Raw genomic sequence first — 47,461 nt, 5'->3', positions numbered from 1 at the left:
AGTTCACGTTTGATTATGTGCACTTGAGGGATGGTGTGGAGAGTCTGGTGGCTCGTGGGAAGCAGCGGATCGCGTGTATGCGTGGTCCGAACAACGCGACCGTGCCGACCAGGGTGCCCGTACAGCTCCGTGAAGCACTCGCCCCGTACAGCGTTCTACAGCCCACGACACAGAAGAACAGCGCCTGACCCCTGATACACGAAGGCCGGTCCCGTGCGGGACCGGCCTTCGTGCGCTGAACCGTCAGCCTGAGCTGAGCCATGTGCGGATCTCGTTCATCAACGGGATGGGCGCGTCATGATGGATCAGGTGACCGGCGTCGTCGACCAGTGCGAGGCCGGCGGCCGGGATCGCGTCGTGCAGTCTGTGGGCGATGTGTGTGGGGATCCAGGTGTCCTGCGTGCCCCACAGGATCCGCACCGGGATGGTGATGCTGGCCAGTCGCCGCTCGTTCTCCTCGAGGAAACGTTCGTCGTAGTCGGCGATCTGCCGGTAGAAGGCGCGTTGGCCGTCCTCACCGAGCCATGGCCGGGTGAGTGCGTCGAGATCGTCCTCGCGCAGGCCGCGGTGGCTCGCGCCCTGGATGTAGGCACGCACGATGGCGGTGTGGATGTAGGCCGGTAGTTGGCCCAGGACGTCCGGATGTTCTTGTACGAACCGGAAGAACGGTGAGCCGCTTGGCGGGATGGCGACGACGTCGACGAGCATGAGCGAGGCGTAGTCGACGCCCAGTGTCAGGTGGGTACGCAGGGACACGGCGCCGCCGAAGTCGTGGGCGATCACATGGGGCCGGTCAAGGCCCCAGTGCGCGAGCAGCGCCGCGAAGGCGTCGGCCTGGACACCGAAGTCCACGGGATGTCCGGCCTGTTTGGACGAGAGACCATAACCGGGCATGTCCCAGAGATGGACGGTGAAGTCCCGGCTCAACGCCTCGGCGAACGGCTGCCACAACAGCGACGACCACGGTGTGCCATGACAGAACACCACAGCCGGGCCCGTCCCTGCCCGCCCCCAGGCAATGTGCCGTCCCTGCCACTCGAAACGTTCCGTCAGCTCCATGCCCCGCCATGCTAGGCGCGGACCGATCACATTCGCCAGCTCGCTCCAGACACCGAGCCACCGCGGTCGCGGCACTAGGTCAGGCTCTGGGCCGATTCCCTTGCGGACAGCCAACTTTGGAACCCCGCCATGGACGGTGCGAGCGACGGGTACGCCGCGCGGTGCGCGGCCTCGTACCGTTGGAACGAATCGCTGGTAGTCAGGTTCGCCGGGGGTGACGCGGCCGAGGGGCATTCGATGGCACCGGTGAGTGCGCCCTTCACCAGCATCCGGCCCAGTAGGGCGTTCGCGCACTGCTGGCCGTTCGGGCCGGCGAGGTCGCGGAGCGCGGTCGCGCCGGTGCCGGTGTTCGTGGCGAACGAGCCGGTGTCGCGGCCGTCGCTCAGCCACAGTTCGGCGCGGCCGGGCGGGAGCTGGACGGGAAGCCAGCCGTTCGTGGGGCTGGCCAGGTTCGAGGGGTCGGCGCCGATCTCGAGGCTCGTGTCCACATGGACCAGGTTCCAGCCCGGCAGGTTCGGCACCACGATCACGTTCGCCTGGCGGGTGCCCACGGTGACGGTCGTGGTGCTCGCCAGGCCGGGAGTCGGCTCGGCCGGTCTTGTCACCACGGCCTGTCCTACCGCGCCGACCAGGCCGACCGCCAGCAGGCCGGCGCCGACGCGAGACGTCATCACACCGCGTTTCCGCGGCTTGGCCACGGTGAACCACGCCACCGCGACCAGGCCGAACACGACGCCGGTGTGCAGCAGGACCGGTTCCCACCCGTTGAGCCAGGCCTGTCCGAACCGCACGGCCGCCAGGAACGCCGCGGGCCAGAACAGCCAGAGTGCGTACCGGCGAGCCCGCGCGACCATCGTCGCGCGGGCCGGGTCCTGGGACAGGGCCAGATACAGCGGTACCGCCAGTGCCGCGAGCAGTAGTGGCACCGTCTGCTCCGGTACGGCCAGTCCGCCGGACAGCAACAGTTCCAGTGCCGCCGCACCGAAGGTGGCGGTCAGCACCGCGGTCGTGGTGCGCCGGTTCGGCTCACCGAGGAAACCGCGGAGCATCGCGAACGCGGCCGTGGACAGGACCGCGCCGAGCAACAGGACGCGCAGCCACAGTGGACCGAGGCTGAAGCCGCCGACGTCCAGGTGCCCGTGCTGTCCGCTGGCGACGGTCATCGGCTCAGGCGGGGGCGATCGCGTGTGCGCGTACCGCGCACCCACACCGCATCTGGGCCCGCTCCTGCTGGTTCGGTCGCATGTGGAGGATCATCGCGACGACCATCGGGACGAACACGATGGCGTTGTAGAACAGGTGCAGCTCGACCCGGGGGAACACCAGCTGCGCGACGCTCGTCGGCGCCGCCTTGCCGAGCAGGTTCGAGCCGGAAAGTGCCTGCAGCAGCAGGAGAAGGTGCTCGAGGTGGTGCCACACCTGGATCCACATCGATGCGTTCCACCACGTGCGTGCCCGGCCGGTGAACCCGTGCCGCAACGTGACCAGCGCCACCAGCATCACGATCGCGTACCCGTAGTGCAGCCACTCGGACTTCACCAGAACCGGGAAGGCCAGGCCGAGCATGCCGCCCGCCTGCGGCCGTGGCCAGCCGAGCACGTAGATCTGCCATGCCTGTGTGAGGTGCTCCGCCCAGTGCCCGATCACGATGACCAGGAAGATCATCAGCGCCGGCTTGTGGTAGCGGGTGTTGAGTAAGCCGTCCGCGCCGAGCAGGCGGCGGCTTTCGGTCGCGCTGGTCATCTCTGGTGCTCCCTCACGATCAGGCTGCCACCGAGCTGGGCAGCTCCGGCAGGTGAAACAGGGTGACGAACATGGACAGCAGTTCGGGCGCCCCGATGACCCTCACCTGCCCGCCGGCAAGCGCGTCCGCCGCACTGACCTCCCCGGTCAGCAGCGCCGTCAGGACTGGGCCTGCGTCGATCACGACGTCGGCGTCCGAGGTCGGCCCGCGGTGCACGGTGACCCGGTCGCCGTCGACCAAGGCATGGACGACCACGCCGGACGCGTGCACCTCGAAGCACACCCGGACATTCCGCGCCGCGCCGGCACGGAACGCCGCCCGCAGCGCGGTCCTCACCGAGTCCGACTGAGTCATCTCCGCTAGTCCAATCCGTTCCGGCCACACGGGACCGAGCAGACCCGCGACCGTGCGGTTCCATGGTCGGGCCGCGCCGTTCGTGACGCATCTCTGGGTTTGCGCGATTCCCCATGTCCCCAACCCACTTTCCCGGTCGTACCAGGCAGAACGCAATAGGCCGATCGACGCATCCCTGGGGAGCGGCGCACGATGGGAGTGGCCGCCCCGCCGCACTCTCACTAGACATGAGGCATGACCATGGTCCGTGTCGGACAGATGGAATGCCGGCCATGAATGATTCGCTCCGCAAGCTCCTCTCATGGTGACGCCGGCATGGGAACGTCGACCGGGCAGTGGCCGCAGGCTGGTGCACGTGAGCGCGGCCGCGCACGGAAGTGGGGTCGCCGAACTGCTCGCCGGTCTGGTGCCCGCACAGGCCGCGACCGGCATGTCCGTCGGATGGGCCGTGCTCGGCGGTGACCCGGAGTTCTTCGCGTTCACCCGGTACCTGCACCAACTGTTGCACGGCCGCGCCAACGCCATGACCGCGGAACGCCTCGGCACGTTCGCCACGCGCTACCGTGCCGTGCTCGCACCGCAGGCGGACTGGCTCGCCGAACAGCTCGCCCCCGGCGACGTCGTGGTACTGCACGACCCGGCCACGCTCGGCATGGCGTCGCGGCTGGCCGAGGCCGGGCTGGTGGTGGTGTGGCACTGCCACGCCGGCACCACCGACGAGCAGGCGTCCGGCCCACTGACCGTCTGGCACGCGTTCGCCGCCGAACTATCCGATGTGGACAAAGTGGTGACGACGCTGCCGGAGTTCGCGCCCCACATCGTGCCACCGGCGGACCGGCGGGTGTTCGCCCCGGCGGTCGACCCGCACTCGGCGAGGAACCGGCCGCTGTCGCGCGGCGAGATGGCCGAGTTGCTCGCACACCCCGGGCGCGTCGAGCAGGACGGGCCGCTGCCCGACGGCGCGCCGGTCGTGCTGCAGGTGGCGCGCTGGGATCCGCTCAAGGACATGCCGGGCGTCCTGCGCTGTGTCCCGGAGCTGCCGCCGGAGGTGCACGTCGTGCTGGCCGGCGCCGACCCCGAGACGACACCCGACGACCCGGACGGCCGGGCGGTCCTCGACGTGGTCCGCGGGATACGGGCTGGCCTGTCCCCCGCCGACCGCGCCAGGGTGCACCTGGTGCTGCCGGACGGGCAGGACCGCGAGCGGGCCCCGCTGGTGGTCAACGCACTGCAGCGGCGGGCGGACGTGGTGCTGCAGAAGAGCCTCGCGGAAGGCTTCGGCCTCACACTGACCGAGGCGATGCTCAAGGGCCGCGCGGTGGTCGCCGCCGACGTCGGCGGGCTGCGCCAGCAGATCTCCCCAGGGCACAACGGGCTGCTGGTGCGCCCCCGCGACCACGAGTCGGTGGTCCTCGCCGTGCGCACGCTGCTCGACGACCCACTGCTGCGCCGCAGGCTCGGCAGGCACGCCGCCGAGTCCGCGAGCCGCCGGTACCTGATGCCTCGGCTGGTCGCCGACTACCAGCGGTACGTGGTGTCGGATCCGCCGGCACGGGTGGCCTGACACAGAAGAATGCCCTGAGGGCGGACCCTCAGGGCATTCCGTCGACCGGCTCAGAGCATCGAGCGCTGCGGCAGCGCCTGGTAGGGCAGCGCGAACAGCGAGAGCAGCCGCTCCATGGCCTTCGGGTCGCCGTTCGTGTGGACCGTGCCCGTGGCCATGCCCTCCTCGAGGGACATCGCGCGCGTCAGCATGTCCTTCAGGTAGGGGCCGGGGTCGATCGACGGCGCGCCGGGCAGCGGACCGCGGCCGACCTCGAGCTGGCCGTCCTCGACGACCACGTGGATCACGATGTCGCCGAAGACCAGCTCGAACCGCTCGGACCGGCCGGCGGCCGCCTCGGAGACGAACGCCGCCCGCATGGCCACCATCAGCGAGTCCTCGGTGACGATGTCCTCCGGGCGCGGCTCGGCCAGCATCGCCGAACCCCACCGGCCGAACGCCAGCAGGATGTCCTCCAACCGCCGCCCGTAGGTGGTCAGCCGGTAGCGGTCCTGGCCGTCCGCGTCGGTGGTCCCGTCCTTCTCGAGGATGCCGGTGTACGCCAGCTCCCTGATCCGCATCGACAGCAGGTTCAACGGCACGCGGGGCAGGCCCCTCTGTAGCTCCGGTGCGGACTTGGGAGTCACCAGGAGGTCGCGCACCACGAGCATGCCCCACCGCTCGCCGACGGCCTCGATGGCACGGGAGAGGCCGCAGTACTGACCGTAGGTTCCCCGGGCGACGCCCTGCAGCTGGGACACCACCGAGTCGATGTCCGCGTCGGAACTGTTGGTGGTAAGCGAAAAACTCTCACCAGAGATCGTGAGGCCGTCCCCGTCCATGACCACTTTCCAGGCGGACTCCGTCATTGTCAGCGTCCAATCTCATCGAGCGTTCGACCAGGTAGCGGCGCCACTACCAGCTGGTGGTCTGGCTTGCGTCTCCCATGGTCCGGCTCCAGCGGTTCGAGACGCATCTTCCGGTTTGCGCGATGGCTGACCAGGAATACGAGCAGAATTAAAGTGGACGTATGGGAGACTCGGGCACCAGGCAGCCTGATCAAGGACGGGTCGGGAGGAGACTGGGGGGCGAGACGTGCTGGCACTGCGACTGCTCGGACCCCTGACGCTGTCGGTCGACGGCGAGGAGCGTGATCTCGGCGGCACCCGTCAGCGGGTGGTGCTGGCGATGCTGGCGCTCAACGCCAACCGGGTGGTCCCGATCGAGCAGCTCATCGACGCCGTCTGGGACACCGCACCGCCGACCACGGCCCGCGCGCAGATCCAGATCTGTGTCTCGGGGCTGCGCAGGGTGCTCGCCGGCGCGGAGGACACGGCACAGATCCGCACCCGCGCGCCCGGCTACCTGATCGAGATCGAAGAGGCCAACCTCGACGTCGCCCAGTTCTCGGGCCTCGTGACGTCCGCGCGGGGACATGTCGAGGCCAACCGGGTGTCCGAGGCGGTCGCCACGCTGCGCAGCGCGCTGTCGCTGTGGCGCGGTCCCGCGCTGGCCGGCATGTACTCGGAGTTGCTGCGCAGGGGCGCGGCCCAGCTCGAGGACGCCAAGATCGCCGCGATCATGGAGCGGATCCGGCTCGACCTCGCGCTCGGCCGGCACGAGGAGCTCGTCGGTGAACTGTTCGCGCTGGTCAAGGAACATCCGTTGCGGGAGCGGCTGTACGAGCACCTGATGCTCGCGCTGTACCGCTCCGGGCGCCAGGCCGAGGCACTGGAGGTGTGCCGGCGGGCACGGGCCACGTTGATGGAGGAGCTCGGCATCGAGCTCGGTCAGAGCGTGCGGCGGCTCGAGACCGCGATCCTCAACGGGGACCCCGAGCTGGACGCCGGCATGCGCGACGTGGGTGCCAGGGCCGTCGTGCACGCGGCCGAGCACCAGTCCGTGGTGCCCCGCCGGCTGCCGGCGAGCATCGCGGACTTCACCGGCCGCCAGGTCCAGCTCAACGAGATCAAGCGGGTGCTCGCCGAGCAGCAGGACGAGGGGTCGCTCGCCTACGGCATGCGCATCGTCTCGGTCTCCGGCAAGGGCGGGGTCGGCAAGTCCACCCTGGCGCTTCGCGCCGCGCACGAGCTGCGCGACGCCTTCCCCGACGGTCACCTCTACGGCGACCTGGAGTCCCCCGACGGGGAGGACCGGGTACGTGGCGTCCTCGCCAGGTTCCTGCGCGCGCTCGGCATCGACGGCAGCGCGATGCCCGACGACGACGAGGAGCGCGGCGAGCTGTACCGCAGTCGCGTGGCCAACCGGAAAGTGCTGGTGGTGCTGGACGGCGCCATGGACGAGGACCAGGTCATCCCTCTGCTGCCGGCCGGTCAGGGGTGCGCGGTGATCGTGACCAGCCGGGCGCGGCTGTCCGGCCTGCCCGGTGCGCACACCGTGGACATCGACGTGTTCGACGTGGACCGCTCGTTGGAGCTGCTCACCACGATCGTCGGCCCGGACCGGCTGCAGGCCGAGCCGGAGGCGACGCTCGAGCTGGTCAACCTCTGCGGCGGCCTTCCCCTGGCCATCAGGATCGCCGGCGCGAGGCTGGCCTCCCGGCCGCACTGGCGCATCGACGTGCTGGTCGCCCGGCTGCGCAACACGCTGCGCCGGCTCGACGAGCTGTCCTACCGCGGACTCGGGCTGCGTTCCAACATCGGCCTGAGCTACCGGACCCTGTCGAGCACCGAACGACGCCTGTTCCGCCGATTCGCGCTGCTCACCACCCACGACTTTCCCGGGTGGGCGGCCGCCGCGCTGCTCGACACGGACCCCTACGACGCCTACGAGGTCGTGGAGAGCCTGGTCGAGGCGCAGCTGCTGGAGACGGTGCAGTACCCGGGCGAGCGGCTGCGCTACCGGTTCCACGACCTGATCCGCGTGTACGCCACCGAACGGCTGCACGAGGAGGAGACCGAGGACGAGCGCACCGAGACGGTCGAGCGGCTGCTCGGCGCCTGGCTCGCGCGGGGAGAGCACGCGCACCGCAAGGAGTTCGGCGGCGACTACACGATCCTCCACGGCACCGCGCCCCGCTGGTCCGGCGCGGCCGGGCTGGAGGAGACCGACGAGATGGGCGACCAGATCGAGTGGCTGGAGGTCGAACGCCGCTCGCTCGTGTCGGCCGTCCACCTGGCCGCCGACAACGGGATGTCCGAGGCATGCTGGGACCTCGCGTTGACGGCGATGACGTTGTTCGAGGTCAAGGGACACTTCGACGACTGGCGCGAGACCGCGGAGCGTGCGCTCGCCTCGGCCGAGGAGGCGGGCAACGAGCGCGGCCGCGCCGCGATGATGTACTCGCTCGGCGCGATGTACTCCCAACAGACCCGGCTCAGCGAGGCCCAGCGCCACTTCACCGCCGCGATGGAGATCTTCGAGCGGGTGGGCGACGAGCACGGCTACGCGCTCGCGCTGCGCAACTCGGCGACCCTGGACCGCCTGCGCGACGGAGACGCGGCGATGGCGAAGTACGAGCTGGCGCTGGAGAAGATCCGCGTGTTCGGCGACCTGATCGGCGAGAGCTACATCCTGCAGAACATGGCCAAGGTGTGCATCGACAGCAGGGACGTCGTCGGTGCCCAGCGCCTGTTGGACGCCGCCCTCGCGTGCAACAGGAAGGCCGGCTACCTGCGCGGGGAGGCGATCGTCCTGCACCGGTTCGCCGAGTTGCACCTGCTCGTCAACCAGGTCGAGCAGGCGCACCAGGCGCTGAACCGGGTGCTGTTGATCGTGCGCGACATCGGCGACCGCATCGGCGAGGCACACGCGCTGTGCCGGCTGGGTGTGGTCCGCCAGCACTCCGGGCGGCTGGACAACGCCGAGACCACCCTGCAGCACGCGCTTTCCCTGGCCCAACAGGTCGGCGAGCGGATGGTCGCCGGGACGGCCCACTACGCCCTCGGCGAGATCGCGCTCGCCCGCGGCAAGGGCGCGGCGGGCACCGACCACGTCGACGCGGCGCTGGTCCTGTTCGAGGACCTGGGCGCCACGCTCTGGCGGGCCAAGGCGCTGATCCTCCGGTCGGACATCCACCAGGGCCGCGGCGAGGACGACCTGGCCGCGCATGGCCTCACCCAGGCCCTCGAGCTGCTGGGCACGGTGGACTCCGCCGAGGCCGTCCGGTTGCGCGGCGAGCTGGAGCGCAACCGCGGGAGTGCCATCATTCGCCGATAGCGACGCATGGCGGCAGGGCGGCTCCCCAGTAGCGCCCTGCCGCCGAAGTCATTTTGTCGCCGACGGCCTCACGGACAGACGATGTGCCAGTCGTGGTCGTTTTCCGTGTCGCACGTGTTGCTCTCCCCACCCGCCGTGCCGGCCGCCAGGAACATGGCGGACAGGCCGAGGAACAGGGCGGTCACAGGCATGACAATCTTGCGAAAAGCAGACACGGCGATGCCTCCGAAAACTGTGGCTGAGATATTTTCCAGCGGCGATAACCCCGCTTGAGAACAAGCCAACAACGCCCTGCCTTTGCTTGGCATTCAAGCTGTTTAAGAACCGCTATCGTCCGTCGATAGCGAGTGGATAAGGCGTCGGTAGAGCAATCCGGGAGATTACGCACATGGCTCGCGCACGCCAGGCCTCGTTGGACGGGACGGTTCTCCAGCTGCGCTCCCACGAGGTGTGGAGCGCGTTGGAGGCGACCGATCCCGTCGCGACGATGGCCGAGTACCTGATCGGCCGGGTCGTGCGGGCCACGGGACACGGTCGCCGCTCACCCGGCCGGCTCAGCTCGTGGCGTGAGCTGGGGGCGGACGGCGCGGAGCTCGTCCTGCTCGACGTCCCGGACGCCCCGGGGCCGTGCGTGGTGCCGGCACAGAGCCTGCGTGACTCGGTGGCGGCGGCGCTGACCGCGGTCGCCGCCCGCGAGCTGCTGATGTCCGCCGGCGTCACGATGGCCGTGTTCGGCCCGGCCGGCGTCGCACAGCCACAGCTGGCGGTCGTTGCCAGGCACGTGCCGGACATCAGCCACGTCGCGCTGTGCAGCGCCAGCATGGGTACGGAGCACGTGGAGCCGCGGCTCGCCGACCAGCTCGAGCTGTCCGGCATCGGGCTGTCGGTGGTGCCGACCGTCGCCGAGGCGGTGTTCGGCGCGAACCTGGTCATCGCGACCGACCACACCGCGACCGCGAACGACCTCGCGGAACTGCGGATCGACCAACTCGCACGCGGTGCTCTGCTGGTCAACGCCACGGGCACCGACCTGCCAAGTGACCTCGTCGACCAGGTGGACCAGATCTACGTCGACGACATGGGCCTGCTCGACCACTACCCGGAGCGCGACGTCGTCGCCGCGCACCAGGCGGAGCCGGCGGGCGGGGGCGTGGTCACACGCAGCGCCACGGACCGCCGGATCACCAGCGACCTCGCCCAGCTACTGACCGGTCGGCACTCCGTCCGGCGGGGCACCGGGGACATCGTGCTGGTGGAGCTGCTCGGAGTGCGCGAGCTCAACGCCGACCTCGCTTACCGGATCTACGAAGTCGCCACTCACACCGGCCTTGGTGTGCGGACCGCCAACTGAGATGACCGACCTTGCGCACGGACTGGGAGCGACCGTAATGGTGAGGCATCACGACCAACGGGACGACCACGACCAGCCGACCTGCCGCAGCCGGCGGCACGAGCCGGGCCAGGCTCCCCTGCTCGCCGCCGGCCTGATGATCTGCCCGACCTGCCGGGACCTCGCCGAGGACACCCTGATCGAGCTGCCATCGCTGTTCGAGCTGTGCGCGCACGCCCTCGATCTGCGGCCGAACGAGCCGAGGGAGCGGGTCAGCGGGCACCGGCCGAGGGGCATCGTGCTGCGCGACGCCGTGGTCTCGGTGCGTTCGGAGATCCTGGGCGTGCTCGGCGCCTGGTGCGGCCTGGTGACCACCGAGCGGGGCGTGCTCGCACCGGACGAGCTTGACATCCGCAAGCTCGTCGGCTTCCTCGCCATCCACGTGCACTGGCTGTTCGGCCACCCCGCGGCGCCGGACTTCGTCGACGAGCTGACCGACCTGACCGAGGCGGCGAACGAGGCGATGAAGCCCGAGGCGGCGTTCCGCGTCGCCGTGGGCACCTGCCTGCGCCCCGACTGCGACCGGACCGTGTACGCCGAGGCGCACCGGGAAGGCGGCGAGCCCTACGAGGTGAGCTGCGAGGCCGGTCACGTATGGGCCCCGGAGCACTGGCTCGCCCTGCGCGGCAAGCGAAACGGGAACAACGGCGCCCGTGCGAACGGCAAGACCAACGGCAGGACGAACGGGCACAGCAACGGAAAGCCCAACGGAAAGACCAACGGGCACGGCACCCCTCGGGTGAACGGACACGTGAACGGCCACGGCCCGGGAGGCGTGGAATGAGACACCCTCTGTCAACCTCGAGGTCACACCAGGCCGAGTGCTTCGGAGCCGCGCCTCAGGGGAACGTGACGCAAGCCAGCCACAAGTACGTGACCAAACAGAACCCTCCGTCCCCCGACGCAACCAACACCTTGAATTCCGGGGAGGCGGAACAGCGCCAGCGACGGACGGTGCCCACCCAGCTCGCCGCGATGCTCGCCGGCGTCACCGAGGCCACCATCCGCAAGTGGGCGAGCCGGGGCAAGCTCACGCGCTACGGCCGGCCCGGCCGCGCCGAGTACGACATCGACGAACTCTACGAACTGGTCGTCGAGCCGGGGGGCAAAAACACCGTGTGACGACAACCGTTCATTTATCTCACCGACAAATCGCCGACCTCGTTGATTTGTGTCTTCGCGCAGCCCGGACAATTCTGTGTCCGGGCTGCGTTTGTTGTGGTGCGATTCTCATTGCGTACTCGACGCCCGCTTGACAGGCTCTGTCGGATCTGTCACGCTTTTCTTGGGATTCGCGCGCCCGCACAAAAATCGAGCGCTATCTGATCCGTACAAGAATTGCCCACCCACTACCGTCGGGTGGGCAATTCGTCATGCAACGAACCAAATGGGAAAAGGTTTCGTCATGCGAGTTGAGATCAAGGTTCTCGGCCCTCTGGAGGTTTCCGTAGGCGGTGTCTCGATCGTGCCCACCGCGAGCAAGCCCAGCCAACTGCTGGCCCTGCTCGCGCTCAACGCGGGCCATGTCGTCACGCTCTCGGCGTTGACCAACGAGATCTGGGACTACGAACCGCCACGCAGCGGAGTGCCGACTTTGCACACCTACATACTGAAGTTACGCCGGAAGTTGCAGGACGCCCTGGCCGGGGAAGGGGGTGTCACCTCGAAGGACATCCTCATCACGCGCCGCTCGGGATACCTGCTCAACCTGGAACCGGCCGCCGTCGACGCGGTCCGCTACGACCGGCTGTCCGCCGAAGGCCGCCAGGCCGTCAACGAGAACGACCACGAACGCGCGTCGCGGACGCTGGGCGAGGCCCTGCGGCTGTGGCGTGGCTCCGCACTCGCCGACGTGCCAACCGGTCCCCAACTGGCCATCGAGGCCATGCGGCTGGAGGAGAACCGGCTGGGTGACCTGCACCTGCGGATCGAGGCCGACCTGCGGCTCGGGCGACACCACCAGTTGCTCGGTGAGCTCGCCACCCTGTGTGCGCGCCACCCGCTGCTGGAGAACTTCTGCACACAGCACATGGTGGCGCTCTACCGCTGCGGGCGGCAGAGCCAGGCCCTGGAGGCGTTCCGGCGGCTGCGGGGCAACATGGTGGAACAGCTGGGGGTCGAGCCGTCGCCACGGGTGCGGCAGCTTCACCACGGGATCCTGACGGGGCAGGCAGTGATCGACGACCCGAACTTCGTGTTCAACCGCTGACAGAACGACGACTGGGGGGCCGCCGGTCACGCTTCCAGCAAGCGATTCAGGCCGGCGTAGCCCACCTCTTTGAGCCGCTGACCGGACGTGGCGAAGTACTCGGGACCGGCCTTGATGCCGTGGCCCTCGACCATCCGGTTCATGAAGTTGAACAGCGCGCACACCATCACCGCGGAGTGCAGCGCGTTCTCGTCCCAGCCCGCCGCGAGCACCTCCTCGGCGTCGGCGCGTGTGACGGCTGCTGGCGTGCGGGTCAGCTTGCCGACGTAGCGCAGCACAGGACGCATGTTCTCCGGGACAGGTGCACTGTCCACATCGACGACCGCCGCCGGGATGGCGCCTTCCGCCACACCACACGCCTCGGCGGTCACCGTGTGCACGCCGTGGCAGTAACCACAGGAGTTGACGCCGGACACGTACGCCGCGATCAGCTCGCGTTCCGCCACCGAGAACGGGGACGGGCCACGCATGACGACCTCGTGGTAGTCCAGCAGTGGCCGGGAGGTCTCCGGGTGGAGCTTGAAGACGTCCATCAGCACCGCGTCGTCAGGAAGGGAACTCAGGTAGGACAACATTCCTCCGCGATCTTGGTGATCTCCTCCGGCCGCGACCAGCATGCCGTCAGGTAGACCCGTTCCGCAGCGCCATTCGTGCTCAGTTGCGGGAACTCGTCCCCGGCCGCCGCGACCGCGCGGGCGGTCGACTCCCACAGTTGGCGCAGTGCCGCCGACCGTGTGCCGGAACCGAGATCCACACTCCCCTCACAGGCGACGCGCCACCGTTGCGCGCCCGCGGCGACGGCGTCGGAGAACGTGAGGCCCGGGCGCGCGTCGTGGCGCAGCTGGTCCACCAGCAGCGTCACCGTGGCCGGGTCGGCCGCCGGGTCACGGGTCGCCACGCCAAGGCCCGCGAGCAGCCGGTCCGGGGCGAGCCCCATCAACAGCACCCCGACCTCCGTGTCGGGATCGTCGTCGACCGAGGGAAGGGAGAAGATCGTGTCATACCGCTCAGACATGCACGGCCGCCTTCTCGTGGACGCGTGCGGCGATGGTCGCGGCGATCCGTGCGGTGGCCACCCGGTGCCCGTCGATGTTGCGTCCCGCCGGGCCGAGCACCATGCACGCTGCGGCGCCCGCGGCGAACACCCTCGGCGCGCGCTGGTAGGCGAGCGTCCGCTCGTCGAGGTCCGGCCAGCCGTCGCGGGCGCCGACCAGCTCGTCGGACATCAGTCCCCCGCCGATCGACGGCACGGTGCCGAGCGCGAGCGTGGTGTGGTCGCCCGACACGAGGCGGCCGTCCGTGAGCTCGACGCCCTTGGCGTGCACAGCGCCGATGTCCGTGCCGCGGTGCACGGTCAACCGGCCGTCCGCCTGTGCCGCCTCGAAAAGCGGGCGGAACTCGAACATCACCGACGCCCGCCGCTGACGGCCCATCAACGCGAGCCGGTCCGCCCACGGCACCGGCGCGCGGAAGCTGTCGAAGCGGGCCCTGCCCTCTGCGCGGAAGAACGACGCGTTCACGTCCGAGCACTGGTACCGCTCGTTCTCGCCGCGCATCACCCACTCCACGCGGGCGCCTCGGTCGAGCGCGTTGTGGATCAGGTGTGCGGCGGTCAGCCCGGCGCCGACGACCACCTCGCGCTCCGCGCCGGCCGGCACCGTCTCGTCCCAGTAGCCGATCTCCTCCGGGCGCGTTCCGGTCCACCAGTTCCCCGGCGCGTCCCGGCGTTCCTCACCGAGGCACAGCACGACCTGACCGGCGTCGATCCGGAAATCCGCACCGCGTACGGTGACGCGTTCGCCGTTCGGCTCGACCGAGGAGACGTCGCGCCGCCAGAGCCGCCCGGTCACCCCGTGGATGGCCGCGGTGTGGTGGCAGTAGGCCTCGAACACGTCGACCGGCACCACCGACCGGTGCCCTGCCTGGGACATCCGGATCTCGCGGCGCTCGATGGGTGTCAGCAGCGACCAGTGCAGTCGCGCGAAGTCACGCAGCTCGCAGTCCCGGTAGCCCTCGACGCCCGGATGGTGTTCGTAGGGCGAGCGCAGGACCCGCTGTTCCAGCCGGTCCACCCGCTCGAAGAACCGCGAGACCGGCTTGCCGGTGCGGTCGAGCACCACGACGTCGGGTATCCCCAGGTGCCACAGCGCAGCGGCGACCGCGAGACCAGCGGGTCCCGCGCCGACGATCACGACGTCGGCGACCTCCGGGAGGGTCGCCGCCTCGTCGTTGGCGGGTTCGGGATAACGCGGCCAGTCTCGGTGTCGCGGCGAACGCAGGACACGGGGATGTGGGACGAAAGTGGTCACCCGATGACCGTGACCGGCACGATCACCTCGATGGCAGGCCGACCGGGCATGCCGTCGGTGACCATCCGCTGCAACGCGTCCTCGGACTCCTCCGCGGTAGCGGAGGAGATCGGGCTGTACCGGGCGTGCGAGTACGCGGGCCGCCGGCTCTCGGTCTCGATCTCGAAGACCTTCAGCACGGCCTCGCCGGGCCGCACCTCGCCGTCGAAGAACGTGAGACGGCGCTGGTCGGGGGTGAGGAAGGTCTTCCTGAACTGGCGGGACATGACCATCGCCTCGCCGCCGTCGACGAAGTGCGAGTCCTCGTCGGTGGTCACCTGCATGGCCACCCAGGTCTGGTCGGTGAGGTTGGTCTCCGACTTGATGACCTGCCACCGGCCGGGCTCCGGCAGGTTGATCGCCACCGAGACGTCGTAGTCGACCACGTCGATCGCGCCGGAGATCATCAGCACGCGTCGACGCACGTCGGCCACGCCGGCCATCTGGATGTCCCTGGCCCGTACGCGCCCGGACACGTCTAAGCCGGGTACCTCGAGTGAAGCCATCTCCTGCCCTCCCAGAACCTGGTTCCACGCAAATGACCAAGCTCGACCAGCCTCGCACATTCGGGACAGGTGCTCAATGGGGCGATCAGGCAGCCGGGTTGGCCACACTGTTCCGAACGGACTTGGGAAGCGGCGCTCCATAGGTGACCTCCACTCCACGCTCCCGTGCGGCGGCGACGATCCCGGGGATCGCCCGCTCGGCGAGCGCGGCGATGGTGAGTGCCGGGTTGACCGTGAGTCCCGTTGGGACCGAGGAACCGTCCGTCACGAAGATGCCAGGGTGTCCGCGCAGCTCGTGCCGGTCGTCCAGTGCCGACGTGGCCGGGTCGTCCCCGATCCGGCACGACGAGAGGGGGTGCACCGTGTAGGCGCCGACGACGTCGTTGGTCCACGGCATGACCTTCGCCAGACCGTCCTTCTCCAGGATCTCCTTGACCTTGGCGTCGGCCTCGGCCCACCCGCGCAGGGTGTTGGGCGTCGGGTCGTAGCGCAGCGGACCGCGCGCGAGCAGTTGCTGTGAGATCCGGTAGGAGTTGCCGGTGGGCGGCGGCGGGCCGAACACGCCCTCGTTGTCGTCCTCGGTCATCAGGAAGACCGTGAGCCACGACTTCCACTTCCGCAGGATCTCCTTCTTCTCCTTGCCGAACCAGGCGGCGGGCCCGGTCGAGTCCGACACCTGGGCGAGCTGGGTACCGAGCCCCGGCGGGAAGTACAGCTGCTCCATGGAGAAGCGGGAGTACTCCGGCAGGCTCGCGTCGAGGAAGTCCCAGCACGCCACGACCGGCCCCTTGCCGATCTGGTACGCCTCGTAGGCCTTCCCGTCGGGGCGGCGCAGGCCGAGCAGCTCGGCGGCGCGTTCCTCGTTGATGACCGCGTTGTTGAGCCGTTCGCCGTTGCCGGAGAAGTACCTGCCGACGGCGTGGGGCATCGCGCCGAGGGTCTCCTCGGAACGTTGCAGGATCGGCGGTGTCGCGCCGGCTCCGGCGGCGAGAATGACGATTTTGGCGTCGATCTCGCCGGAACCCGTGGTGACCCGGTAGTCCACGTCGTGGATGTTGTTGTAGTGCACCCGGTAGCGCCCGTCGTCGGTGCGCGAGATCTTCTGGACCTCGTGCAGCGGACGGATCTCCGTGCCGTGGGACAGCGCTGCCGGCAGGTAGTTCAGCAGCAGTGACTGTTTCGCGTCGAACCGGCAGCCGGCCATCATCCAGTTGCAGTTGGTGCACCGCGACGCGTCGACGCCGACCGGCACCGGGTTCGCGCTGTAGCCGCTGTGGTTGCACGCCGCCGCCCACAGGCCGCCGGCGTAGGTGACGTCGTTCCAGTCCTGCTTGGTCACCGGCATGGCCTCGGAAACCCGGTCGTACCAAGGATCCAGCGTCTCGCGGCTGATCGCGGTCGGCCACAGCCGCCTGCCGATGGAGCCCTGCTTGTCGAAGACGAACCGGGGCGCGCGTGGCAGCGCGGCGAAGTAGACGACCGAACCGCCGCCGACGCAGTTGCCGCCCAGCACACCCATGCCGTCGCCGACGACGAAGTCGAAAGCCCTGGTGTATGAGGAACCGAGGAGGTAGTCGTGGTCGAAGTCCTTGGCGGACAACCACGGTCCGCGTTCGAGCACGGTGACCTTGGCGCCACCGGCGGCGAGGTGGTACGCGGCGATGGAGCCGCCGAAGCCGCTCCCGACGATCAGGACGTCCGTGCTTTCCGTGGCGGTCATTCAGGACTCCCCGATTCGGTGGTGTTCGGGTGGCGCTTGGCGAGCTCGCGGCCGTAGCCGTAGTCCGGGAACCGCCACAGGCCGTCGCTGTTCGGCTCGGCGAAGCCCATCTGGATCAGACCGGGGTGGCCGTCGGCGATCGCCTCGGCGGTGCTGCGGTGCGCGGCGGTGTCGAAGGCCATGGTGCTGAACATGCAGAGCAGCACCCAGCCGTCCCGTTCCGGGTTGCCTGGCGCGGTGAGCTCGGCGATCAGCGTCGCGCGATCGTCGTAGCCGAGTGCGACGAACGGCGGCACGTCGTCGTCCAGCGTCAGCCCAGCACCCTCGGCGTAGGCGGTCGCGTGCCCGTTCAGCATCTGTGACAGCGGGACGAGTGCCGGCGCGACGCCGGTCGCGGGGTCGGCGAGCAGTTCCAGGGCGCCGGCCTCGACCGAACCGGCGTCGTCACAGACGCCCGCGATCGCACGGTCGCCCGGAAAACGCTTGACACCGGGGATGATCGTGTCCGCGAATGCCTCGAGCGTCATCGTCTGAACGTCGTCCAAGAATTCCGGGCTTGCCACTACCGGGCCTCCAAGCGCGTCGCCAAAGCGGCCTGTCGGACTTACGACGGTTAATTGTTCACACGGTTGCGCACGGCGAGCATCTCCTCACTTGCCCTCTTCCGGGAACGCCCTTGCCCACCTGCGGCAACAGCCGACCTAGAACACACCTTGACCGTCACTGAACTTCTGATCTCACCCGGTTGGTGACGGAATTGAGTAATAGAAGTGCGCGGTTGTCAACGATTTACCAGAAAGCCTACCTTGAGATCGACTTCAATTTTTATCGACGCACAAACAAGTGGTGCCACATAATGGACGATGCTATCGAGACGGCGGTCGAACGCGTCATCGCTGCGATGCGGGAGAACCTGAGCGAACAGATCACCATGGACGACATGGCCCGTACGGCCATGTTCAGCAAGTTCCACTTCTCGCGAATCTTCCTCCGAGTGACCGGCATCTCGCCGGGCCGCTTCCTGTCCGCGCTGCGGCTACAGGAGGCCAAGCGGCTGCTGCTGACGACCTCGATGACCGTCGCGGACATCAGCCATCTGGTGGGATACAACAGCATCGGGACGTTCAGCTCCCGGTTCCGGGCGAGCGTCGGGGTCTCGCCGAGCGAGTACCGCCACTACGAGGGGCTCGTCGCACCACTCACGGCGCCGCGGCCGGACGGCGTCGCACATCCGGGAGCGGTGCGCGGCCACGTGTGGTCGACGCCGGGCTGCCGGCCGGGACCGGTCGTGGTTGGCCTGTTCTCCGGGCGCATCGCGCAGGGCACCCCGGTCCGGCACGTCACCCGGTACGGCATCGGCCCGTTCGAGATCGACGACGTCCCGGCGGGCAGCTGGCACGTGCTCGCGTACTCGACGGAGGCCGGGTACGACCCGTCGGACCCGGACACAGGCCCCGACACGCCGTACGTGGCCACCTTCGGCCCGATCGAGATCTCCTCGACCAACCCGGGTGGCCGCGACTTCGACATGTGGCTGCGGCCGCCGCGGATCTTCGACCCGCCGGCCCTGCTCGCCCAACTGGATCACCGGATGCTGACAACCGGCGACGCCAGGAACTGGGTTCCCGACAGGGTTGACGAGACCACCCTGTCGGGAGCCTGACCAGCTCCAACCCCACATAGGCGCGGCCTCGTCCACACGGACGGGGCCGCGCCTATGTTGGCTGGCGGTACACCACGAGCGATGTCCTGAAAGACGCGTTCATGTCGTTGAACCCCAGATCCACCGACGGTCTCGGTGGCTTGCGATACGGCTCGGCCAGCCCACCGCACGACTCGGCCAGCCCACCGCACGACTCGGCCAGCCCAGAGTGCGGCTCGGCCAGCCCAGAGTGCGGCTCGGTCAGCCCAGGGTGCGGTTTCGGGTGCGAAGCGCCCGAAACCGCCTGACGTCACGGGACGGTGACCGCTTCGGCCGTGCAGCCATGCGAGGAAGGTCCTTCATCACCGCCAGCGTGAGGAAGGCGTACTTTCCCACCCACGGGCGATGTCCCGAAAGACGCGTTCATGTCGTTGAACGTCCCCATCGCGTCTTTCAGTACACCGGCCATGCCCCAAAAGCGTCCTTCGCGGCGCCGCACCCTGCGGGTGTTGCCGGGCGCTGCGCGCCCGGCAGCCCGCTCGGCGGGCGTGTCCAGACGGCGGCGGAACGGCCCGTCCGCATGGCAGCGGAACGGCCCCGTCCACGCGGACGGGGCCGTTCTTTGCGCTGGTACTTCTTCCAGATTGCTCTCCGTGGGCGGGCGGCCCGCGTTTGCTTGACGGTGTTATATAACGCGGATATGTTTAATAGGACAACAGCGTTATGGAACTCTCGAGATTGGCCACGGTCATGGCGAACGAATCCAGTCAGGTGAACAACAGCCCGCGCTTCCGCCTGGAGACCGGTCTGGACGTGCTCGACGTCTGGGCGGAGACCGCGAGCCAGACCAAGAAGAACGCCGTCTACAAGGCACTGTTCGCGATGCAGGACGGGTCGCTGTTCCGCAGCTACCGCATCGTCGACGACTTCCAGAAGCTCAACGAGGTGTACGTCATCGTCAAGGACAACCTCGTGATGAAGCTCCGGATCAACAGCGTCGACTCCTACGACATCCTCGCGATCGGTCCGTGCGGCAACACCGCCGACCTGCACACGGGCAAGTGGGGTGTCCAGTAGTCCCCGGGTGCGCAACGCGGCGCACCCGGGGAGGTTGTCGGATCAGAGCTTCGGTGGCAGCTTGCCGTTCTTGGCCACCGGCACCGCGAGCTGACGCGGGCTGAGCAGCAGGGCCTGCTCGGACGGCCAGCCCTGCATCAACGGGTTGACGTGGCGCAGTCGCAGCTCGACCGTGGGCAGCGTCGGCGCGGCGATGTCGTACTTCTCCAGATCGATCCACTGGACGATGTTCAGGATCGGCTCAGGAATGTTCTGGTTGTTCTTCCGCACCGGCACACAGAGCTGACGGTTCTCGCGGACACCCACCTCGGTCGACGGCAGATGCGACAGCACCGGGTTGAGCTGGGTCAGCTTCAACGTCGCGTTCATCGGGACCTGCGGAACCTCCCGGTAGCACACGAGATCGATGGACATCAGCACTCGCAACGGCCCACTCGGTGGCACGGAGTCGTTCTTGATGACCGGCAGGCACAGCTGCTGGGGCTCCATCAGCCGCACCTCCCTGCGCGGCAGATGCGACAGCACCGGGTTCAGGTGCTCGAGGACGAGCGGGATCTCGAGCGTGGGACCGCCGATCCGGTAACAGGCCAGGTCGATGTACTTGACGTACTCCAACACCTCGGCCGGTGGGATGACGCCGTTCTTCGCCACCGGTGTGCAGAGCTGCTGGCGCTGGCCGACGCCGTTGACCGTCCACCGCGCCGCCTGGGGAGCCAGCACGGGGTTCAGGTGCTCGAGGGTGAGCTGTCCGCCCGGCACCGGCGGTGGGACGTACGGGTTCGTCCGGAAGCACTCGAGGTCCAGGTTCGAGACGAAGTCGTGCGGGCTCGGCAGTCCAGGGGCCGCCTGGATGGGCAGGTCGTTCGGTGTCGTCGCCGCTGCGGTGCCGGCCAGCGCGGCCACGAGGGCCAGGACGGCCGCCGCGGTCCGGGAGCGGGAAAGCGTTCTTCGGAGCATGCTGTGCCTTCCTTGCTTGAGGGGGAAAGGCGGACGCGCCCATCAGACCAACGCTCATTAAGGTCCTCTTAAGTTGGTCTGTGGGGGGCTCATAGTTCGCCCCATCGGGGCATCACGAACCCGGGTGCGGTTGGCGAACCTCTCGATACGGGCGCATACGCACGGCGAGGGGAGCGGCGTGAGTCAACCGCTTGTGGCCAGACCGAGGCTGTCCGCCGTGCTCGCCGGCGGGACTCGGCTCACGACGGTCGTCGCGCCCGCCGGCTACGGCAAGACGACGCTGCTGGCCGGCTGGGCCGACCCGGCACGCACCGCGTGGCACACCTGCACCGACGAGGACCGCGAACCACGGCCCGCGTTGGACAACCTGGCCAGGGCGGTGCGCACCGTGTTGCCGTGCCTGGACTTCGACGTGCCCGCGGCGGCCAGGGACGCGCACGCGATGACCGCGGCGCTGTGTGACGCGCTCGGTTCGGCGGAGCTGGTGCTCGTGCTGGACGACGTGCACGTGGTGACCGAGCGCGATCCGTCCGCGCGGCTGCTGGAAGGGCTCTGCCAACAGCTGCCGCCGACCGTTCGGCTGGTCCTGTCCAGCCGGTGCCCGCCCCCGTTCCCGGTGCGGCGGCTGCGGGACGACGGGCAGCTGGTCGAGCTGACGGCGAGCGATCTCGCTTTCACCACGGCGGAAGTCGCCGCGCTGGCCGACCAGCTCGGGGTGGACGGCGCACGGATTCACCGGGCCACCGGCGGATGGCCGATCGCGGTGCGGCTGGCGGCGGAGGCGATGCGGCACGGCGAGGTCGTCGATCGGCCCGGTCCGCTGTTCGACTACGTGGCGACCGAGATCGTCGACCGGGAGCCGGCGCGGACCCGCGAGCTCCTCCGCGTCGCCGCCCGGTTCCCCCGCTTCCGGCCGGAACTGCTGGTGGCGCTGGGTCATCGGCATGCTCCCGAGATCATCGCAGACCTCGTCGGCCGGGGTCTGTTCGTCGAGGCGCTGCCGTCGGCGCCGGGCTGGTTCGGCCTGCTGCCGCTGGCCGCCGACTTCGTCCGTGCCCGGATGTCCATGCGGGACAACGAACTGCGGGAGCTGTACGACGCGGCGGCCCGCTGGCTCGCGGCCGGTGGGCACCTGGACGCGGCGCTGTCCGCGCTCGCCGAGCTCGGGGATCTCGACCGGATCCGGCGGCTCGTCGACGAACGCGCGGACGACCTGCTGCGCCAGGGCGGTGCGGACGCGGTGCTCGCCGCGGTCCGACTGGTACCGCCCGAGGCACGGGACCGCCGGACCTGGCAGCTGGCCGGTGAGGCGTACCAGGTTCGTGGCGACTGGGCACACGCCCTGGACTGTCTACAACAGAGTGTCGAGAATGGACGTCCGGGTGTCGGCACGGCCCGGCGGATCGCGTGGCTGCACTACCTGAGCGGGGCGACGGCGGAGGCGCTCGCGGTGTGCGAACGCTACGAGCCGGACGGCGCCGACGCGGTGAACACGTCGCTGCTGCTGAGCTGTGCGGCGAGCGCCCAGTGGGCACGCGGGGAGCTGGCGGCGTGCCGGACCGCGGCGACCAATGCCATGGCGCTGGCCCGTGACTGCGACGACGCCGCCGCTCTCGCCGCCGCGCACACCGTGTTCGCCATGCTCGCCGCCGCCACCGGCGACCAGGCCGCGCTCACCGAGCACAACCGCGAGGGCCTGCGGCACGCGGAGCGGGCGGGCGACGTGCTCAGCGTGATCAGGATCCGCTCCAACCGGGCGTCGCACCTGATCGAGGCGGGCGACTACCGGGGCGCGCTCGCCGAGTTGGAGGTCGCGCTGCCGCTCGCCGAGCTGACCGGGTTCACCACCTACCGGTCGTTCTGTCTCAACAACCGAGGTGAGGCCCTCCTCGGCCTCGGCCAGCTCGACGAGGCCACCGCCGACCTCGTCGCGTCCCGGACGATCTTCACGGCCATCGGCGCCAGCCACGCCGCGGTGCCGCTGACCTGGCTCGCCGAGACCTACCGGTTGCGTGGCGACCGGGAGCGGTCCGCGACCGCGTACCGCCAGGCGATCGAGCTAGCCGAGCTGAACGACACCGCGACACAGCTCGTGCCGGCCCTCGCCGGCCTCGCCCGGCTGCTGGTCGACGACGAACCGGAGACGAGCGCCGAGCTGGTTCGCCGCGCGTTGTCGTTCGGCACCGGTTTCGGGTACTCGGCGGTGCTGCTCGCCTCGGCCGCGCTGCGGCTGCGCCAGGGTGACGGGGTGGCGGCACGTCACGCGGCCACCGAGGCCGAACGGCTCGCCCGCGCACGAGGTGACCACGCCACGCTGGCGGAGGCGCTGGAACTGCGGGCCAGAGCCGAACTCCTGCTGCGGCCCGGGGACGGCGCCGCACTGTCCCTCGTGGACGACGCGGCCCGCATCTGGCGGGAGCTGGGCAACCTGCGTGCCGAACGCAGGCTCACCACGGCACGGGCCGCGATCTCCGCCGACGACAGGAGACGGGGTGAGCCGGTGCTGTCCATACAGGCCCTCGGCGGTTTCCGCGTGTTACACAGTGGCGAGCCGGTCCCGGTCGCCGCATGGCAGTCACGCAAGGCACGGGACCTGGTGAAGATCCTGGTGACCCGCCGCGGCCGCCCGGTGACCAGGGATGCGCTGATCTCCCTGCTGTGGCCGGGAGAACCAGCCGAGCGGATGGCCAACCGGCTGTCCGTGGCACTGTCCACGGCCCGGTCCGTGCTCCGCGCGCAGTGCGGCGCGGCCCCGCACTGCGTGGTGACCGAGGGCGACACCGTCCGGCTGGACCTGGCCGCGGTGGCCGTGGACGTGCTGTCGTTCCTGACCGACGCCCACCGTGGCCTGCACGCGTGGCGCCACGGCCGCCCGGAGGCGTGGCCGCTCCTGCGTGCCGCCGAGGCCGAGTACACAGGCGACTTCCTGGAGGAGGACCCGTACGAGGACTGGGCGGTCGAGCTGCGCGAGGAGGCCCGGCTGACCTATGTGGAGGTGGCTACCGTCCTCGCCGGACACACCAGCGACAACGGAGAGCACATCACGGCCAGCCGCTACTGCCTGCGTGTCCTGGAACGGGACCAGTACCACGAACCCGCCCACCTGGCGCTGGTCCGCGCGTTGGCGGCCGCCGGCAGCCACGGCGAGGCCCGCCGCCGCTACCGCACCTACGTGGCCCGGATGGCCGAGATCGACGTCGAGCCACGCCCCTTCCCACAGGCGGTCACGACTTAGAATCCAACGGTGCCCAGGCTCACCCAGCGTTCCAGGGACGCGCGTCGCCAGCAGGTGGTCGACGCCGCCCGGCGCTGCTTCGCCCGTTCCGGTTTCCGGGCCACGTCCATGCAGGACATCTTCGCCGAGTCCGGGCTGTCCGCAGGCGCCGTGTACGGCTACTTCGCGAGCAAGGAGGAACTCGTCGGCACGATCGTCGAGGAGGTCGTCACCGAGATCGTCACCGGCGTGGAAGCCGCGCTGGACGCCGAGGAGCCGGCCACCCCGGACGAGGTCATCCGGGGTGTGTTCGACGTGCTGGACCGCCAGGACGGCGCGGCGGCGACGCTGGCCGTGCAGGTGTGGGCGGAGGCACTGCACAACCCGGCGCTCGGCGAACTGGTCGCGGCCGGCTACCGGACGCTGCGTGAGCGGTTCACCCGGCTCGTGCGGCACTACCAACGAGCGGGCCTGCTCGACCAGGCCGCGAAAGCCGACGACGTCGCCCGCTTCCTCACCACCCTCGGCCCGGCCTTCGTGTTCCAGCGGGCCCTACTGGACGGTGTGGACGCCCAGACGTTCCACAAAGGACTTATGGGGTTTCGGCCGCCAGCCGGGCGGTGATCAGCCAGCCGCGGCCCGCATCCGGACGGGCCGGGTCGAACGCCGGGGGTGCCGGGCGCCCGTAGCGCGCGGCCACCTCGGCGACATCGTGCACCTCCGGCAACCAGCCGCCGGCGCGCAGCCATGCCTCGGGGTCGCTCGGGCCGCCCTGCCACAGCGCGACCAGTTCCGCGGAGATCGCGGCCCGCGCGGCCCGCAGCGCAACGGAGTCCTCGCCATGGTCGGCCGCCAGCGCGCTGCCGGGTGCCGACAGGCCGGTGAGCCGCTCGAGCACGGTGTCAGCGGCGCTCGCCGGTAACCCGTACAGCAGGCCCTCCAGCAGCCACGCGGTCGGCTCCTCCGGCTGGAAACCCGCCTCCCGCAACGCTTCCGGCCAGTCGTCCCGCAGGTCCACCGGCACCTCGACGTGCACGCAGCGCGGCAACGCGCCACTGCCCGCGAGCGCGGTTCGCTTGACCGACAACACATCCGCGAAGTCCAGCTCGTACAGTCGGGTACCGGCCGGCCAGGGCAACCGGTACGGCCGTGCGTCCATTCCGGACGCGAGCAGCACCACCTGGGCGCAGCCGGCGCCGAGCATCGCCACGTCGAGGAACCGCGTGCGAACCGCGACCTGCTCCGACATCAGCTCGACGAAGTCCGCGGCGTCCGCCCATTCGCCGGGTGCGCAGGCCGAGTCGACGAAGTACCGCGCGTACGGGTCCTCGAACAGCCGGTCCGGCCGGCCGGACTCCAGCATCCGCAGCGCGGCGACGGCCACAGATGTCCCGCGGATGCCATTGAGGGTACGACCCATGACAGCCCTCCCCAAACCGAACACATATTCTGTTTGAACCGTAGCAGGTCCGCATAACAGCGATACATGACGCTGTCACCCCCAGTCGGTTGTTGGCGACCGCGCGCATTGGGTACAACCGCTGTCATGCGTGCGTTGACCGTGGAACCCGGCCGTACCGACTCACTGCAGGTGTCCGAGGTGCCCGAGCCTGAGCCAAGAGCGGGAACGCTGCTGGTCGACGGGCTGGCGCTCGGCGTGTGCGGCACCGACAAGGAGATCGCTCGGGGCGAGTACGGCTGGGCGCCGCCGGGCCATGAGCGGCTGGTGCTGGGGCACGAGTCGCTCGGCCGGGTCCGGGAGGCACCGGCGGGCAGCGACTTCTCCCCCGGCGACCTGGTGGTCGGGGTGGTGCGCCGGCCGGACCCGGTGCCGTGCGGTGCGTGCGAGCGTGGCGAGTTCGACATGTGCCGCAACGGCCAGTACACCGAGCGCGGGATCAAGGAGATCGACGGGTTCGGCAGCGAGCAGTGGCGGGTGGAGCCCGAGTACGCGGTGCCGCTCGACCCGAGGCTGGCCGAGGTCGGCATGCTGATGGAGCCGACGACGGTCGTGGCCAAGGCGTGGGAGCAGATCGAGCGGGTGGGGGCGCGGGCCTGGTTCGAGCCGCGCCGGGCACTGGTGACCGGCGCCGGGCCGATCGGGCTGCTGGCCGCACTGCTCGGCGTGCAGCGCGGCCTGGACGTCCACGTGCTCGACCAGGTGACTGATGGCCCGAAGCCCGACCTCGTGGCCTCCCTCGGCGCGACCTACCACCACGAACCCGCCCTGCAGGTCGCGGAACGGCTCGCACCCGACGTCGTGATCGAGGCGACGGGCGTCGGGCAGGTCGTGTTCGACACCATGGCCCACACCGCCGCCTACGGGGTCGTCTGCCTGACCGGTGTCTCCGCGCCGGGCCGCAGCATCGGCATCGACGCCGGGGCCGTCAACCGGGAGCTGGTGCTGGAGAACGACGTCGTGCTCGGCTCCGTCAACGCGAACCTGCGGCACTACCGGCAGGCCGCCGACGCGCTGGCCAAGGCCGACCTCGACTGGCTCGGCCGGATGATCACGCGCCGGATCCCCCTGTCCCGGGCGCCGGAGGCGTTCACGACGGACGGCGACGACGTGAAGGTGGTCATCGCGCTCGACACATGACCGAGCTTGCGAGGGAATCATTGATGTTCAGGCCGGCGAGGGGCAGTCCTGACCGGCGCACCACCCGTCATGTGGGCCAAAATGGGCCAATGAGCATCGTGAAGATCAACGCGCTGACGGTCCCCGAGGAGATGCGCGAGCAGTTGGAGAAGCGGTTCGCCGCCCGCGCCGGGATCGTGGAGAGCTCGGACGGCTTCGAGTGGTTCGAGCTGTTGCGACCGGTCGAGGGCACGGACAAGTACCTGGTGTACACCCGCTGGCGCAGCGAGGAGGACTTCCAGAACTGGATGTCCGGGCCGATGCAGGCCGCGCACCAGGGCGGCGGCCAGCGACCGGCGGCGGCCGACTCGTCGGTGTGGTCGTTCGAGGTGATCCAGCAGACGGGTCCGAAGCCCGCCGCGTAGGCGCCTCAGCCCGGGTGTGAGCCGACTGTGTCGCGGATCCGCGCGCCCATGCGGGAGTCCGCGGTCCGCGCGCAGTGGGCGCAGCAGTAGAACCGGCCGGACACCTCGACGCCGTGCCCGGCGATCCGGCATCCACAGTGCTCACACACCGGCGCGAGCTTGGTCATCGCACATTCGAAACTGTCGAACGTGTACGTGTTGCCGCTGGCCGTGCGGACCTCGAAGGACATCCAGTAGTCGTTCCCGCACACGTCACAGGTCGCCATCGACCGCACCTCCCTACACAATGGCCTGGTTGACCACCCGACAGTGCGCCCAACCCGCTGGTGGCGCAACTCGAGTGAATCTTCCCGGTCGACTTTGGGTACGCCCCACCAGAACCCTGGAATCGGCAAGGAGTTGATCATCATGGCTGTTCAGGTCCGTCGCTTCGCCGGGCGCACGCGCGGAACGACCGTCGTCGAGGAACGCTCGCTGCCACTACCCCAGGTGGTGGGCGCGGCGGCGGCCGCCGTTGGCGCCGGCGCCGCGATCGAGTACGTGTTCGACCCCGACCGGGGACGGGCGCGCCGCGCGCGGTTGCGGGACAAGGCCGTGCACACCACCACGAAGCTGAACGACGGGCGCAGGGTCCTTGGGCGGGACATGGCCGGCCGGGGTCGCGGTGTGGTCGCGAACGCCCGCTACCTCGTGGCCGGCCGCCGCGTCGAGGACGACGTGCTGCACGAGCGCGTCCGTGCCGAGCTGGGTCGCCACGTGACCCACCCGCACGCGGTCGGCGTGCACGTCGAGAACGGCGTCGTCACGCTGACGGGTGACATCCGCGCGGACGAGGAACAGCGGACCCGGCGCGCGCTGCGCCGGGTGCCGGGCGTCAAGCGGGTCGTGGCCGAATGGCGGTCCCACACGGACACGACCGGCGTGTCCGCCCTCCAGGGCGACGGCCGGCCGAGGCGGACGCCGACCACCGAGCTGCTGCAGGAGCAGTGGTCACCGACCGCGCGCTTCCTGATGGGTACCGCGGCGGTCGGCGCGTGGCTGCTCTCTGGCCGCACCCCGGCACCGCTGACCTGGGCGATCCGGAGCGCGAGCGCCGCGGCCGGGACCCGAGCGGTGACCAACCTGCCGCTCAAGCGGATCACCGGTGTCGGCGCCGGCCGGTACGCCGTGAAGGCACAGGCGGCCGTCTGCGTGCCGGGCCCGCCGGCACACGTGTGGCCGGTGGTGAGCGACTACAGCGTGTTCCCGCTGTTCATGCCGGACGTGCTCATGGTCAGCCGGTCCGCGGACGGCAAGGTCTCCCACTGGGAGATCAGGGGCCCTGGCGGGCTGCCGGTCCGCTTCGAGGCGGAGGAGACCGACCGCACCGAGGGTCGCAAGATCAGCTGGCGGACCCGCGACGGGCAGCATGTCGCGCACAGCGGCACGATCCGCCTCGACCCGACCGACGACGGCCGCACCCGCGTCCAGGTGCATCTCACCTACAACCCCGTCGCCGGCGCCATCGGCCACGCCGTCGCCACCCTCCTTGGTGCGAACCCGACCCGCAAGCTCCACGGCGACCTGCAACGCCTGAAGGTCGCACTCGACACCCAGGCAGTGACCCAGTAGCGCGTGTCCAACGCCGCAGACCCGCGTGTCAGGGGGCCAGGAGTGTGCTCAGCAGCGTCGTGGTCGTGGCGCTGCCCAGGGCTATCGTCCAGCCGACCGGGCCGAGGGGTGTGCAGCCGAAGAACTGGCTCAGGCCCGGCGTCTGGATCACCACGGCCAGCAGCAGAGCCGAGCCGAGGCCCGCCGCAAGGACGGTCCGGTCGCGACCGCCGGCGGCCAGGGTCTGGGCCAGCTGCGTGCCGACGAGCGACGCCAGGGCCACTGTGGACGCTCGCCGCGCGCGGCCGGTGAACCGTGCTGCCAGCCAGGCCGCGGTCGCGCCCGCCGTCGTCGTGATCGCGCGTAGCGAGATGTCCTTCGTGAGTGCCGTGCCCAGCGAGGTGCCGGGGCCTTCCCGCAACAGCTCGTCCACCGACCGGCGGCTCGGCTGGGACAGCGCGATCGCCAGCGCCGGGGCCAGGTCGGTGAGCAGGTTCACCAGCAACAGCTGCCGCGCGGTCAGCGGCGACCGTCCACTGAGGGCGGAGCCGAACACGGTGAACGCGATCTCACCGACGTTGCCGCCCAACAGGATGCCGAGCGCCTCCCGCACGGACGCCCACATGGCGCGGCCCTCGACGAGCGCGGCGATGATCGTCTCCAGGCGGTCGTCGGTCACCACCAGGTCCGCGGCGGCCCTGGCCGCGGGCGTACCCCGCCGGCCGAGCGCGATGCCCACGTCCGCCAGCCGGATCGCCGGCGCGTCGTTCGCGCCGTCGCCGGTCATCGCCACGACCTTGCCGAGCCGTTGGTAGGCCTGGATGATCCGCACCTTCTGGGCCGGGCTGCATCGGGCGATCACGTTGACGGACGGCAGCACCGAGGACAGCTCGTCGTCGTCGAGGGACGTGATCTCCGCGCCGGTCAGCACGGTCAGCTCACCGCCACCGCCGTTCACCCGGCCCGCCACGGCCTCGCCGGTCGCCGGGTGGTCGCCGGTGATCATCACGATCTGCACCCCGGCCTCCCGCAGCTTGGCCGCGGCAGGCGGCGCGCTCTCCCGGACCGGGTCGGACAGCGCGACGAAACCCAGTAGGCACAGGTCGTCAACGGCGTCCTCCGTGGCCTCCACAGTGGACACCGGACGTTCCGCGACGGCCAGCACCCGGTGCCCGGAGGCGGCGAGCTTCTCCATCCGCCGCTTCAGCCTGCGGCGCGCGGCACCGTCGATGGGACGGTCAGTGCCGTCCACCCGGTGCCGACCGCAGCGCGGCACGACCACCTCGGGCGCGCCCTTCACGCTGAGCACCGCCTGGTCACCGGACTGGCCGACCGTGGCGTGGTAGCCGCGGGACGGCTCGAACGGCACCGAGTCGACCAGCCGCCACCCGTTGCCCTGCCCGACCCGGGCCCGGCGTGCGCCCTCGACGACCGCCCGGTCGGTCTGGTGGGCCAGCTCCTCCGGCCGGTCGGCGTCCGGGGTGGCACGCACGGCCGCCGCCAGCACCCGGCGCTGCGTGTCGCCGAGCGAGTCGATGCCGGCCGCGTCACGGCCGTCGTCCACCTGGCTCAACGACAACGTGCCCTCGGTGAGCGTGCCCGTCTTGTCGAAGCACAGGACGTCGACGCGACCGAGAGCCTCGATCGTGCGTGGGTTGCGCACCAGCGCGTTGTGGTCGGCGAGCCGCCGCGCCGCGGCGAGCTGTGCGGCGTTCACCAGGAACGGCAACCCCTCCGGCACCGACGCCACGGCCAGGTTCACCGCCGCACCAAGGGTTTCGCGCAGCGGCACCCCGTGCAGCAGCCCCGCGCCGGTGACCGCGGCGGCCGAGCCGAGGGCCAGCGGCAGGCTCTTGCGGGTCAGCGACGCGAGCCGAGCCTCGACACCGGTGGTCGGCGCGTCCGCCCGCGCCGCCGCCATGCCGCGGCCCACCTCGGTCTCGTCGCCGATCGCCACCACCACGGCGACCGCGGTGCCGGTGGCGATCGTGGTGCCCTCGTACAGCATCGAGGTCCGGTCGGCGATCTCCGCCGCCACCACCGGGCCAGGGTCCTTGGCCACCGGAAGCGACTCCCCGGTCACCGACGACTCGTCGACCTCGACCCCCGCGCCCGCCAGTGTTGGATTGCCTCGCCTCCGCTCGGCGTTCGCGGGCCTTGACCCGCCGTCTTCCCTCCTGCGCGCGGAGGCCCCTGGGCTCGTACCTCGCACAGGAACCTCCGTGCTCGTCAGTCCAGACGGCGGCGGCCCGCTCATCAACCGGCAGTCGGCCGGCACGACGTCGCCGGAGTCGATCACCACGACGTCCCCGACGACGAGCTCCCCTGCGGTGACCCGCCGCTCCTCGCCGCCCCGCCGCACAGTGGCGCGTACCGCGGAACGCTTGAGCAGGCTGGCCAGCGCGCGTTCGGTGTGGGTCTGCTGGAGGCCGCCGATCACCGCGGACACCGACACGATCGCGCCGACCAGCGCGGCGTCGACAGGCGAGCCGACCGCCGCCGACAGCGCCGCGCCCCCGGCAAGCACCGGGGTGAGCGGGTTGGCGAGCTCGGCGAGGAAGGCACGGCCGAAGCTGGTCCCCCGGCTGCCGTCGCCGTCCCCGGTCGCGGGGCGGCGGCGGGCCTCGGCGTCGGTCAGCCCGTCGGGCCCGCTGCCGAGCCGGTCGAGCACCAGCTCGACGGGCATGAGGTGCCATGGCGTCCTGGCCCCGGCGCTGGGGGCGTCCCCGGCGCTGCTGCCGAGCAGGCGCCCGGCCCGCCAGGTGCCGTCGACGAACGCGAGCGCGGCGCCGGTGTTCACCGCACGCATGCCGCGGGACGCGGACCGGAACGGGCTGTTCAACGCGTTGACGGCGCCGATCCCACTGGCGGCCTTGGCGAGCATCGTCGTGTCCCGGTTGACGCGGCGGGCGGCTCCCGCGGCCTCGACCGCCAGCACGGCCCCGTCGAGGTCCGCGCCGATGAGCAGGTGCGCACCCCACGGCGGCGGGGTGCCGTCGCGGTGCGTGCCGATGCCGCAGTCCGCGGCACCGAGCGCGCGCCGGTCGCCGGACAGCAGCATCACGACGTGCCCGTCGGCCTGCAGCGACCGGACGGCGGCGACGGGTGAGCCCTCGGTGTGCTCGACGACCCGCAGGTTGGCCTGGCGGGCGGCGGTGGTGAGCGCGTGCAGGCCCGGCGCGGTCTCCTCGCCGGCGGCGACCACCGCTTCCAGCCTTCTGCCGCGTGCGAGCCCCAGCACGAGCCCGCTCAGCTTCTCCTGCTCCCGACTGCCTTTGCGCCCGGTCAGGTCCAGCTCGTCGACCGGGCCGATCGCCCACTCGCCGTCCCGGTGCACCACCTTCGGCTCGACGGGGTCGAACAGGCGGAACACCACGGGCGCGAGCTCGGCGGGATCGCTGCCGGGCAGGGGGACCAGGTCAGTGAGCTGCCAGCGCCCGGTGACCAGGGCCTCCGTGTCGAGCACCAGCACGTCGACCAGGTCGAGCCTGCGCAGCACCACGCGGTCCATCACGAGCACGCCCCGCCGGGCCATGACCCGCCCGAGCTGCGCGGCGAACGCGGACCGCCCGGTCTCCGGGGCCTTGGGCAGCGCGGCGAGCCCGGCGCCGATGGCTCTACGCGGCCCGGCGAACGGCGTGGCGGCCACGGCGACCCCGGCGCCGACCGCGAGCGCCCGGCGCGCGTAGCGCTCGACGTCGCCGTCGGGGAGTTCGCGGGGCCGCTCGGTCACCACGGCCTCGGCCTCGGCGTGCTCCGGTCCGGTGACCAGGCCGGCCTCGGCCCGGCACCACGCCCGCTCGTGCGCGCGAGCCTCCCACCACTGTGCGGCCCGCGTGGCGATGTCCAGGAAGGTGCCCTCGCCGCGGGCGGCGAGCCCGTGCACGAGCGCGGTGGTCATCGACAGCACCGAGTCGGCCTTCTCGTGGCCACCCAGCCGCTCGCCGACGAGCCTGCGCACGTCGGGGTGCGCGTTGAGCGCGGACAGCACTCCAGCGGCCTCGGCGGGCAACGGCGCCCACGGGGCGATCTTGTTGACCAGCGCGAGCATCATCCCGAGCGCGTCCACGGCGACGGTCGTTTTCAGTCGCGTGCCCGTGGTCCCGTCGGCGGGGTGGTGCAGCTCGTCCTCGACGATCTTCTCCTCGTCGTCCGGCTCGGTCTCCGCCCTGGCCACGACACTCACCAGGCTGGCCTTACGCGGCGGCGGGTCCTCGACGGCGATGATCACCCGGGAGGTTGGCGCGTTCACCCGCGCCCAGCGCACCCCCGGCTGCTTGGCGAGGGCCCGCTCGATGCGCTTGGCGACCGGCGCGCCGTCCGGCCCGTGCACGCCGTGCGCCTCCACATACACCCGACCGGGGCACGACCAGACCGCGCGGCGCTCCCGCCCGCCGGCGAGCTGTTCCAGCGACGTGAGCGCGACCCCGCCCAGCCCCCTGGCCAGCCGCCCCACGCTGGTCAGCGGGTCGGGAAAGGCAACGCCGAACACGTTCATGGCACCTCCGGAGTGGATCAGTCACCGGAGTACCCCACGGCCAGGCCGTTCTCACTTCCCCAAAAGTTCACCGACTCTTGACGATCTCGGTGACGATCTGCCAGGAACAGAAGGTCACGATCAGTCGGGTAAGTCCTCACCCTGCCTAGGAGGTCCCGTGCGTACCCTGCAGCGCGCCCAACTTCCCTGGACGAAGCGATTCGTCCTGACACTCGCCGCCGTCGCGAGCATGCTCGGCATGTCGCTGGTCGCCGTACCAGCGGCCGACGCGACCGTCTACAGCTCCTGCACCATCTCCAGGTGCTCCGCCGCCCGCTCGGCGAACAGCACCTGGAACTCGATGGGCTACCCCGGCACCCGCGGCTGGTACAACTGGCCGAACGGCCAGTGCAACTTCGCGGGCGGCCGGTTCTACAACAACGAAGGACAGCTGCCCGCCAACCACACCTACCGCGAGTTCGACGTCTACCCCCGCTCGTGCGGCGCCTCGCGTGACGCCTACCGGATCGTCGTCGACCTGACCAACGGCGTCGTCTACTTCTCCCCTAACCACTACACCGACTTCTACCGGCTGTAAGTGACAAGGCGGCGACCGGCGGTCGAGCGACAACCGCCGGCCGCCGCCGTTTCATCGCCCGAGCAGTTCGCGCAGGCGATCCGCCGCCGCCTGTGCTTCTGTGATGGCGCGGTCGACGTCGCCGAGCACCTGGCCACCGCGTTTGCGCGCGACGCCGGCCACGAACACCCACTCGACATTCGCCGGTTGAGCGTTGAACACGAGCTGGCTGACCCAGTCCACCCTCGGCGCGAAGTTCGTCTCCTGTGGATCGACGATCTGGATGTCGGCCTGCTTGCCAGGGGTGAGCGAGCCGATCTCCGCGTCGAGGCCTAGTGCCTCAGCGCCGCCAAGGGTGGCCATCCGCAGCGCGTCGGACGGCTGTGGGTAGCGGGTCGGGTCCGCTGCCGTGGCTCGTTGTAGGCCAACGGCCGCGCGCATGTCGTTGAACATGTCGTTCGTGTCGTTGGTGCCGCCGTCCAGTCCGAGCCCGACCTTCATGTTCCGCGCCCGCATGTCCGGCAGCCGGATCACGCCGGACGCGAGGCGCATGTTGGACAGCGGGTTGTGCGCCACCCGGACGTCGGCCGCGGCCAGCTCGTCCAGTTCCGCGTCGGTCAGGTAGATCGCGTGGTCGACCAGCAGCCCCGGGCGGATCGCACCGGCGCGGCGCAGCGCGTCCATCTGCCCGGTGGCCGGGTCCGCCCGCGACTCGTGCAGGTGGACGTTCAGCGGCACCCCCAGCTCCCGTGCCAGCTGCTCGGACGCGGCCAGGTTCTCGTAGTTCTCCGTCGTCGGGTGTGAGCCGATCTGCAGGTTCGCGAGCGGGTTCTGGTCGATCACCTCGCGCTTGACCCGGCGCACCTCGTCCAGCGTCGCCGGGTTCGCGTTGGCAGCGTAGGAGAACACGAACCGCACGCCCGAGTCCGCCAGTGCCCGGAGGTTGCCGCGCGCGAAGTCGGCGTTGAACGCGTGCGACCAGTCGGTCATCGTCGTGACCCCGGTGTTCACCGCGTCCAGGGTGGACAGGCGGGCGCCCGCGTAGGCGTCCTGGGCGGTGACCGGCGCGCCGTACAGCGGCAGCACGCAGCCGCCGAGCCACCCGTTCAGCTCCTTGTCGGTCGCGCACCCGCGGATCAGCGACTGCCAGGCATGCGTGTGCAGGTCGACGAACCCCGGCAGCACGATCTTGCCGCGGCCGTCGATGACCTTGGCGCCGGCGACCGACCTGCCCGCGCCGCGACCGACCGCCCTGATGCGGTCACCGTCCAGCACCACGTCGGCGTTCTCGATCAACCCGAGATCACCGGTGCCGAGGGTGGGATCCATCGTGACCACCAGCGCGGCGTTGCGGACCACCACCCGTCCGGTGCCGTCGAACCTTTGACCGGCCGGTGCGGGCGTGGCGTCCCGGCCGACGCCGACCAGGACCGAAACACCGAGCACGAGCGCGATCGTCAGCACGAACAGTTCAAAGACACGACGCCGTCGACGCGGCATGACCAATCCCCCCTAGTTCATGATCCTCATGGCCATTGTGCCTGGCGAGTCCGACGGCCGGTAGCGGCCCAGTGACTGAAAAAGGACTTGACCAAATGGTCACATCTGTTAACGAGCAATATGCAACTCACGACAATCTGTCGTGGGGTTGTTCTCTGGCGCGAAGGTTCGCCGTGGGGTGGAGGCGGCGTCGGCAGCGTTCGATCAGGGCGATTACCAGCGGGCGATCAGTCTCGGTGAGCAGGCCGCCGAACTCGCCGTGCGGCATCGACGGCACGCCGACCAGGGGTGGGCGGACCTCGTGGTCTACCGCGCGCACTTCGCGCTCGGCGATCTCGACGCGGCCGAGCGGGCGCTCGACGCGGTTCGGGCCGCGACCGGCCGGGACCGCTCGGCGGGACGGCCGCTTCTGCAGTGGCACGTCGAGCACAACCAGGCCCTGCTGCACGACCTGGCGATGCGTGTCCCGGACGCGATGCTGGCCTTCGAGCGGGCGGTGGTGATCGCCGAGCGAGCATCGCGGACCCCCGCGATCATGGCGTCCGGCGAGGCGTCGGCCGTGGCCCGCTACCGCCGGCAGTCGCTGCTCGGCATCGCCGACCTGCTGGGCCGCACCGGCAAGGTCGCCGACGCCATCCGCGTGAACGAGGACGTGGTCAACTCGGCGTGGCGGGACCGGGACGGGCCGGTGGCGCTGGCCGCGCTCACGGACCGCGCGTGGCTGCACCGGATCGTTGGCGAGGACACCGAGGCCGCGCGCTGTGTCGCGACGGCCATGGACTCGTTCGGGGAACTGGACTTCAGCACGACGCACCGGGTCGCGGCGGCGACCGCGATGATCCGGGTCGCCGTCGAGGCCGCCCGGCTCCAGGCCGCGGCCGGCAACGCGGAAGGGCTCGACGAGGGCTTCGCGGAGGGCCGTGAGATGGCCGAACAGGCCGGCTCGCCCGAGCTGCTCGCCGAGGTGCTGGCCGCGGAGGCCGAGATCGCGCTCTCGTTCGGCCGGACGGAACGCGCGCTGGAGGTCACCGACACGCTGCGGTCGATCGAGAGCACGAACGAGCTGATGGCCGCCCGGTCCCTGCAGAACCACGCGCAGGCACTCGTCGCGAACGGCCGGCTGGCCGAGGCACACGAAGGCCTCGTCGAGGTGGTCCCGCTGTGCCACGAGCTGGCACAACCCGTCTCCGCGTTCCACATGTCGCTGCTGGCGGCGTGGGTGGCCGGTGAGCTCGGCAAGGCGGACGACGCGGTCGCGCTGGTGCGGGACGCGGTGCGCGGGTACGGGACGATCAGCGCGGCGGTCGGCGCCAGCACGGTCCGCGGCCGGTTCCTCGCCGGCAACGCCGACCAGCGTGCCCGCTGCCTGACGATCACCACGAGCGCGGCGAGGGCCGGGGTGTCGCGGTCCGGGCTGGTGGCGCTGGAGGTGGCCGAGACCTGGCGCGAGGACACGTGCGCGGCCACGCTGCGGGCCAACCACACGTCCCTGCCCGACGACCTGCACGAGCTGGTGACCCGCATCGACGCGCTGCGTGCCGCGATCGCGCACCCGCAGCCGGCCACGACGCTGCCCGACCAGCCCGACATGCACGCCCACGGCCGGGCCCAGCTCGAGCCGCGGCTCGACGACCTGCGCGGCCGGCTGGCGCGTGCCGTGAACGAGGGCTTCGCCCGCCAGTACGTGCCGGGGCCGGTCGACGGCGACCGGATCGTCGAGGCCTGCGGCGACCGACCCATGGTGTCGCTGACCGCGACCGACGGCGAGGACGGCGGCAGCGTGTGCGGGCACACGGTGTGGTCCGTGCCTGGCGAGCCGGTGTCGGTGCGCCGGTTCGAGCTGTCCCCGGCGGCGTCCGACCTGGTGCGGCAGCTGCACACCGGCCGGACGGGCCGTGACCCCGGCGAGCGGACGGCGTTCGCGCAGACGTGGCTGGACGTGCGGGACGAGCTGACGGACCTGCTGCTCCCGGCCCGGCTGCGTGACTGGCTCGCCACACACGAGACCGAACTGCTCGCGTGCGCGGACGGCGTGGTGCGCAACGTGCCCGTCGCTGCGCTGCTGGTGAGCGAGCACGAGGTGGTCGCCGACCGCGCCGTGGTGAACCGGTTCCCGTTGCTGCGCCTGGTGACCGAGCACGCCGAACGGCCACACCGGCACGGCCCGGTGCGCGTGGTCGGCGCGTTCGACCCGACGCTGTCCGGCTCGCTCCGCGAGCAGAAGACGTTGTGGGAACTGCACGACAGCGAACAGGTGTGGCTGGCCGAGGTGACGGACCCGGAGGAGCTGGTCGCGACGCTCGTCGGGCAGGAGTACGACCTGCTGGTGCTGTCCACGCGCGGCTCCGGCGCCGGTCTGGACTACCGGTTCCACCTGCCGGACGGTGACCTCACGCTGCCCTCGCTGCTCGGTGCCCGGCTACCGAGGGACGTGGTGGCCCCCGCGTGCTACTCGGACGCGGACGCCGACGCGACGGGCGCGCTCGCACTGCTCCTGTCGTCCGGAGCGTCCAATGTGGTCACCGGCTCGTGGACACTGCCCGACCACTGGACCGGCTCGCTGCTGTCGCATGTGTACCGGGCACTCGACGGCGTCACCCCGCTGCCGGACCTGCTCAACCAGGCACAGCGTGCGGCGCACCCACGTCTTGGCGCGGTGAACCCGCTGTCGTGGGCGGGTTTGGTCAGCACGTCACTGGTCGTCCCGTAGCAGGCCACGGCCCGCGAGGTTGCGGAACAGCGCCGCGACACCGAACCGCCACGGCTCGCACCTGTCGCTCGGGCGGATGCGGTTCACCAGCGTCCCCAGCTTCGGTGTGCTGATCGCGACGACGTCGTCCGTGTGGTGGGTGAAGCCCTGGCCCGGCGCGTCCCGGTCCTCGATGGGGGCGAACATCGTGCCCAGGTAGAGCACCGCGCCGTCCGGGTACTGGTGGGTCGGGTTGACCAGCTGGGCCACCAGGTCCGCCGGGTCGCGGCTGATCTCACGCATGGACGACGTGCCGTCCAGGTGGTGGGTGTCCGTGCCGTCGACCGTGAGCGTCACGGTGGCGGCGCGGACGTCGTCGAGGCCGAAGTCCGCGTCGAACAAGCGAAGGAAGGGACCGAGCGCGGCGGAGGCGTTGTTGTCCTTGGCTTTCGGCAGCAGCAGCGCGGAGCGGCCCTCGATGTCCCGCAGGTTCACGTCGTTGCCCAGGGTCGCGCCGACGATCCGGCCGTCGGAAGCGATGGCCAGCACCACCTCGGGTTCCGGGTTGTTCCACCGTGAGTCCGGGTGCACGCCCGCGTCCGTCGCGGTGCCGACCGTGGACAGGACCGGCGCCTTGGTGAAGATCTCCGCGTCCGGCCCGATGCCGACCTCCAGGTACTGGCTCCAGAATCCTTGTGCCACAAGCATTCGCTTGACCTCGGCCGCCTCCGGCGACCCGGGCCGCAGCGTGGCCAGATCCCCACCGACGAGCGCGACGATCTCGGCCCGCACGTCCGCCGCCCCGGCCGCGTCGCCGCCCGTGCGCTCCTCGATCACCCGTTCCAACATGGACACCGCGAACGTGACCCCGGCCGCCTTGACCACCTGCAGGTCGACCGGCGACAGCAACCACGGGCGTGCCGGGTCACGGTGGTCGACCGGGGTGTTGGCGAGCAACGCGGCCAACTCCCCCACGAACGTCCCGTCCGCCGCTCGCAACGCCGTGGCCGGCTCGGTGGTCTCACACAGGTCCCGCACGGTCGCGAACGTGGCCGTGACGTCGTACACCCCGTCAGGCCGAACCACGACAACCGCCGGACCACCGACCGAAGGCAACCAGACACGACCGACGAGCGCCCCAGAGGCACCGTCCTCGGGCAGGGTCAGTTCAGCGGCGGGAGGAAAAGTCATGCCTACTTTGTAGCGTCCCGGCCGCGGTGGCGCTCAGACCCAGCCTCGGTCCTTCGCGGCCAGGCCCAGTTGGAAGCGGGTCACCACGTTGAGTTCTCGCATGAGGTCGTGGATTCGGCGTTGGACCGTGCGGAGGCCGACCTCCAGTGCGCGGGCGATGCTCTCGTCGGTCAGGCCCGCGGCGAGGAGGCCCAGCAGGTTTCTCGTCTCGTCGTCCGGGGAGGCGGGGGAACGGGAGGCGGCCGGCTCGCGGACCGGGGTGGCGCGGCGCCATTCGGACTCGAACAGTGCGATCACCGCGTCCAGCAGGGTCGACTGGTGCACGACGAACGCCGCGTCGATCGTGTACGTGTCGCCGCGCATGGGGAGCAGGGCGCTGGTGTCGTCGGCGATCCACACCTTCAGTGGGGCGGCCGTGACCGCGCGGGCCTGTTCGCCTCGGCGTACGGAACCCAGGACCTCCTCGAACTTCTCCGGCATCGCCAGCACCTCCCGGTCGTAGATGACGCGGTAGGAGATGCCGTCCGCCATGCGGCGCTGTTCGTCGGCCGTGTTGGCGTACGGGTCGGTCATGAGGTGCGGTGGCTTGTCGATGCCGCGGATCCTGGTCTTCGCGCTCTCCTGCAGGGCCCGCACCCGGCTGAGGATGTTGTTGGCGCCGGTGACGACCTCGACCTGCTCCGCCGGGTGCGTGTACCGGGACGCGCGGCGGAACTGGTGGGTCAGCTCGTGTACGGCCGTTCGGACCTGGTGCAGTTCCTCCTCCCGTCTGCCGACCAGCGGCTGGAGCGCGATGTCCGGTGGGACCGCGAGGTAGCTCGACCGCCGGCCCGGCAGCCGGCTGGCCATGCCCTGACGCACGAACAACGCGAGCGCGCGGGCGGCCTGCGCGGTCGAGACACCGCAGTGCAGAGCCAGTTCCGCCGCCGAGGAACGAGGGTGCTGGATCAGCGTGACGTACAGCCGACTCTCCACCTCGGACAGTCCAATCGGCTCAAGCAACGCGTCCTCCTCGTGGCGGGATCCCGCCACGTGGCGGGTATTGGCCCTGTCGGCGTACTTGCGCTAACGATCAAGACAGCCCCAAGGTTAGCCCGAACTCCCCTTCCCCCCTTCGGGAGCACGCCTTGCGATTGTTCCGCCTCCTCGCCGTCCCGGTCATCGCGGTCGCCGCCGTGGCCACCGCGCCATCGGCCGCTGCCGCGCCACAGCCCGTCGCGCCGGCCGCCGTCACCGCGACCGCGCCAGCCACGATCACGCTGATCACCGGCGACCGGGTGACCGTGTCGACCGACTCCGCCGGCCGGACCTCCGTCGACGTGACGCCGCGGCCCGGCGGCGAGTCGCTCACCTACTCCACCCAGCAGGGAGACGACGGGTACTTCCTGTTCCCGTCCGACGCCGCGCCGCTCGTCGCGTCCGGTGTGCTGGACCGTCAGCTGTTCAACGTCAACTACCTGGCGGAGAACGGCTACGCGGACAACGCGACCGCGGCCGTGCCGGTCATCGTCCAGTACGGACAGGGCCTGAAGGCAAGCGCTGTCCCCGGCACGATCGGCGCGCAGAGCCTGCCCAGCATCAACGGCGCGGCCCTCGACGTGGCCAAGGACCAGGTCGGTGCGTTCTGGGCGGACCTGAGTGGCACACAGACCGCACGCGCCGGCGGTGTGCGCAAGGTGTGGCTGGACGCGAAGGTCGAGGCGCTCGACGACGTCAGCAACGCGCAGATCGGCGCGCCGGAGGCATGGGCGGCCGGCCACGACGGCACCGGCGCCACCGTCGGCATCATCGACACCGGCGTGGACGGCGCGCACCCCGACCTGGCCAACAGGATCGTCGAGGCACGCAACTTCGTCGAGCCGGGCTTTCCCGGTGGCGGTGCGCCGGAGGACGTGACCGACCGGCACGGCCACGGCACCCACGTGGCGTCCACGGTCGCCGGCAGCGGCGCCGCTTCCGCCGGCCGGTACAAGGGTGTCGCTCCCGGTGCGGATCTGGTGATCGCGAAGGCGCTCGACGACAACGGCAACGGCACCATGTCCGCGATCATCGCGGCCATGGAGTGGGAGGCGTCGCGGAAGGTCGACGTCATCAGCATGAGCCTCGGCGCAGGCCCCACCGACGGCACGGATCCGCTCAGCACGGCCGTGAACGAGCTCACCGCCCAGTACGGCACGCTGTTCGTCATCGCCGCCGGCAACTTCGGCCCCGGCGGGTTCACCGTGGCGGCCCCGGGTGCGGCCACCTCGGCGCTCACCGTGGGCGCGGTCGACGCCAACGACAAGATCGCCGACTTCTCCAGCCGCGGCCCGCGCATCGGCGACCTGGCGATCAAGCCCGAGATCACCGCGCCCGGCGTGGGGATCATCGCCGCCCGCGCCACCGGCACGACCATGGGCCGCCCACTGGACGACAGGTACACGGCCGCGTCCGGCACGTCGATGGCCACACCGCACGTCGCGGCCGCCGCCGGGATCATCGCCGCGGCACACCAGGACTGGACGCCGGAGCAGCTCAAGGCCGCGCTGGTCGGCACCACGAAGGACGTCGGTCTCAGCGCGTACGAGCAGGGTGCCGGTCGCCTCGACCTCGCCCGCGCGGCGAAGCAAACCGTGGTCGACGACGTCAGCACGATCTTCACGAAGGTCACCCACCCGTACGACGGGCAGGCGGTGACGAAGACCGTGACCTACCGCAACACCGGGACGACCCCGGTCGCGCTGGACCTGTCGGTGACGATGGCGCACGACGGGACCCCGGCACCGGCGGGGATGGCGACGGTCAGCACGCCGTCCGTGACGGTCGAGCCGGGCGCGACCACGACCGTGGACCTCACGCTCGACCCCACGGTCGCCGCCCCCGGCTGGTACGACGGCCGGCTCACCGCGAGAGACGGGACCAACCACCTGGCGGTGCCCATCGCCCTGTGGCTGCAGGCGGAACAGGACACCGTGCGTCTCCAGCTCATCGGCGACCCGAGCTGGACGTCGATGTTCGCCACCTACGTCGACACCACCCTGCTGTCCGACACCGACCCCAGGTTCGCCGGTGAGCCCAACACGAAGCTCCTGGTGTGGCGCGCCACCGACAAGCCGAACGTCCGTGAGGCCACGGTTTCGCTGGCACGCGGTGGCACCTACTCGTTGACCACGTCGCTGTTCTGGAGCAAGGCCGACCGGGAAACCCAGTACGGCCAGGTGGTCGAGCCGGAGCTCACCGTCGACGGTGACCGCACGGTCGTGCTCGACGCGACGAAGCTCGCGCGGGTGAACGTCTCGACCGAGCAGCCGTCGGAAACCGCTATGGCCAGCTACTTCTACTACCAGTCGAGCGCCGCGGGCCAGCTCTACACCGGCGGCTCGGTCGTCAGCTACCCGGCCATCGCGCGCGGAGGCTACTGGATCTCGCCGACGAAGAAGGCGCCGAGCATCGGCGATCTGGGCTTCATCAGCGACGAGACCAGGATCGCGCCGCAGGTGACGCTCACCGCGCCCGGCCTGAACGTCCATCCCCAGTACGTCACCGACCGGCTCGACATCCTGCCGAAGTTCAGCGAGGACCGCAGGGTCGGGTTCGCGACCGAGCAGGACCTGCGTGCCGGCAAGGACGTCCGGGGCAAGCTCGTGTACCTCACCCCGACACCGCTCGCGACCTTCCTGTCCGATGTGGACCTCGCGGTCGCGCACGGCGCGGCCGGGCTGCTGACGAACAACCACCTGGCGTGGGTCATGACCGGCGAGATGTACGCCGAGCACATGAAGATCCCGCTGCTGTGGGTGAACAACGCCGAGAACGCGCAGCTGGTGGCCAAGCTGCCGAGGTCGGCCGCGCTGCACGCGGAGCTCGGGAACCCCTACGAGTACAAGGCGGTGCACTACCTCCACGACCGCATCCCCGCCAAGATCGACATCCGGATGCGGGACCGGGACCTCGCCAGGGTCGACACGACCTACCACGCCCGGTTCGCGCCGATGCAGGGCCGGTGGGGTCCGGTCCCGTCGTTCACCGAGGTCCAGCACACCTTCGTCCCCGGTCAGGTCCTGAGCGTGCGGGGCGTCCACACGTTCACCGCGCCGGGAAGCCGCGTCGAGTACTACACCGTGCAGGACGACGTGCTGTGGAACCGTTCCTACCGGTTCGGCGACGCCGTCACGGGCGGCGACCGGAACGCCATGTCGTGGCGTGGTTTCACCCGCGGCACACGGGAGACCGAGGACTGGAACGAGACGGTCGTGCCGATACAGACGCTCGCCGGGCCTGCCCTGCCCGGGACCGGTCAGGCACAGGTCATCTGCGACAACTGCCGCCAGGGCGACCGCCTGCGGCTGCGCTCGCTCGGCTCGGCCGGCTTCGCCCACTTCGCCGACGCCGACCCGAGCCACCAGTACGCGGCCGACCTCGGTGCGACGGAGGAGATCCGCCTGTACCGGGACGGCACGGAGCTGACACCCGCGTACGACGTCTTCGGTCTGCCGTACTACGACGTGCCGGAGAAGACGGCCACCTATCGGCTGACCGATGTCTACAAGAGTGCCTTCTCCGGTGAGCACGGCGGGAAGACCGTCACCACGGACTGGACGTTCCGTTCCGGCCGCCCGGCCAGCGGGACCGTCACCGACCCGTACGCCTGCATCGACTCGGCGCTGTTCAACGACAAGCGGCCGTGCGCGTGGCAACCGCTGCTCCAGCTGACGCACGACCTCGACGTCGCCGCCGACGACACCGCGCGGGCGGGCCGGCCGTTCACCTTCACCGTCCGGGCACGGGTCGGCGACTCGGTCGTACCACTGCGCGAGGTGAAGGTGTGGATCTCCGCGGACGGCGGCAAGCACTGGACGCGGACCACGGTGAACCGGACGAAGGACAACGCGTACCGGGGTTCCGTGATCAACCCCCGCACCGCGGGCGCCATCACGATCAGGACGGAAGCCACGGATCGGAACGGCAACTCGGTCCGGCAGACCGTCAGCGATGCCTACCTCGTGAGGTAGCCGTGGCCCCTGGGCTGGCGGGGCACCAGCCCAGGGGCATACGGTAGGCGACAACGGGGTACCCGAGGGTCATGAAGCGTGTCACCGCCGTCGTCTCGGCCGCCCTCTGCCTCACTCTCGCGGGTTGCGCACAGGCCGGCAACGACCAGCGGGCCAGGGGAACCACGACGAGCGGGCCGATCCAGGCGGAGTGCGCCGACCTCGAGACCAAGGCCGGCGCACTCGCCGTGGTGGCCAACGGCCTGTCCACCGGCGAAGCGACCGTCAACCAGGTCCGCTCGGCGGGCGCCGACCTGATCGACTCCTTCGCCGACGCAGCCGAGAAGGCGGGCCCGGACCTGGCCCGAACGGGCGACGCGCTGCAGCGGGTGGAGGACGCGCTGACCGCACAACCCGTCGACACGAAAGCCCTACGCGAAGCCACCAACGAAGTCCGCACCACCCTGACCACAGACCCCCCACCCTGCACCCCCTGAACCCCCGCGAGTCGCGTTTTCAGGTACACCGGCGACCCGCGTGTCCAACGCACGTGACCCGCGTGTTCAACGCTCGCGACCCGTGAGTTCAACAATCGGGAGCCGTTCGGATACGTACTTTCGGCTGATCTGAGCCGGTCGGGCGGCTCGTAGGATGGGTCGGTGCTCGAGCTCCTTCGTTCCGTCTGGCGGGAGCCTCGGCCTGCCCCGGCACCGCCGCGGGTGTGGCGGGACTGGGTGTTGGTCGGTGTGCTGGTGCCGGTCGCGCTCCTCGAAGGACTGCTCCGGCCCGATCTGTCGTGGCGGGCACTCTCCGTGATCGTGTCGACCGGCCTGGTCGCGACCCTGCTGTGGCGGCGGTCCCGGCCGCTGCTGATGGTGGTCGTCGGGTTCGGGGTCGCCACGGTGGTGTCGCTGGTGGTGGGTGCGGACTTCCCCAAGCAGAACGTGCTGGTCTTCATGGTGTTGCTGCCGTACTCGCTGTTCCGGTGGGGGTCCGGGCGTGAGGCCGTGCTCGGTGTGGCGGTCATCGCGGGCAAGATCGGCCTGTCCAGCGTTCTGGGTTACCTGACCCCGGGCGACGCGCTCGGCGGGGTCGTCGTGCTGGCCTTCGTCATGGCGCTGGGTGCCGTGTTCCGGTTCCGATCCAGGGCGCGGGTCCGGGAGTTGGACCAGGTGAAGCTGCTCGAGCGGGAACGGCTGGCCCGCGACCTGCACGACACGGTCGCCCACCACGTCTCGGCCATGGCGATCCGGGCACAGGCCGGCATCGCGATGGCCAACTCGGATCCGGACGCGGCGGTCGACGCCCTGCACCTCATCGACGCCGAGGCGGCACGGGCCCTTGACGAGATGCGAGGCATGGTGCGGCTGCTGCGCACCGAGGCCGACCTGTCCCCCGGTCCGCGCGTCGCCGACCTCGAACGGCTCGCCTCCCGCACCCGGCCGCCCATCGACGTCGAGGTCGTCGGGGACGCCGGCGGGCTCCCGTCACCGGTCAGCGCGGCCGTCTTCCGCCTCGCGCAGGAGGCCGTCACCAACGCCCGGCGCCACGCGAAGCACGCGACCCGCATCGAGGTTCGGGTCGTGGTCGACGAGAGCACCGTACGACTGCGGGTGAGCGACGACGGTGACCTGCGCCAGGCCGGGTCGCCGGGGTTCGGGCTCGTCGGCATGATCGAACGCGCCAGCCTGCTCGGCGGCACGTGCGAGGCAGGCCCGAACGCCGGACGGGGCTGGACCGTCACCGCCGTGCTGCCGAGGGCGGCATCGTGACGATCAAGGTGATCGTCGCCGACGACCAGGAGATCGTGCGTACAGGTCTCGCCATGATTCTCGGCGCGCAGCCGGACATCGAGGTCGTGGGGCAGGCCGAGGACGGGCGGCAGGCCGTCGACCTCGCCCGCCGGCTGCGGCCGGACGTGTGCCTGTTCGACATCCGGATGCCCGAGATGGACGGGATCGAGGCGACCCGCCGTCTCGCCGGGCCCGACGTAGATGACCCGCTCGCCGTCGTCGTCATCACCACGTTCGACCTCGACGAGTACGTCTACGCCGCGTTGCGTGCCGGGGCGCGCGGGTTCCTGCTCAAGAACGCGGGCGCCGACATGCTCTCGCAGGCCGTGCACGCCGCCGCGACCGGAGACGCCCTCATCGCGCCCAGTGTCACGGCGCGGCTGCTGGCGACCTTCGCGGGCGCCGAGCCAGCAACCCCGCCGGCGCAACCCGTCGACCCGCTCACCGAACGCGAGGAGCAGATCCTCGCCGCCGTCGCCCGCGGCCGCACCAACAACGAGATCGCCGGCGAGTTCTACATCACGCTCAGCACGGTCAAGTCACACATCACCAGCCTCATGACGAAGCTCGGCGCACGCAACAGGGTCGAGATCGCCATGTGGGCCTACGAGACCAACCGGGTCCGACCTGGCCGAAAGTACGACACCGCGACCGGACCGTAGGACGACGAGGTCGCGGCCCAACTTCCGATGAGCCGCAAGGGTTCCGCGCGGCACGATCATCGCCATGACGACGCGAACCCAGGCCAGACCGCAGTGGCGGGTACCGACCGCGCTCATCCTGCTCAGCGCCGTGCCGGTTGCGGCGGGCACGTTCCGCGTGGCGCAGCTGACCGGAGGCGCACGGATCACGGAGGAGAACGCCCGGTTCTTCGCCGCGCCCGTGCCGGTCGTACTGCACATCGTTGGCGCGACAGTGTTCTGCGTGCTCGGCGCGTTCCAGTTCGTGCCGCGACTGCGGCGCCGCGCGTGGCACCGGGTCGCCGGTCGCGTACTCGTCCCCAGTGGACTCGTCGCGGCACTGGCCGGCCTGTGGCTGACCGTGTTCTTCCCGAACCCCGGCAGCTACCTGCTCAACGGGTCCCGCCTCGTGTTCGGCTCGTTCATGGTCGCCGCGCTCGTCGTGGGGCTGGCGGCGATCCGACGCCGGAATGTCGCCGTCCACCGCGCCTGGATGCGCCGGGGCTACGCGATCGGCCTCGGCGCTGGCACGCAGGCGGTGGTCACGGGGATCTGGTTCGCGGCCGCCGGCACGCCAAGCCAGTTGGCGGGCGACGTGTTGCTGATCGCCGGCTGGGTGATCAACCTCGCCGTCGCGGAATGGCTCAACCTCAAGGAGAAGAGATGAAGGCGATCGTGCAGGACCGGTACGGCGTACTGGAGTTCGGCACCGTGGACACCCCGGTGGCCGGGGACGATGAGGTGCTGGTGGAGGTGCGTGCCGCGTCGGTCAACGCCTGGGACTGGCACGTCATGCGCGGCGACCCGTATCTTTCCCGCCTGATGTTCGGACTCCGCCGTCCCAGGCGGCGGATCCGGGGCAGGGACTTCGCCGGCACGGTGGCGGCGGTCGGGAAGAACGTCACCCGCTTCCGCCCCGGCGACGAGGTGTACGGCGATCTCGGCGCCCTGGAAGGAACGTTCGCCGAGTACGTGTCCGTCCCGGATGGACAGATCGAGCGCAAGCCGGCGAACCTCACCTTCGAGGAGGCGGCCGCGGTGCCGCTCGC

40 protein-coding genes and 1 pseudogene (1 of these 41 running past the window's edge) are annotated in these 47,461 nt (G+C 70.6%); 22 read left to right on the top strand and 19 right to left on the bottom strand.

Annotation, left to right across the window (positions count from 1 at the left end):
• Positions 1–188 (top strand): annotated as a pseudogene (locus tag VF106_RS18780) (acyl-CoA thioesterase); the annotation flags it as partial.
• 55 nt (positions 189–243) lie between these two features.
• Here VF106_RS18780 and VF106_RS18775 read toward each other — a convergent pair.
• The 4 genes from VF106_RS18775 to VF106_RS18760 form a co-directional block, all read right to left on the bottom strand.
• Positions 244–1,059 carry an alpha/beta fold hydrolase gene (locus VF106_RS18775; RefSeq protein ID WP_330841042.1) on the bottom strand — a complete coding sequence of 272 codons (816 nt, stop codon included), beginning with the start codon at positions 1,057–1,059 and terminating at the stop codon, positions 244–246.
• Positions 1,060–1,133: 74 nt separating this feature from the next.
• The gene (locus VF106_RS18770) at positions 1,134–2,222 is read right to left on the bottom strand and encodes a DUF6239 family natural product biosynthesis protein (RefSeq protein ID WP_330841041.1); all 1,089 of its coding nucleotides are present in this window, start codon (positions 2,220–2,222) and stop codon (positions 1,134–1,136) included.
• 4 nt (positions 2,223–2,226) lie between these two features.
• Positions 2,227–2,802 carry a hypothetical protein gene (locus tag VF106_RS18765; protein WP_330841040.1) on the bottom strand — a complete coding sequence of 192 codons (576 nt, stop codon included), beginning with the start codon at positions 2,800–2,802 and terminating at the stop codon, positions 2,227–2,229.
• A 19-nt stretch (positions 2,803–2,821) separates the two neighbouring features.
• Complete coding sequence (locus VF106_RS18760) at positions 2,822–3,157, bottom strand: hypothetical protein (RefSeq protein WP_330841039.1); 336 nt, start codon at positions 3,155–3,157, stop codon at positions 2,822–2,824.
• 301 nt (positions 3,158–3,458) lie between these two features.
• Here VF106_RS18760 and VF106_RS18755 point away from each other — a divergent pair, with 301 nt between their 5' ends.
• On the top strand, positions 3,459–4,721 hold the full coding sequence (locus VF106_RS18755; protein ID WP_330841038.1) for a glycosyltransferase: 1,263 nt from the start codon (positions 3,459–3,461) through the stop codon (positions 4,719–4,721).
• Between the two features lie 50 nt (positions 4,722–4,771).
• Here VF106_RS18755 and VF106_RS18750 read toward each other — a convergent pair whose 3' ends face one another.
• Positions 4,772–5,569 carry an HxlR-like winged helix-turn-helix transcriptional regulator gene (locus VF106_RS18750; protein ID WP_330841037.1) on the bottom strand — a complete coding sequence of 266 codons (798 nt, stop codon included), beginning with the start codon at positions 5,567–5,569 and terminating at the stop codon, positions 4,772–4,774.
• A gap of 226 nt (positions 5,570–5,795) precedes the next feature.
• Between VF106_RS18750 and VF106_RS18745 the strand changes: the two genes are divergently transcribed.
• Entirely contained in the window at positions 5,796–8,879 is a 3,084-nt protein-coding gene (locus VF106_RS18745; RefSeq protein WP_330841036.1) for an AfsR/SARP family transcriptional regulator, read from the top strand.
• Between the two features lie 68 nt (positions 8,880–8,947).
• On the opposite strand, the gene VF106_RS18740 is transcribed toward VF106_RS18745, so the two are convergent.
• Positions 8,948–9,070 (bottom strand): hypothetical protein, encoded by a 123-nt coding sequence (locus tag VF106_RS18740; RefSeq protein WP_330841035.1) that lies wholly within the window; start codon positions 9,068–9,070, stop codon positions 8,948–8,950.
• 197 nt (positions 9,071–9,267) lie between these two features.
• On the opposite strand from VF106_RS18740, the gene VF106_RS18735 reads away from it, so the two are divergent.
• The 4 genes from VF106_RS18735 to VF106_RS18720 all read left to right on the top strand — a co-directional run bounded on the left by VF106_RS18735 (position 9,268) and on the right by VF106_RS18720 (position 12,478).
• A complete protein-coding gene (locus tag VF106_RS18735) occupies positions 9,268–10,230 on the top strand; it encodes a hypothetical protein (RefSeq protein ID WP_330841034.1) in 963 nt (320 codons plus the stop codon).
• Positions 10,231–10,267: 37 nt separating this feature from the next.
• The gene (locus VF106_RS18730; RefSeq protein WP_330841033.1) at positions 10,268–11,053 is read left to right on the top strand and encodes a hypothetical protein; all 786 of its coding nucleotides are present in this window, start codon (positions 10,268–10,270) and stop codon (positions 11,051–11,053) included.
• Between the two features lie 65 nt (positions 11,054–11,118).
• On the top strand, positions 11,119–11,391 hold the full coding sequence (locus VF106_RS18725; RefSeq protein WP_330841032.1) for a helix-turn-helix domain-containing protein: 273 nt from the start codon (positions 11,119–11,121) through the stop codon (positions 11,389–11,391).
• Positions 11,392–11,674: 283 nt separating this feature from the next.
• Positions 11,675–12,478 carry an AfsR/SARP family transcriptional regulator gene (locus tag VF106_RS18720; protein WP_330841031.1) on the top strand — a complete coding sequence of 268 codons (804 nt, stop codon included), beginning with the start codon at positions 11,675–11,677 and terminating at the stop codon, positions 12,476–12,478.
• Positions 12,479–12,504: 26 nt separating this feature from the next.
• On the opposite strand, the gene VF106_RS18715 is transcribed toward VF106_RS18720, so the two are convergent.
• The 6 genes from VF106_RS18715 to VF106_RS18690 all read right to left on the bottom strand — a co-directional run bounded on the left by VF106_RS18715 (position 12,505) and on the right by VF106_RS18690 (position 17,579).
• A complete protein-coding gene (locus tag VF106_RS18715; RefSeq protein ID WP_330841030.1) occupies positions 12,505–13,053 on the bottom strand; it encodes a carboxymuconolactone decarboxylase family protein in 549 nt (182 codons plus the stop codon).
• Entirely contained in the window at positions 13,038–13,493 is a 456-nt protein-coding gene (locus tag VF106_RS18710; protein ID WP_330841029.1) for a DUF6187 family protein, read from the bottom strand. Before VF106_RS18710 ends, VF106_RS18715 begins: the two co-directional genes overlap by 16 nt.
• Complete coding sequence (locus VF106_RS18705) at positions 13,486–14,787, bottom strand: FAD-dependent monooxygenase (RefSeq protein ID WP_330841028.1); 1,302 nt, start codon at positions 14,785–14,787, stop codon at positions 13,486–13,488. The genes VF106_RS18710 and VF106_RS18705 overlap by 8 nt, the downstream gene beginning before the upstream one ends.
• Positions 14,784–15,269: a DUF6423 family protein gene (locus VF106_RS18700; RefSeq protein WP_330841046.1), complete on the bottom strand. Its 486-nt coding sequence runs from the start codon at positions 15,267–15,269 to the stop codon at positions 14,784–14,786. The genes VF106_RS18705 and VF106_RS18700 overlap by 4 nt, the downstream gene beginning before the upstream one ends.
• 148 nt (positions 15,270–15,417) lie before the next feature.
• Positions 15,418–17,052, bottom strand: coding sequence for an FAD-dependent oxidoreductase (locus VF106_RS18695; protein ID WP_330841027.1), 1,635 nt, complete (start codon positions 17,050–17,052; stop codon positions 15,418–15,420).
• Complete coding sequence (locus VF106_RS18690; protein ID WP_330841026.1) at positions 17,049–17,579, bottom strand: DUF5987 family protein; 531 nt, start codon at positions 17,577–17,579, stop codon at positions 17,049–17,051. Before VF106_RS18690 ends, VF106_RS18695 begins: the two co-directional genes overlap by 4 nt.
• 329 nt (positions 17,580–17,908) lie before the next feature.
• On the opposite strand from VF106_RS18690, the gene VF106_RS18685 reads away from it, so the two are divergent.
• Both VF106_RS18685 and VF106_RS18680 read left to right on the top strand, forming a co-directional pair.
• Entirely contained in the window at positions 17,909–18,715 is an 807-nt protein-coding gene (locus VF106_RS18685) for a helix-turn-helix domain-containing protein (protein ID WP_330841025.1), read from the top strand.
• A 702-nt stretch (positions 18,716–19,417) separates the two neighbouring features.
• Positions 19,418–19,771: a DUF6235 family protein gene (locus VF106_RS18680; RefSeq protein WP_330841024.1), complete on the top strand. Its 354-nt coding sequence runs from the start codon at positions 19,418–19,420 to the stop codon at positions 19,769–19,771.
• Between the two features lie 42 nt (positions 19,772–19,813).
• Here VF106_RS18680 and VF106_RS18675 read toward each other — a convergent pair whose 3' ends face one another.
• Positions 19,814–20,728, bottom strand: coding sequence for a hypothetical protein (locus tag VF106_RS18675; protein WP_330841023.1), 915 nt, complete (start codon positions 20,726–20,728; stop codon positions 19,814–19,816).
• 178 nt (positions 20,729–20,906) lie between these two features.
• On the opposite strand from VF106_RS18675, the gene VF106_RS18670 reads away from it, so the two are divergent.
• Together VF106_RS18670 and VF106_RS18665 are read left to right on the top strand one after the other, a co-directional pair.
• On the top strand, positions 20,907–23,963 hold the full coding sequence (locus VF106_RS18670) for an AfsR/SARP family transcriptional regulator (RefSeq protein WP_330841022.1): 3,057 nt from the start codon (positions 20,907–20,909) through the stop codon (positions 23,961–23,963).
• A 9-nt stretch (positions 23,964–23,972) separates the two neighbouring features.
• On the top strand, positions 23,973–24,566 hold the full coding sequence (locus VF106_RS18665; RefSeq protein ID WP_330841021.1) for a TetR/AcrR family transcriptional regulator: 594 nt from the start codon (positions 23,973–23,975) through the stop codon (positions 24,564–24,566).
• On the opposite strand, the gene VF106_RS18660 is transcribed toward VF106_RS18665, so the two are convergent.
• A complete protein-coding gene (locus VF106_RS18660; RefSeq protein ID WP_330841020.1) occupies positions 24,535–25,362 on the bottom strand; it encodes an SAM-dependent methyltransferase in 828 nt (275 codons plus the stop codon). The genes VF106_RS18665 and VF106_RS18660 overlap by 32 nt on opposite strands.
• A 126-nt stretch (positions 25,363–25,488) precedes the next feature.
• Here VF106_RS18660 and VF106_RS18655 point away from each other — a divergent pair, with 126 nt between their 5' ends.
• Positions 25,489–26,541 (top strand): glucose 1-dehydrogenase, encoded by a 1,053-nt coding sequence (locus VF106_RS18655; protein WP_330841019.1) that lies wholly within the window; start codon positions 25,489–25,491, stop codon positions 26,539–26,541.
• Between the two features lie 89 nt (positions 26,542–26,630).
• Entirely contained in the window at positions 26,631–26,945 is a 315-nt protein-coding gene (locus VF106_RS18650) for an antibiotic biosynthesis monooxygenase family protein (protein ID WP_330841018.1), read from the top strand.
• 5 nt (positions 26,946–26,950) lie between these two features.
• Here the strand turns inward: VF106_RS18650 and VF106_RS18645 are convergent, their stop codons facing one another.
• Complete coding sequence (locus VF106_RS18645; protein WP_330841017.1) at positions 26,951–27,211, bottom strand: metallothionein; 261 nt, start codon at positions 27,209–27,211, stop codon at positions 26,951–26,953.
• Positions 27,212–27,353: 142 nt separating this feature from the next.
• Here VF106_RS18645 and VF106_RS18640 point away from each other — a divergent pair, with 142 nt between their 5' ends.
• Complete coding sequence (locus VF106_RS18640; protein WP_330841016.1) at positions 27,354–28,556, top strand: SRPBCC family protein; 1,203 nt, start codon at positions 27,354–27,356, stop codon at positions 28,554–28,556.
• 28 nt (positions 28,557–28,584) lie between these two features.
• On the opposite strand, the gene VF106_RS18635 is transcribed toward VF106_RS18640, so the two are convergent.
• The gene (locus VF106_RS18635; RefSeq protein ID WP_330841015.1) at positions 28,585–33,033 is read right to left on the bottom strand and encodes a cation-translocating P-type ATPase; all 4,449 of its coding nucleotides are present in this window, start codon (positions 33,031–33,033) and stop codon (positions 28,585–28,587) included.
• 157 nt (positions 33,034–33,190) lie between these two features.
• Between VF106_RS18635 and VF106_RS18630 the strand changes: the two genes are divergently transcribed.
• Positions 33,191–33,610 (top strand): ribonuclease domain-containing protein, encoded by a 420-nt coding sequence (locus tag VF106_RS18630; protein ID WP_330841014.1) that lies wholly within the window; start codon positions 33,191–33,193, stop codon positions 33,608–33,610.
• 51 nt (positions 33,611–33,661) lie between these two features.
• Here VF106_RS18630 and VF106_RS18625 read toward each other — a convergent pair whose 3' ends face one another.
• Complete coding sequence (locus VF106_RS18625) at positions 33,662–35,089, bottom strand: amidohydrolase family protein (RefSeq protein WP_330841013.1); 1,428 nt, start codon at positions 35,087–35,089, stop codon at positions 33,662–33,664.
• A gap of 142 nt (positions 35,090–35,231) precedes the next feature.
• On the opposite strand from VF106_RS18625, the gene VF106_RS18620 reads away from it, so the two are divergent.
• Positions 35,232–37,799, top strand: a complete 2,568-nt coding sequence (locus VF106_RS18620) for a tetratricopeptide repeat protein (protein WP_330841012.1) — start codon at positions 35,232–35,234, stop codon at positions 37,797–37,799.
• Here the strand turns inward: VF106_RS18620 and VF106_RS18615 are convergent.
• Together VF106_RS18615 and VF106_RS18610 are read right to left on the bottom strand one after the other, a co-directional pair.
• Positions 37,782–38,969: a fumarylacetoacetate hydrolase family protein gene (locus VF106_RS18615; RefSeq protein ID WP_330841011.1), complete on the bottom strand. Its 1,188-nt coding sequence runs from the start codon at positions 38,967–38,969 to the stop codon at positions 37,782–37,784. The two genes, VF106_RS18620 and VF106_RS18615, sit on opposite strands and share 18 nt — an antisense overlap.
• A 33-nt stretch (positions 38,970–39,002) precedes the next feature.
• Positions 39,003–39,971: a helix-turn-helix domain-containing protein gene (locus VF106_RS18610; protein ID WP_330841010.1), complete on the bottom strand. Its 969-nt coding sequence runs from the start codon at positions 39,969–39,971 to the stop codon at positions 39,003–39,005.
• A gap of 125 nt (positions 39,972–40,096) precedes the next feature.
• Here VF106_RS18610 and VF106_RS18605 point away from each other — a divergent pair, with 125 nt between their 5' ends.
• From VF106_RS18605 to VF106_RS18580, 6 genes are all read left to right on the top strand, one after another.
• Positions 40,097–43,960, top strand: coding sequence for a S8 family peptidase (locus VF106_RS18605; RefSeq protein WP_330841009.1), 3,864 nt, complete (start codon positions 40,097–40,099; stop codon positions 43,958–43,960).
• A 71-nt stretch (positions 43,961–44,031) separates the two neighbouring features.
• On the top strand, positions 44,032–44,436 hold the full coding sequence (locus tag VF106_RS18600) for a hypothetical protein (protein ID WP_330841008.1): 405 nt from the start codon (positions 44,032–44,034) through the stop codon (positions 44,434–44,436).
• Between the two features lie 162 nt (positions 44,437–44,598).
• The gene (locus VF106_RS18595; RefSeq protein WP_330841007.1) at positions 44,599–45,711 is read left to right on the top strand and encodes a sensor histidine kinase; all 1,113 of its coding nucleotides are present in this window, start codon (positions 44,599–44,601) and stop codon (positions 45,709–45,711) included.
• The gene (locus VF106_RS18590; protein ID WP_330841006.1) at positions 45,708–46,394 is read left to right on the top strand and encodes a response regulator; all 687 of its coding nucleotides are present in this window, start codon (positions 45,708–45,710) and stop codon (positions 46,392–46,394) included. Before VF106_RS18595 ends, VF106_RS18590 begins: the two co-directional genes overlap by 4 nt.
• A gap of 64 nt (positions 46,395–46,458) precedes the next feature.
• Positions 46,459–47,079 carry a DUF2306 domain-containing protein gene (locus tag VF106_RS18585; protein WP_330841005.1) on the top strand — a complete coding sequence of 207 codons (621 nt, stop codon included), beginning with the start codon at positions 46,459–46,461 and terminating at the stop codon, positions 47,077–47,079.
• A protein-coding gene (locus tag VF106_RS18580; protein WP_330841004.1) for an NAD(P)-dependent alcohol dehydrogenase crosses the window boundary here: on the top strand, positions 47,076–47,461 show its beginning. The gene runs 589 nt beyond the window's last position; only the first 386 of its 975 coding nucleotides appear in the window; it begins with the start codon at positions 47,076–47,078; the stop codon falls past the right edge of the window. Before VF106_RS18585 ends, VF106_RS18580 begins: the two co-directional genes overlap by 4 nt.

Source organism: Actinophytocola sp., from assembly GCF_036378875.1.
Classification (GTDB): domain Bacteria; phylum Actinomycetota; class Actinomycetes; order Mycobacteriales; family Pseudonocardiaceae; genus Actinophytocola.
Note: the sequence above shows the minus strand (reverse complement) of the source record. Positions and strands in the feature narration are given on the sequence as shown.

Bases quoted from the DNA above. Each gene is read 5' to 3' on its own strand.
- VF106_RS18775 (WP_330841042.1), bottom strand. From the start codon at position 1,059: ATGGAGCTGACGGAACGTTTCGAGTGGCAGGGACGGCACATTGCCTGG.
- VF106_RS18770 (WP_330841041.1), bottom strand. From the start codon at position 2,222: ATGACCGTCGCCAGCGGACAGCACGGGCACCTGGACGTCGGCGGCTTC.
- VF106_RS18765 (WP_330841040.1), bottom strand. From the start codon at position 2,802: ATGACCAGCGCGACCGAAAGCCGCCGCCTGCTCGGCGCGGACGGCTTA.
- VF106_RS18760 (WP_330841039.1), bottom strand. From the start codon at position 3,157: ATGACTCAGTCGGACTCGGTGAGGACCGCGCTGCGGGCGGCGTTCCGT.
- VF106_RS18755 (WP_330841038.1), top strand. From the start codon at position 3,459: ATGGTGACGCCGGCATGGGAACGTCGACCGGGCAGTGGCCGCAGGCTG.
- VF106_RS18750 (WP_330841037.1), bottom strand. From the start codon at position 5,569: ATGACGGAGTCCGCCTGGAAAGTGGTCATGGACGGGGACGGCCTCACG.
- VF106_RS18740 (WP_330841035.1), bottom strand. From the start codon at position 9,070: ATGCCTGTGACCGCCCTGTTCCTCGGCCTGTCCGCCATGTTCCTGGCG.
- VF106_RS18735 (WP_330841034.1), top strand. From the start codon at position 9,268: ATGGCTCGCGCACGCCAGGCCTCGTTGGACGGGACGGTTCTCCAGCTG.
- VF106_RS18730 (WP_330841033.1), top strand. From the start codon at position 10,268: ATGGTGAGGCATCACGACCAACGGGACGACCACGACCAGCCGACCTGC.
- VF106_RS18720 (WP_330841031.1), top strand. From the start codon at position 11,675: ATGCGAGTTGAGATCAAGGTTCTCGGCCCTCTGGAGGTTTCCGTAGGC.
- VF106_RS18715 (WP_330841030.1), bottom strand. From the start codon at position 13,053: ATGTTGTCCTACCTGAGTTCCCTTCCTGACGACGCGGTGCTGATGGAC.
- VF106_RS18710 (WP_330841029.1), bottom strand. From the start codon at position 13,493: ATGTCTGAGCGGTATGACACGATCTTCTCCCTTCCCTCGGTCGACGAC.
- VF106_RS18700 (WP_330841046.1), bottom strand. From the start codon at position 15,269: ATGGCCGGCGTGGCCGACGTGCGTCGACGCGTGCTGATGATCTCCGGC.
- VF106_RS18695 (WP_330841027.1), bottom strand. From the start codon at position 17,052: ATGACCGCCACGGAAAGCACGGACGTCCTGATCGTCGGGAGCGGCTTC.
- VF106_RS18690 (WP_330841026.1), bottom strand. From the start codon at position 17,579: ATGACGCTCGAGGCATTCGCGGACACGATCATCCCCGGTGTCAAGCGT.
- VF106_RS18685 (WP_330841025.1), top strand. From the start codon at position 17,909: ATGGACGATGCTATCGAGACGGCGGTCGAACGCGTCATCGCTGCGATG.
- VF106_RS18680 (WP_330841024.1), top strand. From the start codon at position 19,418: ATGGAACTCTCGAGATTGGCCACGGTCATGGCGAACGAATCCAGTCAG.
- VF106_RS18675 (WP_330841023.1), bottom strand. From the start codon at position 20,728: ATGCTCCGAAGAACGCTTTCCCGCTCCCGGACCGCGGCGGCCGTCCTG.
- VF106_RS18660 (WP_330841020.1), bottom strand. From the start codon at position 25,362: ATGGGTCGTACCCTCAATGGCATCCGCGGGACATCTGTGGCCGTCGCC.
- VF106_RS18655 (WP_330841019.1), top strand. From the start codon at position 25,489: ATGCGTGCGTTGACCGTGGAACCCGGCCGTACCGACTCACTGCAGGTG.
- VF106_RS18650 (WP_330841018.1), top strand. From the start codon at position 26,631: ATGAGCATCGTGAAGATCAACGCGCTGACGGTCCCCGAGGAGATGCGC.
- VF106_RS18645 (WP_330841017.1), bottom strand. From the start codon at position 27,211: ATGGCGACCTGTGACGTGTGCGGGAACGACTACTGGATGTCCTTCGAG.
- VF106_RS18640 (WP_330841016.1), top strand. From the start codon at position 27,354: ATGGCTGTTCAGGTCCGTCGCTTCGCCGGGCGCACGCGCGGAACGACC.
- VF106_RS18635 (WP_330841015.1), bottom strand. From the start codon at position 33,033: ATGAACGTGTTCGGCGTTGCCTTTCCCGACCCGCTGACCAGCGTGGGG.
- VF106_RS18625 (WP_330841013.1), bottom strand. From the start codon at position 35,089: ATGCCGCGTCGACGGCGTCGTGTCTTTGAACTGTTCGTGCTGACGATC.
- VF106_RS18615 (WP_330841011.1), bottom strand. From the start codon at position 38,969: ATGACTTTTCCTCCCGCCGCTGAACTGACCCTGCCCGAGGACGGTGCC.
- VF106_RS18600 (WP_330841008.1), top strand. From the start codon at position 44,032: ATGAAGCGTGTCACCGCCGTCGTCTCGGCCGCCCTCTGCCTCACTCTC.
- VF106_RS18585 (WP_330841005.1), top strand. From the start codon at position 46,459: ATGACGACGCGAACCCAGGCCAGACCGCAGTGGCGGGTACCGACCGCG.